Origin of the sequence: Micromonospora cremea, from assembly GCF_900143515.1 — a bacterium.
Classification (GTDB): Bacteria; Actinomycetota; Actinomycetes; order Mycobacteriales; family Micromonosporaceae; genus Micromonospora; species Micromonospora cremea.
Map to the genome: position 1 here is coordinate 4,715,295 of NZ_FSQT01000002.1, position 55,955 is coordinate 4,771,249.

54 protein-coding genes and 10 pseudogenes (2 of these 64 cut by a window edge) are annotated in these 55,955 nt (G+C 67.5%); 20 read left to right on the forward strand and 44 right to left on the reverse strand.

The window, feature by feature from the left end:
- On the forward strand, positions 1-563 hold the 3' portion of the coding sequence (locus tag BUS84_RS35575) for a hypothetical protein (protein WP_074318679.1). Its footprint begins 70 nt before the window's first position; the window shows 563 of its 633 coding nt (coding positions 71-633); its start codon lies beyond the left edge, outside the window; the stop codon is at positions 561-563.
- Positions 564-1,027: 464 nt separating this feature from the next.
- Here the strand turns inward: BUS84_RS35575 and BUS84_RS35580 are convergent, their stop codons facing one another.
- Together BUS84_RS35580 and BUS84_RS35585 are read right to left on the reverse strand one after the other, a co-directional pair.
- Complete coding sequence (locus tag BUS84_RS35580) at positions 1,028-1,909, reverse strand: IS5 family transposase (RefSeq protein WP_084757739.1); 882 nt, start codon at positions 1,907-1,909, stop codon at positions 1,028-1,030.
- Positions 1,910-1,982: 73 nt separating this feature from the next.
- Positions 1,983-2,282: pseudogene (locus BUS84_RS35585) on the reverse strand (transposase family protein); the annotation flags it as partial.
- Positions 2,283-2,768: 486 nt separating this feature from the next.
- On the opposite strand from BUS84_RS35585, the gene BUS84_RS35590 reads away from it, so the two are divergent.
- Complete coding sequence (locus BUS84_RS35590) at positions 2,769-3,254, forward strand: DUF2231 domain-containing protein (RefSeq protein ID WP_074318681.1); 486 nt, start codon at positions 2,769-2,771, stop codon at positions 3,252-3,254.
- A gap of 49 nt (positions 3,255-3,303) precedes the next feature.
- Here the strand turns inward: BUS84_RS35590 and BUS84_RS35595 are convergent, their stop codons facing one another.
- Positions 3,304-3,765, reverse strand: coding sequence for a Rieske (2Fe-2S) protein (locus BUS84_RS35595; protein WP_074318682.1), 462 nt, complete (start codon positions 3,763-3,765; stop codon positions 3,304-3,306).
- Between the two features lie 271 nt (positions 3,766-4,036).
- Between BUS84_RS35595 and BUS84_RS35600 the strand changes: the two genes are divergently transcribed.
- A complete protein-coding gene (locus BUS84_RS35600) occupies positions 4,037-4,291 on the forward strand; it encodes a hypothetical protein (protein ID WP_074318683.1) in 255 nt (84 codons plus the stop codon).
- A 204-nt stretch (positions 4,292-4,495) separates the two neighbouring features.
- Here the strand turns inward: BUS84_RS35600 and BUS84_RS35605 are convergent.
- The 4 genes and pseudogenes from BUS84_RS35605 to BUS84_RS38485 all read right to left on the reverse strand — a co-directional run.
- Positions 4,496-5,011, reverse strand: a pseudogene (locus BUS84_RS35605) (transposase family protein); the annotation flags it as partial.
- Positions 5,004-5,180: a hypothetical protein gene (locus BUS84_RS38480; RefSeq protein WP_159451106.1), complete on the reverse strand. Its 177-nt coding sequence runs from the start codon at positions 5,178-5,180 to the stop codon at positions 5,004-5,006. The gene BUS84_RS38480 and the pseudogene BUS84_RS35605, both read right to left, overlap by 8 nt.
- On the reverse strand, positions 5,177-6,124 hold the full coding sequence (locus tag BUS84_RS35610; protein ID WP_074318685.1) for a lipase family protein: 948 nt from the start codon (positions 6,122-6,124) through the stop codon (positions 5,177-5,179). Before BUS84_RS35610 ends, BUS84_RS38480 begins: the two co-directional genes overlap by 4 nt.
- A gap of 78 nt (positions 6,125-6,202) precedes the next feature.
- Positions 6,203-6,373, reverse strand: a complete 171-nt coding sequence (locus BUS84_RS38485; RefSeq protein WP_159451107.1) for a hypothetical protein — start codon at positions 6,371-6,373, stop codon at positions 6,203-6,205.
- Positions 6,374-6,546: 173 nt separating this feature from the next.
- On the opposite strand from BUS84_RS38485, the gene BUS84_RS40395 reads away from it, so the two are divergent.
- Positions 6,547-6,822 carry a VOC family protein gene (locus BUS84_RS40395; RefSeq protein ID WP_244298835.1) on the forward strand — a complete coding sequence of 92 codons (276 nt, stop codon included), beginning with the start codon at positions 6,547-6,549 and terminating at the stop codon, positions 6,820-6,822.
- Between the two features lie 19 nt (positions 6,823-6,841).
- On the opposite strand, the gene BUS84_RS35620 is transcribed toward BUS84_RS40395, so the two are convergent.
- From BUS84_RS35620 to BUS84_RS38490, 8 genes are all read right to left on the reverse strand, one after another.
- Entirely contained in the window at positions 6,842-7,372 is a 531-nt protein-coding gene (locus tag BUS84_RS35620; RefSeq protein WP_074318686.1) for an SUKH-4 family immunity protein, read from the reverse strand.
- Positions 7,369-7,902, reverse strand: a complete 534-nt coding sequence (locus BUS84_RS35625) for a hypothetical protein (protein WP_074318687.1) — start codon at positions 7,900-7,902, stop codon at positions 7,369-7,371. The genes BUS84_RS35620 and BUS84_RS35625 overlap by 4 nt, the downstream gene beginning before the upstream one ends.
- A complete protein-coding gene (locus BUS84_RS35630) occupies positions 7,899-8,459 on the reverse strand; it encodes a hypothetical protein (protein WP_074318688.1) in 561 nt (186 codons plus the stop codon). The genes BUS84_RS35625 and BUS84_RS35630 overlap by 4 nt, the downstream gene beginning before the upstream one ends.
- Complete coding sequence (locus BUS84_RS35635) at positions 8,452-8,946, reverse strand: WXG100-like domain-containing protein (RefSeq protein WP_074318689.1); 495 nt, start codon at positions 8,944-8,946, stop codon at positions 8,452-8,454. The genes BUS84_RS35630 and BUS84_RS35635 overlap by 8 nt, the downstream gene beginning before the upstream one ends.
- A gap of 3 nt (positions 8,947-8,949) precedes the next feature.
- Positions 8,950-9,273, reverse strand: coding sequence for a WXG100 family type VII secretion target (locus tag BUS84_RS35640; RefSeq protein WP_074318690.1), 324 nt, complete (start codon positions 9,271-9,273; stop codon positions 8,950-8,952).
- Entirely contained in the window at positions 9,270-9,656 is a 387-nt protein-coding gene (locus BUS84_RS35645) for a YbaB/EbfC family nucleoid-associated protein (RefSeq protein WP_244298836.1), read from the reverse strand. Before BUS84_RS35645 ends, BUS84_RS35640 begins: the two co-directional genes overlap by 4 nt.
- Positions 9,657-9,804: 148 nt before the next feature.
- Positions 9,805-10,149: a hypothetical protein gene (locus tag BUS84_RS37940; protein ID WP_143728616.1), complete on the reverse strand. Its 345-nt coding sequence runs from the start codon at positions 10,147-10,149 to the stop codon at positions 9,805-9,807.
- A 76-nt stretch (positions 10,150-10,225) separates the two neighbouring features.
- Entirely contained in the window at positions 10,226-10,384 is a 159-nt protein-coding gene (locus BUS84_RS38490) for a hypothetical protein (protein WP_159451108.1), read from the reverse strand.
- 1,406 nt (positions 10,385-11,790) lie between these two features.
- Here BUS84_RS38490 and BUS84_RS35660 point away from each other — a divergent pair.
- Positions 11,791-12,276: a hypothetical protein gene (locus BUS84_RS35660; protein WP_143728618.1), complete on the forward strand. Its 486-nt coding sequence runs from the start codon at positions 11,791-11,793 to the stop codon at positions 12,274-12,276.
- A 3-nt stretch (positions 12,277-12,279) separates the two neighbouring features.
- Entirely contained in the window at positions 12,280-16,635 is a 4,356-nt protein-coding gene (eccCb, locus tag BUS84_RS35665; protein ID WP_074318695.1) for a type VII secretion protein EccCb, read from the forward strand.
- Here eccCb and BUS84_RS35670 read toward each other — a convergent pair.
- From BUS84_RS35670 to BUS84_RS35690, 6 genes are all read right to left on the reverse strand, one after another.
- Complete coding sequence (locus BUS84_RS35670) at positions 16,596-17,180, reverse strand: hypothetical protein (protein WP_074318696.1); 585 nt, start codon at positions 17,178-17,180, stop codon at positions 16,596-16,598. The genes eccCb and BUS84_RS35670 overlap by 40 nt on opposite strands.
- Positions 17,177-17,461 (reverse strand): hypothetical protein, encoded by a 285-nt coding sequence (locus tag BUS84_RS35675; RefSeq protein ID WP_074318697.1) that lies wholly within the window; start codon positions 17,459-17,461, stop codon positions 17,177-17,179. The genes BUS84_RS35670 and BUS84_RS35675 overlap by 4 nt, the downstream gene beginning before the upstream one ends.
- A gap of 211 nt (positions 17,462-17,672) precedes the next feature.
- On the reverse strand, positions 17,673-18,572 hold the full coding sequence (locus BUS84_RS35680; protein WP_244298837.1) for an integrase core domain-containing protein: 900 nt from the start codon (positions 18,570-18,572) through the stop codon (positions 17,673-17,675).
- 253 nt (positions 18,573-18,825) lie between these two features.
- Positions 18,826-18,966 (reverse strand): hypothetical protein, encoded by a 141-nt coding sequence (locus BUS84_RS37950; protein ID WP_244298838.1) that lies wholly within the window; start codon positions 18,964-18,966, stop codon positions 18,826-18,828.
- Between the two features lie 75 nt (positions 18,967-19,041).
- Complete coding sequence (locus BUS84_RS35685) at positions 19,042-21,558, reverse strand: S8 family serine peptidase (protein ID WP_084757741.1); 2,517 nt, start codon at positions 21,556-21,558, stop codon at positions 19,042-19,044.
- Between the two features lie 562 nt (positions 21,559-22,120).
- Positions 22,121-22,306, reverse strand: a complete 186-nt coding sequence (locus tag BUS84_RS35690) for a hypothetical protein (RefSeq protein WP_143728619.1) — start codon at positions 22,304-22,306, stop codon at positions 22,121-22,123.
- Between the two features lie 221 nt (positions 22,307-22,527).
- On the opposite strand from BUS84_RS35690, the gene BUS84_RS35695 reads away from it, so the two are divergent.
- Positions 22,528-22,911, forward strand: a complete 384-nt coding sequence (locus BUS84_RS35695) for a hypothetical protein (protein WP_244298839.1) — start codon at positions 22,528-22,530, stop codon at positions 22,909-22,911.
- Positions 22,912-23,141: 230 nt separating this feature from the next.
- On the opposite strand, the pseudogene BUS84_RS40400 reads toward BUS84_RS35695, so the two are convergent.
- Positions 23,142-24,325, reverse strand: a pseudogene (locus tag BUS84_RS40400) (tyrosine-type recombinase/integrase).
- Complete coding sequence (locus BUS84_RS40405) at positions 24,273-24,599, reverse strand: dihydrodipicolinate synthase family protein (RefSeq protein ID WP_425293480.1); 327 nt, start codon at positions 24,597-24,599, stop codon at positions 24,273-24,275. The pseudogene BUS84_RS40400 and the gene BUS84_RS40405 overlap by 53 nt, the downstream one beginning before the upstream one ends.
- Between BUS84_RS40405 and BUS84_RS40410 the strand changes: the two genes are divergently transcribed.
- Complete coding sequence (locus BUS84_RS40410) at positions 24,561-24,941, forward strand: aldo/keto reductase (RefSeq protein WP_159451109.1); 381 nt, start codon at positions 24,561-24,563, stop codon at positions 24,939-24,941. The two genes, BUS84_RS40405 and BUS84_RS40410, sit on opposite strands and share 39 nt — an antisense overlap.
- A 158-nt stretch (positions 24,942-25,099) precedes the next feature.
- Here the strand turns inward: BUS84_RS40410 and BUS84_RS35720 are convergent, their stop codons facing one another.
- The 7 genes from BUS84_RS35720 to BUS84_RS35750 all read right to left on the reverse strand — a co-directional run bounded on the left by BUS84_RS35720 (position 25,100) and on the right by BUS84_RS35750 (position 32,323).
- The gene (locus BUS84_RS35720) at positions 25,100-26,071 is read right to left on the reverse strand and encodes a glycine betaine ABC transporter substrate-binding protein (RefSeq protein WP_074318700.1); all 972 of its coding nucleotides are present in this window, start codon (positions 26,069-26,071) and stop codon (positions 25,100-25,102) included.
- A 44-nt stretch (positions 26,072-26,115) separates the two neighbouring features.
- Positions 26,116-26,805: an ABC transporter permease gene (locus BUS84_RS35725; protein WP_159451110.1), complete on the reverse strand. Its 690-nt coding sequence runs from the start codon at positions 26,803-26,805 to the stop codon at positions 26,116-26,118.
- 112 nt (positions 26,806-26,917) lie between these two features.
- Positions 26,918-28,114 carry a betaine/proline/choline family ABC transporter ATP-binding protein gene (locus tag BUS84_RS35730; RefSeq protein WP_074318701.1) on the reverse strand — a complete coding sequence of 399 codons (1,197 nt, stop codon included), beginning with the start codon at positions 28,112-28,114 and terminating at the stop codon, positions 26,918-26,920.
- Complete coding sequence (locus BUS84_RS35735) at positions 28,114-28,776, reverse strand: ABC transporter permease (protein WP_074318702.1); 663 nt, start codon at positions 28,774-28,776, stop codon at positions 28,114-28,116. Before BUS84_RS35735 ends, BUS84_RS35730 begins: the two co-directional genes overlap by 1 nt.
- A 313-nt stretch (positions 28,777-29,089) precedes the next feature.
- Positions 29,090-29,938, reverse strand: coding sequence for a transposase family protein (locus tag BUS84_RS35740; protein ID WP_167627089.1), 849 nt, complete (start codon positions 29,936-29,938; stop codon positions 29,090-29,092).
- Between the two features lie 631 nt (positions 29,939-30,569).
- On the reverse strand, positions 30,570-31,382 hold the full coding sequence (locus BUS84_RS35745; RefSeq protein ID WP_074318704.1) for an alpha/beta fold hydrolase: 813 nt from the start codon (positions 31,380-31,382) through the stop codon (positions 30,570-30,572).
- Between the two features lie 314 nt (positions 31,383-31,696).
- Entirely contained in the window at positions 31,697-32,323 is a 627-nt protein-coding gene (locus BUS84_RS35750) for a TetR/AcrR family transcriptional regulator (protein WP_074318705.1), read from the reverse strand.
- Between the two features lie 105 nt (positions 32,324-32,428).
- Here BUS84_RS35750 and BUS84_RS40415 point away from each other — a divergent pair, with 105 nt between their 5' ends.
- From BUS84_RS40415 to BUS84_RS41390, 3 genes and pseudogenes are all read left to right on the forward strand, one after another.
- Positions 32,429-32,890, forward strand: coding sequence for an alcohol dehydrogenase catalytic domain-containing protein (locus BUS84_RS40415; protein ID WP_244298840.1), 462 nt, complete (start codon positions 32,429-32,431; stop codon positions 32,888-32,890).
- Positions 32,884-33,432 (forward strand): zinc-binding dehydrogenase, encoded by a 549-nt coding sequence (locus BUS84_RS40420; protein ID WP_244298841.1) that lies wholly within the window; start codon positions 32,884-32,886, stop codon positions 33,430-33,432. The genes BUS84_RS40415 and BUS84_RS40420 overlap by 7 nt, the downstream gene beginning before the upstream one ends.
- A gap of 136 nt (positions 33,433-33,568) precedes the next feature.
- A pseudogene (locus BUS84_RS41390) lies at positions 33,569-33,862 on the forward strand (SDR family NAD(P)-dependent oxidoreductase); the annotation flags it as partial.
- Between the two features lie 10 nt (positions 33,863-33,872).
- Here the strand turns inward: BUS84_RS41390 and BUS84_RS40425 are convergent.
- The 3 genes from BUS84_RS40425 to BUS84_RS35780 all read right to left on the reverse strand — a co-directional run bounded on the left by BUS84_RS40425 (position 33,873) and on the right by BUS84_RS35780 (position 36,353).
- Positions 33,873-34,079: a hypothetical protein gene (locus BUS84_RS40425; protein WP_244298842.1), complete on the reverse strand. Its 207-nt coding sequence runs from the start codon at positions 34,077-34,079 to the stop codon at positions 33,873-33,875.
- Positions 34,080-34,681: 602 nt separating this feature from the next.
- Positions 34,682-35,128, reverse strand: coding sequence for a hypothetical protein (locus tag BUS84_RS35770; RefSeq protein ID WP_074318708.1), 447 nt, complete (start codon positions 35,126-35,128; stop codon positions 34,682-34,684).
- 397 nt (positions 35,129-35,525) lie between these two features.
- On the reverse strand, positions 35,526-36,353 hold the full coding sequence (locus BUS84_RS35780; protein WP_074318709.1) for a DUF1963 domain-containing protein: 828 nt from the start codon (positions 36,351-36,353) through the stop codon (positions 35,526-35,528).
- Positions 36,354-36,571: 218 nt separating this feature from the next.
- On the opposite strand from BUS84_RS35780, the pseudogene BUS84_RS40430 reads away from it, so the two are divergent.
- A pseudogene (locus BUS84_RS40430) lies at positions 36,572-37,029 on the forward strand (helix-turn-helix domain-containing protein); the annotation flags it as partial.
- Here BUS84_RS40430 and BUS84_RS35790 read toward each other — a convergent pair.
- From BUS84_RS35790 to BUS84_RS35805, 5 genes and pseudogenes are all read right to left on the reverse strand, one after another.
- Entirely contained in the window at positions 36,954-37,154 is a 201-nt protein-coding gene (locus BUS84_RS35790) for a hypothetical protein (RefSeq protein WP_143728621.1), read from the reverse strand. The pseudogene BUS84_RS40430 and the gene BUS84_RS35790 overlap by 76 nt on opposite strands.
- Positions 37,155-37,158: 4 nt before the next feature.
- Positions 37,159-37,407 carry an SHOCT domain-containing protein gene (locus BUS84_RS35795; RefSeq protein ID WP_074318711.1) on the reverse strand — a complete coding sequence of 83 codons (249 nt, stop codon included), beginning with the start codon at positions 37,405-37,407 and terminating at the stop codon, positions 37,159-37,161.
- Positions 37,408-37,861: 454 nt separating this feature from the next.
- Entirely contained in the window at positions 37,862-39,514 is a 1,653-nt protein-coding gene (locus tag BUS84_RS35800; protein ID WP_342199457.1) for an ISL3 family transposase, read from the reverse strand.
- 324 nt (positions 39,515-39,838) lie between these two features.
- Positions 39,839-40,234, reverse strand: a complete 396-nt coding sequence (locus BUS84_RS40435) for a hemerythrin domain-containing protein (protein ID WP_244298930.1) — start codon at positions 40,232-40,234, stop codon at positions 39,839-39,841.
- Between the two features lie 81 nt (positions 40,235-40,315).
- A pseudogene (locus BUS84_RS35805) lies at positions 40,316-42,176 on the reverse strand (heavy metal translocating P-type ATPase); the annotation flags it as partial.
- A 184-nt stretch (positions 42,177-42,360) separates the two neighbouring features.
- On the opposite strand from BUS84_RS35805, the gene BUS84_RS35810 reads away from it, so the two are divergent.
- Positions 42,361-43,371 carry an Acg family FMN-binding oxidoreductase gene (locus tag BUS84_RS35810; protein ID WP_074319373.1) on the forward strand — a complete coding sequence of 337 codons (1,011 nt, stop codon included), beginning with the start codon at positions 42,361-42,363 and terminating at the stop codon, positions 43,369-43,371.
- A 509-nt stretch (positions 43,372-43,880) separates the two neighbouring features.
- Positions 43,881-44,048 (forward strand): hypothetical protein, encoded by a 168-nt coding sequence (locus BUS84_RS35815; RefSeq protein ID WP_244298843.1) that lies wholly within the window; start codon positions 43,881-43,883, stop codon positions 44,046-44,048.
- A gap of 154 nt (positions 44,049-44,202) precedes the next feature.
- On the opposite strand, the gene BUS84_RS35820 is transcribed toward BUS84_RS35815, so the two are convergent.
- Positions 44,203-44,745 (reverse strand): hypothetical protein, encoded by a 543-nt coding sequence (locus BUS84_RS35820; RefSeq protein ID WP_244298844.1) that lies wholly within the window; start codon positions 44,743-44,745, stop codon positions 44,203-44,205.
- Positions 44,746-45,190: 445 nt separating this feature from the next.
- On the opposite strand from BUS84_RS35820, the gene BUS84_RS40440 reads away from it, so the two are divergent.
- The gene (locus tag BUS84_RS40440; RefSeq protein ID WP_244298845.1) at positions 45,191-45,466 is read left to right on the forward strand and encodes a hypothetical protein; all 276 of its coding nucleotides are present in this window, start codon (positions 45,191-45,193) and stop codon (positions 45,464-45,466) included.
- 106 nt (positions 45,467-45,572) lie between these two features.
- A pseudogene (locus BUS84_RS35830) lies at positions 45,573-45,947 on the forward strand (IS701 family transposase); the annotation flags it as partial.
- On the opposite strand, the pseudogene BUS84_RS41005 reads toward BUS84_RS35830, so the two are convergent.
- Positions 45,942-46,278: pseudogene (locus BUS84_RS41005) on the reverse strand (site-specific integrase); the annotation flags it as partial. The pseudogenes BUS84_RS35830 and BUS84_RS41005 sit on opposite strands and share 6 nt — an antisense overlap.
- 436 nt (positions 46,279-46,714) lie before the next feature.
- Between BUS84_RS41005 and BUS84_RS35845 the strand changes: the two are divergent.
- The 3 genes and pseudogenes from BUS84_RS35845 to BUS84_RS35855 form a co-directional block, all read left to right on the forward strand.
- Entirely contained in the window at positions 46,715-49,645 is a 2,931-nt protein-coding gene (locus tag BUS84_RS35845; protein WP_084757744.1) for a M20/M25/M40 family metallo-hydrolase, read from the forward strand.
- Positions 49,646-50,008: 363 nt separating this feature from the next.
- Entirely contained in the window at positions 50,009-50,452 is a 444-nt protein-coding gene (locus BUS84_RS40445) for a hypothetical protein (RefSeq protein ID WP_244298931.1), read from the forward strand.
- Positions 50,453-50,509: 57 nt separating this feature from the next.
- A pseudogene (locus BUS84_RS35855) lies at positions 50,510-51,040 on the forward strand (transposase); the annotation flags it as partial.
- Between the two features lie 313 nt (positions 51,041-51,353).
- Here BUS84_RS35855 and BUS84_RS35860 read toward each other — a convergent pair.
- The 3 genes from BUS84_RS35860 to BUS84_RS35870 all read right to left on the reverse strand — a co-directional run bounded on the left by BUS84_RS35860 (position 51,354) and on the right by BUS84_RS35870 (position 53,469).
- Positions 51,354-51,935 carry a dihydrofolate reductase family protein gene (locus BUS84_RS35860; RefSeq protein WP_074318714.1) on the reverse strand — a complete coding sequence of 194 codons (582 nt, stop codon included), beginning with the start codon at positions 51,933-51,935 and terminating at the stop codon, positions 51,354-51,356.
- Positions 51,936-51,999: 64 nt separating this feature from the next.
- Positions 52,000-52,908 carry a helix-turn-helix domain-containing protein gene (locus BUS84_RS35865; protein WP_084757931.1) on the reverse strand — a complete coding sequence of 303 codons (909 nt, stop codon included), beginning with the start codon at positions 52,906-52,908 and terminating at the stop codon, positions 52,000-52,002.
- Positions 52,909-53,058: 150 nt separating this feature from the next.
- Complete coding sequence (locus BUS84_RS35870) at positions 53,059-53,469, reverse strand: Tn3 family transposase (protein WP_074318715.1); 411 nt, start codon at positions 53,467-53,469, stop codon at positions 53,059-53,061.
- Between the two features lie 56 nt (positions 53,470-53,525).
- On the opposite strand from BUS84_RS35870, the pseudogene BUS84_RS36920 reads away from it, so the two are divergent.
- Positions 53,526-54,298: pseudogene (locus BUS84_RS36920) on the forward strand (transposase family protein).
- A 35-nt stretch (positions 54,299-54,333) separates the two neighbouring features.
- On the opposite strand, the gene BUS84_RS35880 reads toward BUS84_RS36920, so the two are convergent.
- Positions 54,334-55,955: the 3' portion of a HelD family protein gene (locus BUS84_RS35880; RefSeq protein ID WP_074318717.1), read on the reverse strand. 613 nt of this gene lie beyond the right edge of the window; only the last 1,622 of its 2,235 coding nucleotides appear in the window; the start codon falls outside the window, past its right edge; the stop codon is at positions 54,334-54,336.

The following is a 55,955-nucleotide window of genomic DNA, read 5'->3' on the forward strand; positions in this document are numbered from 1 at the left end:
TGATCCTGATAACGGTCGTTGCTGCGCGGTTCAACGCCGGACTCGCCGATTTTGTCAACACGGATCCACAGGGCGCCGGTCAGGTACGAGAGGTGGAGCGCTTCGCTACCGGCCTGGTCTACACGTCTGGTCAGTCTGTTGGTCAGGTGATCGCGATGGTGTTTGGTGCATTCGTGCCGGTTGGCTGGCATTTTCGAATGGCGTTGATGAAGCGAGAGGAACACTCGGGCAAGATCCGTGGCGCGCTGTGGGGCGGGGTGGGCCTTGCACTGGCCAATGTTGCGACAGTATTGCTCATTGGTGTACTTGCCGGCGAGTGGTTGGTTCGGTCAGCAGTCCACCATGACTACTTCGACCCGAAACTGCTGGGGGACGTGGGCGTCGTCATGATGGTTCTGCTTGGCTTCGTCGGGTTCTTGGTGTGGTCGTTGGTCGGTGCGGTTCTCAAGCCCATGGCCGGCGAGGGCCGCAGGGGTACAGCCATCCTGATTCTCTCGATGCTGGTGGCGCTGGCCCTCAACGGATTCGTGAACATTCAGCTGACGTTGATGATTCTGACTTAAACCAAGAGCATCAAGGCGGTCCGCAAGCGGGCCGCGCCGGCCCGGCTCCGGCCTGCTGGCGACCTCCGGCCGGCATCGACCGTGCCGGCCGGCCACGCTGACGGACGACCAGGACCACGAAGCGGCACGGCCTGGTCATCTACGATCCTCAGGGCGACGAGGTAACCGGCTTGCGGGGGGACTACGAAATCCCGGTGGGACCGGGTGACTAACTGAGTGACGACCGGTACCGACGTCGGTGGACAGCCGTGGACGTCGGAGGACCATTTCTCAGCTCACCTGTCGCGGCGGAGCAGGTCGGGCGGTTGTGTTGGTTGCCTGGGGGTCAAAGGGGTCTGGGGGTTAGAAGTGACCAGCGATTGCGGCTCGCCACGGGTGAGCTGAGCTGGTCAGTGCGAGGAGGCGGTCGAGCCGCTGCAGCCTGCCTCGGTCTAAGAGCGTGTTTGAGAGGGCGTTGATCAGGTCTAGGTGAAGGTGCGGCGGGCTTGACGGCGGGCGGGGTGACCGCGGGTGATACGGCGGGTCATGCCGGCGATGGCGGCCCAGCGGATGACGGCTTCGGAGACCTCGGGGTGGCGTTCGTAGTCGCGGGCCAGGCGGCGGCAGGCGGTGAGCCAGGCCAGAGTGCGTTCCACGACCCAGCGGCGGGAGATCACGCTGAACCCGCGCTGGTCGGCGGGCTTGCGGACGATCTCCAGCGTGGTGCGGAGAATATCGCGGGCCCAGTCGACGAGCCGTCCGGCGAAGCCCTGGTCGGCGAAGACGTGCCGGATCGGGGTGGCCATGTAGGCGCTGAGCAGGGCGGTCTTGGCGCCGTCGCGGTCCTGCCAACTCGCGGCCAACACTGTCACGGTGAGCAGCAGGCCGGCGGTGTCGGTGACGATGAACCGCTTGCGTCCGTTGATCTTCTTCCCGGCGTCGTAGCCGCGGCTGTCCCGGCCGACGGTGTCGGCGCCCTTCACGCTCTGGGAGTCGATGATCCCCGCCGACGGTTCGGGGTCACGGCCCTGCTGTACCCGGGCCTTGATCCGCAACGCGGCCAGGAGCTTCTCGGTCACTCCGGCGTCTTCCCACCGGTTGAAGTACCAGTACACCGTCTGCCACGGCGGCAGATCCGCAGGTAAATACCGCCATGGGCACCCCGACCGGACGACATACAAGATCGCGTTGACGATCTCCCGCCGAGGGTGCTTCTCCCTCCGGCCGTCCGTGTTCGGCTCCGGAAGCAGAGGCTCGATCAAAGCCCACTGGGCGTCGGTCAGGTCCGAGGGGTAACCACGACGAGCAGACACCGCGCCACCCTGCCCGACCCGAGCGTCGATGTCATGCCGCCACGCCGTCCACATCAGACCATCTCAAACACGCTCTAAGGGACGTCTCGTAACTGGGTGAAGGCGTTGCCCGGCACGGGCCCGGCGGTCAGCCAGCGAGGATGATGTTGTGGAGGTTGGCGATGCCGGAAGCGGCGTCGGTCAATGTGTGGGCGGCGCGGCGGTAGTCGCGCAGGATCTTGAAGCACTTCATCCTGGCCAGGGCATGTTCGACCCCTGCTCGAACGGTCCGGTGTTCGACGTTCAGGGCTTGCTTCCAGTCCGGCAGATCGCTGCCGTCGGCGGGCTTGCGGTACGGGATTATCACCTCAGGGTTGCCGCGGTAGCCGCCGTCGGCCATCACGGGCCGCCCGTCCAGCTTCTCTTCGATCCCTGAGCTGCGGTAGACAGGGGGCACTGCCCCCGCCGTGCCCCCAAAGAATTTCCGACCAGAGAAAATGATCTCCTCTTGTGCTGGTCGGGACGGCCGGATTCGAACCGACGACCCCTTGACCCCCAGACCTCGGCAAGGTGGTCGGGTGGGGTTCGCACCGCTGCACAACAGCCAAATCGGTGTCGTTGCGGCCTCATGTAGCTCCGTCGGTTGCTGTACATCGCTGCTGTACTGCCGGTCTCTCGTGATCCGGTGGGCCCTGTAGGCCGGTGCGGGGCTCAGTACGAGGAGTTCTTGGTGGCAAGTGGCCCCTCTGGGCCGAATTCTTCCAAGATCTCCGGGAGCTCGATGGCGACGGCGATGCCGTCTTCGAGTACGGCCAGCAGAACCTGCGCGCCACCGCCACTTTATGAGGGTGATTCACGAATGTGCCGGAATGGGTGCTGGATCGGCCCTACGCTCGGATTCGACAGCGATTGCCCGGCCACCGAGGAGGGGGCTGTGTTCGAGGAATTCCAAGGACTGCCGCTGCACCCGCTGTTCGTGCACGTGCCGATCGTCTTCGTCCCACTACTTGTGATCGGCGCGGCCATCTACGCGTTGGTACCCCGGCTGCGCCGCCCGATCGGCTGGGCGGTGTTGCTGCTCGCCATCTCCGCGCCGCTGTCGACTCTGCTGGCCGTCGAGTCCGGAGAGGCCTTGAAGGCGACGTTGGCCGCCAAGGGCTATCCGCCGGAAACCCTCGCGCAGGTGTCCGAGCACCAGCACAACGGCGAGATGACGCGCTCGTTCACCTTTGGGCTGGGCGTGTCGACCCTGCTGCTTCTCCTGCTGGTGACCAGCGGGCATCCGCGGGTGGTCCGGCTGCCCTCCTGGGTGCGTCTGCTCCTCAGCGCCGTGGTGCTTGTTTTCTGCGTGCTCACCGCGGTGTACGTGCTGCGGACCGGAGACTCCGGCAGCGAGGCGGTGTGGACCGGCGTGGTGTGATCGGGGAGTGGGGCCGGGCCCGGACCTCGTCCGGCCCAGAATGCCACCGTCAGGCGAGGACGATCTTGTCGCCCTCGACCTTGATCGCCTTGGGGGGCAGCGGCCGGGTGGCCGGCGGGTGCTTCACCGAACCGTCTTCGATCGAGAACCTGCTGCCGTGACAGTTGCAGTTGATCGTGCCGCCCTGGACGCTCGCGACCGGGCAGCCCTGGTGGGTGCAGATGTTGCTGAAGCCCTTGAACTCGCCGGCCTTCGGCTGGGTGACCACCACGCCCTGTTTGTCGAAGATCTTCCCTCCGCCCACCGGGATGTCGCTGGTACTGCTGAGGGCGCCAGCCGGACCCGGCGAGGCGCCGCCGGTCGGGGCGGTGCCGGTCGTCGCGCCGCTGGTCGAATCGTCGCTGCCGCAAGCAGCCAGGACAGCGGACGCGCCGATCGCACCCGCGCTGCGCAGCAGCGAGCGGCGGGTGGCGGCGCCGGGTCCGGTGCCGCCTTGGTGGTTGTCGTTCATCTCTCGTCCTCTCAGCTGCCGCCTCACCTGATGCCGTTTGCGACGGTAGTGGGTCGGAAAGTCGGATCGCCCGGGTTTGATGAGGTTTCCCGCTGACCGGTCGGCCTGTTCCCGCGCGGATCCGCCTCGCCAAAATCGGTCTCATACTCCGATTCGAGGGCATACGGTCATCGTGGCGGTCCTGCACCGCCCGGCCGCCGTTCGGTGGCCGCCGGGTGGTCGCGCTCCGCGTGGACGTCCGGGCCGACGATCAGAGCGAAAGGGACCCCACGTGGACCGTGTCGACGGGGTGCTCCTGCCGGAACTGGACGGGCCGGAGCCGAGCGCGGCACTGCCCCGGGCGCTGGGCTGGCTGAGTCTCGCGCTCGGCATATACGCGCTCGCCGAGCCCGGACCGCTGGCCCGGCTCACCGGGGTCGACGATGACCCGGCGTCGTGGGCGGTCATTCGGGCCGGCCGGTCGATGCGCGTGCGCGCCTCGGCCATCTGCTCCTCGTCGCTGGGCACCCACAGCAGCCAGCCGTAGTCCAGCTCGTACGCCGTGACGCCGTCGACGGCGCTCAGGCCCTCGCTGCCCAGGTCCTCGGGCAGGTGGTGCGTCGACACGTCCAGCACCCGCAGGATCGTCGGCTTTCCCATGTCTCCTCCTTGCTCGCCACCCTGGCGACCACCGCGGCGCGCCCGGCTGAACCGGGCGCCCACGGAAGCGGTCAGGTCAGTCGTCGTCCTCGTTGAGGTCTTCCTTCCAGGCCGGCAGCGGACTGCCGTCGTGTGGCTTGCGGTACGGCATGATCACCTCGCGGTTGCCCTGGTAGCCACCGTCGGCCATGACCGGACGGTCGGCTAGTTTCTGGTCGATGCCGGAGGTGCGGTAGACGATCGTGTCGTTGCGGTTGCCCGGCTGCGGGTCACCGAGGGCAATGACCAGGCGGGTGCTGGCGTCGATAGCGACCTGCAGGTTGGTTGAGTACCGGTAATTCTTGCTCGGCGCGGCCAGTCGATGGTCCCGGGTCGGGATCAGCGTGCCGTCGACGATCGCGATCTGGTCGGCCGGGCGCCGGCGCACTGGTGCCAGGGCCAACAGCGGGCCGAGGGTGTCGATGACCCGGTGCGCGGCGGAGTGCGACACCCCGAACAGCGGCCCGATCTGCCGCATGGTCAGGTTGGTGCGCCAGTACGCGGCCACCAGCAGCACCCGATCGGGCAGGTCAAGGGCCCACTGCCGGCCCGGCCGGCCGTCAGCGATGGCGTGCGAGCGCAGAGGCCGGCGCCGTCGTCACCGCCGTCAGGTCGGCCGCCAGCCGCCCTTCCGGCGTGCCCGGCGGATACCGCTCGCAGTGCGGGTAGTACCCGATCCCCACGACGAACGCGTGGATCCGCGGGCCGTCGCCGGCGTCCTCGGATACCGTCGTCACCGTTCGCCCCCGGCGAGCTTGCGGCCCAGCCGGGCGTAGAAGTTAGGCTGCCGGAAGTAGGCGCTGTGCGCCCACACCGCATGGGTCGGGTAACCGTAGTCCTCGACGCCATCGAAGACCTTCCCCGCCTGATAGCCGAGCAGATCGGACCGGTCGACGAGGTTGATCCACCGGCCGATGGCGGCGGGCCGCCGCACCCGGAACCCGTCGGCGCCGGAGATGCTCGGGTCGCTCTCCCCGAACAGCTTCAGCTCCTCGAACAACGCGACCTGGGAGCCGACCGTCACCAGAGTGTCCACCCGCAGGTCAGGCGCGAAGTGGGTGAGCAGGTCGTACATGATATTGCCGCCCATGCTGTGCGCGATCACCACCAGCGGCCGGCCCGGACCGGCCTCCGCCGCCGCCGCGCGCAGATCGTCCAGCACCGTACGCACGATCGGCCCGGGATCGGCCGGCGTGCCCCGCCGCGCCAGGTAGGTCAGGAGGTCGCCGACCAGGTGGGAGACCGGGCGCCCGCTGAGCACCCGGAGCGCGGAGATCGACGCCTCGCCCGGCGCGCCGACCACCCGCCGCAGCCGGTCCACGCCGCCGCGCATCAGCCGTCGCAGCCGCCCGTCGCGACGGAGCCGGCCACCCAGCGCCTCCCGCGGCTCGGCGTCCTCCGGCGGGGCGATCTCGGCGGTGAGCCGATCGACGAAATCGGCGTCGTCCTTGATCTCGGCCAGCCACGGGTATCGGACGCTCTCCGGCCCGGCCGGCGCCAGCCGCTCCCGCCGGTCGCAGTACGCCACCGCCAGCGCGGCCTCGGCGACTACCGCGTCGGCCTCGGCATCGTCCATACCGTCCAGATCGATGAGGACGAAGAGCAGGTCCACGGCGTCGCGCATGCTGCGGCGCGCCGTCTCGGTGACGAGCACCCCGGTGGAACCGCCGCCCGCGGCCACCTGGCGGCCGATCCCGACTTCGAAATCGTCGCCCCCGCCCAGCGCTTCCAGGCCGGCGTCGGGCAGCGACGCGTGCCGCTACCGCAGCCGGCCACCGTGCTTTCCCCAATAGGGCGAGCGGACCTCGCCGTGGCCCACCACGGACGGCGGAAGAAACTGCCGGAAGAACCGATCCCGTGTACGAGAGGCGACGTCGTAGCCGCCACGCTTCTCCCGATTGCCGATCCCGTGCACGTAGACCAGGGGCACGCAGTGTCCTTCCGTCCGCCGGCTCTTGTGGATCGATTGTGTCAATCGGGGCACTTCGGCAAGCTCCCCCGTTCAGGCGTAGCTGACCGGCCGATCGAACTGTACGGTGAGCCACCGCGCCGATCGTGAGTCAACGGTCAGATTGTGGCCGCAATGGCGGGGACGATTACCGCATGACATCGACATGGAAGATCGAGCTCATTCCCGTACCGGTGACCGACGTCGACCGGGCCAAAGCGTTCTACCAGCGGATCGGCTTCACCGCCGACCACGACCACCAGGTACACGATGGCCTGCGGTTCCTGCAGCTCACGCCGCCCGGGCCGGCAGACCTGCGTTTGACCGGAGGCCTGCCGGCCCGCTCGGCGCTACCCGTTCGGGATATTGGTGAGGTCGCCGTCCGGCACGTACTTCAGCGCAGCTCGTTCGTCGCTGAGCTCGTACGCTGACGGTCGCGCGTTCGGTGCGTCAGGCGGCGGTGGACTCGAGCTGGTCGAAGGCGATGCTCCACCACGATTCTGGATCGGTGAATGCGGACGGGTCGACCCGCGTCAGCTCGGCGCGGATGGCCGCGGCGAGCTCGGCGCGGGCCCTGCCGCCCGGGTCGGTGTCGATAAGCTGCCCGAGCTTATAGAGGAACTCGACGAACGCAGCAAACGAGGCGTTGACGTGCTCGAAGTTCGGCGTCGCGAGGTCCAGCAGGATGACCGAGCCGTTCCGCGAGTCAAGGATGTAGAGCATCTGGGCGTCATCGGGCGAGCTGCCGAGGATGACGTACATCCGCGGGCCCTCGTCGCCAATCTCGATCTTCAGCTTGCCGAACGGCGTCATGCCCGGGGCGGTGACGTCCGCGGTGAACAGGATCGGCACCTCGACCGGGAGAGCGGCACCGGCCGGCAGGACTCCCGGTGTGAGCACGTCGCCGAGCAGGTCGGCCGGGACCTCGATCACGCCGTCCGCGCCCCAGAGCGCGGTGAGTTCCGCCAGCGACACGCTCATTCGTCCTCCTGCTCGCCGGGGGCGGTCAGGTCCTGCTCCTCAAGGAACCGCCACCAGTCGTCATCGTCATAGCCGATTTCGGCGTAGCCCGCGCCGAACACGTAATAGGCGAGGAAAGAGTCCAGGTCCGGGGCGATCTCCTGGAAAGCCTCGCGCATGAACCACTCGTCGGTGCTGATCTGCGGGAAGTACCAGACCGCGCCGGAGTCGCGCCGTAGCAGCAGCGGCTCTTCCTTGAGGCGCCCGAGGTAGAACCACTCGTCGGGCTCGGCGGCGACGCCGGTGTATTCCGGCATGATCTTCAGACCGCTCTGCATACGGGCTGAGGAGGAGATGCCGGGCAGGTAGAACCCGCCGGCCGCGATGCTCTCGGCGACCTCCATCAGCTCGCGTACCGGCTGCGGTACCTCTGCCGGAATCTTGTCGGTCGGCACGCCCGCGCTGATCTCTCCCCAGCTGACGGTGTTGTCCTCGTCCGCCACCAGGTCGGCGCGCAGCTCCTCGATGAGTTCCCGCAGATCGGGGTTCAATCCACTACCTCTATTCGGATCGGCGTTCCGTCCGGCAGGTTCATGATCTCCACCCGGATCTGGGTGCCGATGTCCTGGTTGGTGTCGGCGTCCATCAGCTTCAGGTTACTGACCTCGTCAGGACCGCCAAGTTGCAGCTCCCAGACATGATCGGGGTTCTGGTCGCGCACCCGTTGCTTCATCCGCTCGGCCGCTTCACGGTCTTTGGCCTTCTGCGCGTCGCTGCCCTTGTTGTTCCTGACGTACTTGTTGTGGATCTTCCGGATGATCCGGTCTTTGAACCCGCCGGTAATGCTGGTGTCGCGCGCTACCGGGTTCGCCTGCTTGAACAGCTTTCCCTGATCGCTTAGCCGTTTCAAGGCGGCCATCTTGCGGTCGAAGTCGGTGCGGTGGTGCGTGCTTTTGCGCTGGACCCGGATGGTGACCTCGGGCAGATCATTGTTGCGCTTCACCGGGGGTGCGGAGGCCTTCTTCACCGCCGCGCCGACGAGGTTGCCCTCCTTCGGCTTGGCCGCGCCACCTCGCTTCCGGCCACCCTCCCTGCCCCGGCTAGCCACTTATCAGCTCCGTAATCACCTGGTCGATCAGCAGACCGACGATCTCCCGCGTGATCATTTGGAAAATCGGGATCTCAGCCAGCGACGCGCCGAAGGTGACGACCGCGGTTGCGATGGCCTGCGCCACCTGGAAGGCAAAGATGGCCAGCTGCACGATCATCTGAATCTTCAACGCGAGCACGATCCCGGCGCAGATGATCAGGCCGGTGCCGACCAGCATTGCCGCCTGCGCGTAGTCCGGCAGGGTGCCTGGCCCGCTCTCCGGTTTCGCCCACCACTGGGCGAACGCCTGCATCGCCTCGCCGCTCTGCTGCGACATCACCGCCGCAGCGGCCGCGCCAGCCTCCCCAGAGGCGTCGGCGACCGTCCCGGCGAAGTCGATCCAGGCCTGCCCCATCTCGAACAGCTTCTCCTCGTCACCCTCCGGCCAGGAAAAGCCGATCCAACCGAGGGCGGTGACCAGCTCACCCGGCAGCTGAAGTCCCATCCCTCACCCCAAAATTCCGAGGATGTCGCGCATCGCGTTCGCGGTTTCGTGCTCAACCGACTCGTAGTTGTCGGCCATCACGGTCAGATCGCTGCCCGCCGCGCCGATCTCCTCGGCAGCCACACCGATGCAGTCCAGCACCCAGGCCGAGACCCCGGTGTACACGACCCCGATCAGCGAGCCGATGTCGTCGCCGCCCCAGGGCTCGCCGTAGCCGGCCATCTGCGCCTCGAAACTCTCCAGCTGCCCGATGAACCGCTCGGCCGCGCCGACCACCTGATCACCGCCTGCCCGCAGGGCCGCGGGCTCCACCTCGAAGCCGCTCACCGGTTAGCACTCCCGCCGGACATCCGGGCCTGCGCCTCGGTCAATGTCTGCAGAAACGTGCTCAGCCGTGGCACCGCCGTATCCCGGACCTGTTGCAGCTGCTCGGTGAGCTGCGTAAGGTCGGCAGCGCCCGGCACGGAGGCGCCGCTACGCATGGAGTCGATCGCCGCATTGACCGCCTCGACGATCCGGTCACACAGCTCGGCGAGGCCCAGGCGCATTAAGCGCGGATCCACGGCAAGCGACGAAAGCCGACCGTCGGCACCGAACTCGGCACAGACCCGGCCATCCGCTGCCTCGCCGATCCGCCGCTGCCGGGCGGCTTCCTCGTCTTCCGGCGGTGGGCTCACCGCCCGAAGGGCACCGACAGTGGCATCGAGCATGCGGGCGAAGTCCCCACTCGCGGCCCGTGACATCGACATAGATCGTCCTCCCGATAGTGCTCGAAACATTCGCGAGCGTACGGACACGGGTCAAACGAGCCGCTGTTCTACCTCTGATGGGTACATGCGCACCAAACAGAATCTGGACTTAACCCTTGAACAAGCAGGTCAGGGAGTACACACCTCTACGGTGATCTCGGGGCTCCGACGCTGGCTGGCGTGGCTTGCCCGGCACGGCCACCAGCACCCGCACCGAGCCTTGGGCGTGCGGATGGCCGTGTTGTACGCGGTGATGGTGATGTCCGGCCGGCTGCTCGCCGTCCGGCAAGGTGCGGGGACGGCCGCCGAAACGCCAGGCGCCGGGAACGGGTACGACGTCCCCCAAATGATCGCGTGTAGCTCGTGACGGCTGCAGTAGCGGCTGGTGATCGACCTCGTCGGCGGTCCAGTCGACCGGTGCGTTGGCGGCGTTGAGAGCGTCTTCGCGGTTCATGCCCTGCCTCCTGACAGCATCTTCGCCACGGCGTCGCGCTCGTTCTTCTCGTCGGTGATGGCAGCGGGTGTCGGCGTCAAGGTGCCGTGTTGGTGCGGCGGCGTATCTCAGCATCCACGTCGAAGTCCATCGCGCGGAGCTTGCGGTACGCGCGGTCGCGTACGGCCTCGTCGAAGAATTCTTCATACCAGGGGAGCAAGACCCACATCTCGACGCTCATGTCGAGCTTGCCCATCTGCTTTGAGGCGCCACAGCCCGTCGGAAGCGTTGTCACTGAGGACCAGTTTGCGGGCTGTCTCCACGCCCTGGTACTCGCGCAGCATGAGCTGGAACCGCCTTGCCGGATAGCCCAGCGCTGCCAGGGTGTCGACGCCTTGGTGCAGCTCCGCAGTGAATCGTCGTGCCAGCTCTTCCCGGTCGGTGCTCACGTGGCGGTCCCTTCGCTCGGCGACTGGAGGGGTAGGCAGGGGTCGGCCTCAGTCTTCGCCCACCGGCCGAGCTTTCACTATGGACCGTCATCTGGTTGCCCTGTCACCTGCAGCCGCATGCACAGTGAGGACCGATCGCGTGGCGCTTGGCGGGGTTCTCGTGCGCTTCGATCTTGACTGCTTCCACCAGCCCTGGGAGGAGCCGTGGGACATGGACTGGTCGTGGCCGGTCGCCGTTGACGGGATTCAACGGTTGAAGGCAGCTCTTGTCCGGTGTCCGGAACCGCTGCAGCCGTCGTGCGAGTGCCCCGTGCACCGGTCGTTGCGGGACAGCATCGAGAGGCCACCGTCGCATGAGGCTTCGGTGACGGTCGAACTGACCGAGGATGGGCTGCCGCAGGTTCGGTCAGTACGCATGCTGTGAGGCGCGCAGGGCTCCGGCGGCAGAGGAAGCGGGTGCGGTCAGACCTGGCCGCGTTCTGGGTGGGTACCCCCCCGTTTACCCCCCGAAAACCCCTCGCTGAGGTTGACAACCAGTGACAAGAAGCGACCACTGTTTGATCGTGTGTGTGCAGCTCAGTGCCTATTTCTGACAGTCAATGACAAGGTCGAGATGGTTACGGATGGTAACAAGGGGTTTTGACAAGCAATGACAAGCCTTGAAGGAGGAAGGCTTGACATGAGGTTCTTGTGGGTTCAAGTCTCCTCGTTCCCCACGAGGGCTGCCTGGGTAAGTGCCGCGCCGTCACGGTAGTCGATATGGGCAGGAGGAGTGAAAGCAGGGAGCCTGGGATTTGGATACCTCGTCAGGCTTCCCGGCGTGGCCAAAAGCCTCCGAGCTGCCGGGGGAACCTCAAGGCGACGCCTGCCCGGCCGCAGTGGCATTGCCTGCTCGTAGCCGTGACGGGGCTGATCGAGATCGTGGTGGTGGTGCCCTTCGCGGGTGACCCGGCTGATCGTCGCCGACGAGATCACCCGCCGACCCAGGGAAGCGATCGTCCGCCGGCTGCCAAGGGCAGCCCGCTGGCGTACCGGCTGTACTGCCGCTGGTGCCTGTCTGTGTGCCGTACGGGCGTCCCGCCGTACCTGCCGTCGGTGTCTTGTCCCGTGGGTGTGCGCGCTAACAGGACTGCGCCGCCCAGGGTCGGCGGGCCGGAGGGATTCGGCTGTTCGAGAGGCGAGCCAGGTGCGCGGCTGGTGTTGAATGTGGAGGGTGAGCGAACAGGTGCCGGAAGGGGTGGCGACGGTGGAGCTGACGATGGTCGTACAACCGGAGCTTCCGATGACCGCCGAACGGCTCGACACCCTCACCCAGGGGTTCGCCGAGGACCTGCGGGCCCTCCCCAGGGTGCGTGTCGCCCCCGCCACGGGGCCCACTCCCGGCCGGGGAAAGTCACCCGAGGCGTGGGAGCTGGGAATGTTGGTGGTGGGCGGCCTCTTTTCGGCCACCACCATGCGCGCGATCGTCCAGATCGCGATCGCCTACACCGAGCGGACCAAGGCACGGTCGATCACGGTGCGCAGCGGCGAGACCGAGTTGGTGATCACGGGAAGCACCCGGATCGACGATCCCCTCCTCATCGCCGAGTTGGCGCGGGTGATCAAGGCACCGCACCGATCCGACGCGGCCCTCGCCTCGCCAAACCCTGACCAGGCCGCGATCGCGCCGGGTGAGCGCCCGGGCGATGTCCGAGCGTAAGCGGTGGGACAGCGCCTGGCTCTGCTCATCGCCAACGACCGTTACATCGACGACTCGTTGGCCGACCTCTACGCGCCCCGGGAAGAGGCTCGCGACCTGCAGAGTCTGCTGGCCGACGCCAACATCGGGGCCTTCGACCGCACCGTGCTGCTGGAGAACGAGTCGAAGAGCTCGGTGGAGCGCACGATGGAGACGATGCTGCGCAGCGCCGGGCCGGAAGACCTGATCCTGCTCTACTTCTCGGGGCACGGGATCCGCCGCGGCAAGCGGGGCCGGCTCTACCTGGCGGTCGCCAACACCGAGGTCGGCTGTCTGTCGTCGACGTCGATCTCCGCGTCCTTCGTCCATGAGTTGCTCGACGAGTCTGAGGCCGCCAGCTCGGTCATCCTGCTCGACTGCTGCTACAGCGGCGCCTTCGACCATGCCAAGTCACCCGCGGATCTCAACCTCGACGGGGAACTGAAGGCCGGCGACGGCCGCTACGTCATCACCGCGACCAACTCCGTCGAGCGCGCCGTCGACGGCCAGCCGGCAACCGCTGCCACGCCGCGCCTCCGCTCCGCCTTCACCGAGACGGTCATCGAGGGCCTGAGCACCGGTGCCGCCGACCTGACCGGCCGAGGTCGGATCACCCCCGAGGATCTGTGGCGGTACGTGCAGTTGGAGCTGCCGAAACGAACGACCGAACAGTCCCCGTGCCAGTTCGGTCGAGCGAGCAGCGAGGTGCACATCGCGTTGTCCCGGGACGGCCATCACCGCCAGCGGGATCCGCGGGATCCGCGCGATCCGCGTCTTGGCGATCTTCTGGGCCCGTTGCAGGCGCGGGAGGACGTGAAGCTGTGCGCGGTCGAGTGGCGTCAGCGCGGGCCGCTCAAGGTGCCGGTCGGTCTCAACCATCGCATCGACCAACCGGCCGGGGAACCTGTGTCGCTCGATCTCGCCTCGTCGGAGGGGCACCTGCTGATCGTGGGACGTCCCGGGATGGGGAAGACCACCCTGTTGCGCACGATCATCGGCGGGCTCGCGCTCACCCACTCGGCCGACGAGGTCGTTTTCCACTGCCTTGAGTCCGGTGGCAACTGGCTCGGGCCGATGCGGCGGCTACCCCACGTCGAGACGGTCCTGGGCGACGACGAGGTGGTCGAGCTGGGCACGTTGCTGAGCCAGCTCGAGGAGGACGTGCTGCGGCGCAAGCGCCTGTTCCGTGAGCACGAGCTGGAGTCGCCGGCCAGCCTCCGGGCGCGGCGCGGCAGCCTGAACGCCGGCCCGCAGCCGGACATCTTCCTCGTCGTGGACCGTTGGCAGGACTTCGTCGCGCTGCAACCCGACTTCACCGCGCGCGTCATTGAGCTGGCTAACAAGGGATTGGGGTACGGGTTCCACCTCGCTGTGGTCGAGCGTAGTTGGCGGTCCATTCCCCAAGAGCTGATCGAGTTACCGCAGCTACGGATCGAGACCCGTCTGTCGGAGCCGCGGGAGTCGATGGTCGACCCGGACCATGCCGCCCGCCTGCCGCTGTCGATGCCCGGCTGGGCCATCCAGGGGCGGCGCACCTTCCGCATTGCCCTTCCCGAGCTGACCGTGACCGAGGTCGACCCCGACCTCAGCTCGGAGTTCGGCGTCGCCGTCACCGACGGTGCGACATCGATGATCTCCATGATCGCCCAGGCGTGGGGCCTGCCGCCGGTGTCCCCGCCCGACGGTGCTCGTCGTGGCGCCTGGGAGTCCCGGGACGAGGCGCTGGAGATCCTCGGCCTCGCCGACTACCCGGCACTGGTGGCCTTCGACGGCCCCGCCGCGTCCGTGGGCCCGGAGCAGCACCTTCAGGTGCCCATCGGTTTCGAGTTGGACGGGAAACCGGTTCTGCTCGACCTGAAGGAGTCGGCCCAGGCGGGGATGGGCCCGCACGGCTTGGTCATCGGCGCGACCGGCTCCGGCAAGAGCGAACTGCTGCGGACGATCGTCGCCGCGCTGGCGGCGCGCCATTCGTCGGAGGAGCTGAACTTCGTCCTGGTGGACTTCAAGGGCGGCGCGGCGTTCGCCTCGCTGGACGCGCTGCCACACACCAGTGCGGTGATCACCAACCTGGCCGACGAGCTGCTGCTGGTCGACCGGATGCGCGACGCGCTCGCGGGCGAGATGGTGCGCCGGCAGGAGCTGCTGCGCGCGGCCGGCAACTACGTCTCCCGTTTCGAGTACGAGAAGGCCCGCGCGGCTGGCGAACCGCTGGCGCCGATGCCGAGTCTGCTGATCATCTGTGACGAGTTCAGCGAGTTGCTGGCCGCGAAGCCCGACTTCATCGACCTGTTCGTGATGATCGGTCGGCTGGGCCGGTCGCTCGGCGTGCACCTGTTGCTGGCCTCGCAGCGGCTGGAGGAGGGCAAGCTGCGCGGTCTGGACACCCACCTGTCGTACCGGATCGGTCTGCGGACCTTCTCGCCGGTGGAGAGCCGGATCGTGCTCGGCGTTCCGTACGCGTACGAGTTGCCGAACGCGCCGGGTCACGGCTACCTGAAGACCGGCAACTCCGCCATGGTGCGCTTCCGGGCGGCGTACGTGTCACGAACGCCCGGCCACGACGGAGCCGAGCCGGGCTCCGCCGTGGCGGAGGCCATCGCCGGCAGGACGGTGCTCGACCTGCTGGTGGAGCGGCTCAAGGGCCGTGGCTGCACGGCGCACCAGGTCTGGCTGCCGCCGTTGGCCGAACCGCCGAGCCTGGGTGAGCTGCTGCCACCCCTGCGCGTGCACCCGCGCTTCGGGCTGTGCACCGCGGACTGGGCCGGCCGGGGTCGGCTCACCGTCCCGGTGGGCGTGGTGGACCGCCCGTACGAGCAGCGCCGCGACCCGATGATGGTGGACCTCGGCGGGTCGGGCGGCAACGTGGTGATCGTGGGTGGCCTGCTCAGCGGCAAGAGCAGCCTGCTGCGGTCGATGATCGCCTCGCTGGCGCTCACCCACACCCCACGCGAGGTGCAGTTCTTCTGTCTGGACTTCGGCGGTGGCGCGCTGCGCAGCTTGGAGGAGCTGCCGCACGTGGCGGGGGTGGCCGTTCGTCGGGACACCGAGAGGGTCCGCCGGACGGTGGCCGAGGTGGTCGCCGCCATCGACGACCGGGAGACCCGGTTCGCCCGGCAGGGCGTCGACTCGATGGCCGACTACCGGCGTCGGCGGGCGACCGGCGAGTTTCCCGACGACCCGTTCGGCGACATCTTCCTGGTCGTCGACGGCTGGAACACCCTGCGCCAGGAGTACGAGGAGCTGGAACAGACCATCACTAATCTGGCCAATCGAGGGCTCGGTTTCGGCATCCACGTGGTCGTCACCGCCGTGCGCTGGGCGGAGATCCGGAACACCATGCGGGATCTCCTCGGCACCAAACTGGAGCTGCGGCTCGGCGACGCTTCCGAGTCGGAGTTCGACCGGCGCGCCGCGCAGAACGTCCCGGTCGGCTCGCCCGGTCGCGGTCTGACCCGTGACAAGCTGCACTTCCTCGCCGTGCTCTCACGCATCGACGGCCTACGCGACACCGAGGACCTCACCGAGGCGTCGGTGGCACTGGGCCGGCAGGTGGCGGCGAGCTGGCCGGGCCCTCCGGCCCCGAAGGTACGTCTGCTGCCGCAGAAGCTGACCGTGGCCGAGCTGGCCAAGGTCGTCGACCGAGCCACACCAGGACTGCCCATCGGGGTCAACGAGTCCGCGCTCGCGCCGGTCCATCTGGATTTTGCCGTCGAGCCGCACCTGACCGTCTTCGGGGACGCCGAGTGCGGCAAGAGCAACCTGTTGCGGCTGATCGCGCAGGGCATCGTCGAGCGGTACACGCCGGCCCAGGCCCGACTGGTGATCGCCGACTACCGGCGCAGCCTGTTGGGCGCGGTGGAGGGGGACCACCTGCTCGACTACGCCGGGTCGAACCAGGTGTTCAGTCAGAGCATGATGTCCATTCGCGGCGCTCTGCAGAATCGCCTGCCCGGGCCGGAGGCGACCACCACCCAGCTGCGCGACCGGAGTTGGTGGAAGGGTCCGGAACTCTACGTCCTGATCGACGACTACGACCTGGTCGCCTCGGTAGGCAGCAACCCGCTCGGCGCTCTGGTCGACCTGCTGCCCCAGGCCCGCGACATCGGCCTGCACCTGATCGTCACGCGCCGGGTCGGCGGCATCGCCCGCGCGCTCTACGAGCCGGTCCTGCAACGCCTGCGCGAACTCGACTCGCCGGGCCTGCTGATGTCCGGCAACCGGGAGGAGGGCGCCGTCCTGGGCAGCCTGCGGCCGAGCCCGCAGCCGGCGGGTCGCGGCACTCTCGTGCGCCGCCGCGACGGTCAGGAGCTCATCCAGACGGCGTGGGTCGAACCGGGCTGACCACCGGTCGGGATCCTGGCGGCGTCACCGGGGTGCGGCGGAGGTAGTCCGGCCAATTCCTCGGATGCGCGCTGCTCGGCGGCTGCCGCCTGCGCCTTCGCGTCGGCGATCCGGGCGGTCAGCCGGCCTGCGGTCGCGCGCACCGCCATCGGCGCAGTCCCCGAATCCGACGGCGGCACGACCTCCCCGTCCGGGGTGACCACGAGCCCCGCGAGGCGTGCCTCGGCGACCGCTCCCAGGGCGAGCTGACGCGCCTGTGTCAGGTCGTGCTTCCGGCCCGCGACCGCACCGGCGATCCGGGTGTAGGCGTCGTGCGCCTCGTCGAGCTGGCGGACCACCCGTCGGAGGATCTCGTCGGTCTCCTGCTGGCCGGAGCCGGCCCGCCAGTGGCCGGCGAGCAGGCGATGCAACCGGCGCAGTTCGTCGGCGGCTTCGCCGACCGCCCGCGCCGCCTGCGTCCACCGCTCGCCCCGGTCGGCGTCGCCGGCGGGCGGCTCGGCCACCAGCCGTGCGTACGGGAAGGCCACCCTGCCGTCAGTGGTCATCCGTCGCCAATGCGAGCGAGTCGGCTCGCCATCTCGTCGTCGGTGACCGAGACCGAACCCACGACCGTACGGATGACATCGGCGACCTGATGCAGTTCTTCGGTGATCCGCGGTAGCTCGTCGATCCATTCCACGACGGGGGCTGGCGGAATGACGGGGGCTGGCGGAATCTCGTCGGCGACCAGCGGCTCGACCGCACGGAGGTGGTGCGCGACGGTGTCGATGTCGAGTGCGACGTGAAGAAGGCCCTTGGGATCCATGTCGAGCGAGCCGCTGCTCATCGGTTGTTCACCTCCCGGCAGTGCCTACTCGATCCGGGCGCCCTCGGCACCGCCAGACGGGCAACCGCCACGAGGGAGTCTAGCCACTTCGGTCCGGGCGCAGGTCAGAGTGGCCAGTGCTGGGAGACGATGTCGATGGCGCGCCCCGTATCGCGTCGGCCAGCGTGCCTGTGCTGGTCCAAAACGTAGCCGCACGGTCTGATTAGGGCTTTTAGGCGGCTGGCTCGTATTCGTTGATCAGGCCTCCGAGGATCGTTCGGCGCCGGATGCGGTCGGTCGGAGCGGGGAAGGCGATGACGTTGTTGCCGTCGTCGGGAGCGCGGAGGCCGAGTCTGTCGCCTTGATGGCTGCGGCCTCGGTTGTAGTGCTGCACATACGTGTCGAGGACTATTCGAAGGTGTCGCTCGCCAGCGATGAGCATCCGGTCGGTGCATTCGACTCGGACGATTTTTTCCCAGCGTTCGGCGAAGGCGTTCATGCGGGGTGCTTGCGGCGCGGTCTTCATGATCTCGATGCCGATAGAGGTGCACACCGCGTCGAAGGCGTCGGTGAAGCGGCTGTCGCGGTCGCGGATCAGGTGGGTGAGCCGCCGACCGGAGTCTTCGAGGTCGGCGGTGAACTGGCGGGCGAGCTGGGTGGCCCATGCCGCGGTCGGGTGGGCGGTGATGCCGAGGAGGTGTACCCGGCGGTTTTTGGCCTCGAGCACGAAGGCGACGTAGAGGCGTTGGAGGGTGACCGCACAATCCACGTGGAAGAAGTCCGTGGCCAAGATGGTGCCGGCGTGGGCGCGAAGAAACGTGCGCCAGGCGTCGTCGTGCTGTCGTGGCGGCGGTCTGCGGTGGGAACGTAGGATCCGGAGGATCGTGGATGCGCCGACCCGGTGGCCCAGGCGGCGCAGTTCGCCCTGGACGCGGAGAACGCCCCACGTCCGGTTCTCTCTTGCCAGGCGGATGATGAGCGCGGCCAGCTCATCGCTGATCGGTGGGCGGCCCGGTGGTCTGGGCTGGCGCCATTTCGCGGTGAGCAGGCGACGGTGCCAGCGCAGGAGCGTCGCAGGCGCGACGATCCGGTGAGCTCGCAGTACCTTCGGCAGGATCCGCGCGAGCGGCAAGGACGGCACGGTCGGTCCAGTCGAGACGCGGTTTCTGGTTGCCGCGGCGAAGCATCGCGACCTCGTGACGCAGCACGAGTATCTCCGCGTCCTTTGACGCCGACGACTGCGCCAGCAAGGCCAGCCACGAGATGACTTGGATGAGGAGCTGGTAGATCAGTCCCACGGCCACGAACCCGATCATGAGGGCGAGGACTCCGAACGCCGGGCGACGTCAGCGCCGCGAGACACAGCCCGACTTCGAATCCGCAGCTCACGAGCCGCGACCGAGTATTGGAGTAGGACAGGCGTAGAGGTAGTCGTCGCCGTCGCGGGAGGACTCGAGGAACATCCGTGCCTGTTCGCTCGTCCACGAGCTGCCCTTGCGCTTGCGCAGTGGTGGCAGCTTCGTCAACGCGGCCACGTTGGGCGAAGGCCTGGCCAGCCAGGCTCAGGCGAACCTGAGCCTGGCTGGCCAGGCCACGTGTGGCTAGACGCCGCCGGACCCTGCCCCGGGCAGCGTCCGCACGACGGTCAGCGTCACATCGCCGTCGTGGTAGGACACCCTGAACATGTGGTGGCCCGCGTTCAGGATCCGCCGTTCCGGCAGGGAACGGAAGTTGCCCTTGATCGAGTCGCCGCTCATGATCGTCAGTACCGTGCCCGGAGTGAGGGGCGCCCGAATGTCCAGGGCGAGTTCGCCGTCCAGCACCAGGTCACCCGCGGCCCGCACGCTCGTGTAGTCGTGGTCGCCGGAGATGGTGATGGCGAGGCGACCCGCTCGGCTGACGGTCACCTCGCCGCCGACGTTCAGGACGTTGCCGGGCGCGACGTCGGTGAGGGTGATGGACGCCGCGGACGCCGCTTCCCCGGACGACAGACCGGGCTGCAGCACGCCGCTGTCGACGTCGATGCTGCCTGCCACGAAACCGCTGCCGCCGAGCGTGCCGCCCTTGACGTCGATCGAGCTTGCGTGCGAGCCGGTGATCGAAAGCGTACCGCCTTCAACCGTCGTGCCGCCCTCGTAGGTGTCGTCGCCCGTCATGATCAGCGTCCCGGGGCCTTGCTTGGTCAGAGAAGCCGTGTAGAGGTTGTTGTCGATGTTGTTCTGAATGTAGGCCGCGCGCTCGTCCATCCATTCCTTGCGCCACTTGACGGCGTCCCCATAGGTGATCTTGTCGTACAACTCGGGATGGCCGTTAGTGATAGCTTGGATGTAAGGATCAGCCAAAATGCCCTGAAGCATGAAGGCCTGTTCGTTAAGCGCGCCGTCCGGGTTCAGCACGTTGGGGCTGAATTCACCGGCGTAGGCAATGCCTTGCTCCTTGTAGCCCGCCAGCCACTCCAGATCTTCCCTTTCCCTTTCCTTGATCGCGATCTGGCTGATGTCGTTCGACCAGACGTCCAGGGGCGCTTTATCCATGTTGTAGGTCATGGGGCTCAGGATCTGGCCGGGGCCGTACATGCCCTTGGCCAGATCGGGAATCCCCCAGCCCCAGCGTTCGTCCGGAAGACCGTCGGGAGCGGTCCAGGCGATGGATGCCCCGGAGGGGGAGGTTTGCCCGGTGCCGAGGAATCTCACGCCGTCGGACATCTTGTTGTTCGCCGTGGTGAACATCAGCTCACGCACCTGCTTGGCGTCCATGTTCGGATAGCGGGAGAGCAGAACCCCCATCACCGCTGTCGCAACGGGCGTTGCCGGTGACGTGCCGCTTGAGTTTGAATAGTTAGTGTCACCACCGCTGTTCGTGGTCCGAACGCTGTTTGAAGGGGTAGACACGGTCCACCATTTGGCGAGCCCCGCCTCGTTATACCCGAACTGCTTTGTGTATTCGGGATTGGCCGCAGTGGGCGGTTGCACCCCGCTGACGGCTATCCACTGCTTTTCCGCCAAGGGATTGAAGAAGGGATACGCCGGGCGAAAATACGGGTTGCTCCAGTCGTTGTTGCCGGCCGACCTTACGTTGACGGTACCGCGGTCCTTGATGGCTTCCCAGATGGCGTCCATAAAGGAACGTCCGGGGTAGTTCGGATTGTATTGAATGCCGCCTTCCGAATAGCTCTTCTTGAAAAAGAAATACTGGTACTCCAGATCCTTCAGGTACTCGTTGGGGATAATAGTCGCCATTGCCGTGGCGCTGGCGCTGTCTTTGCCAGGCAGTTGGTAAGCGTTGGCGAGGTTGCCGTTGACTCCAAGGTCGTTTCCTAAGCCGTCAAAGCGGGTTCTGTCAATAGTCTGGACATAAGAGCCCCAACTGCTGTTGATGACCTGGGCGCCTGCGTCGACCAGGGCCTTATTGGCTGTATGCCAGTACACGTAATCGTGGAAGGGGCCGTGGGACTGGGTATCGGAACCGCCGGTCCTGGCAACATACATCTTCGATCCAAAGGCGATGCCGTGCTGGTCTTTACCATCGCGCATGCCGGAGGTAACCCCAAGCATACCGGTCCCGTGCGAGTAGTCACTTGTTCTCGCCTGATCACCGGCCACAGTGAACGGCTCGCCCGCAGTAAAAGGGTTCGACGGGGTCGCGCCACGATAGCCGTAGCCGGACGTGCCGTAGACACCCTCCGCTCTCACCGAAGCGATCAGCCCGGTCTGAAATGCTTCGTGTGTAGCCCTGTAGCCCGAATCCATCATTCCCAGCGTGACGCCCTGCCCGCAGTACCCTAGGGCGTAGGCGGTGGACGCGTTTACCGCGACGAGCTGCCATGGGGAATTGACCGCTGTGCCAGGAGTAGAAGGATTATGGCCGGTATAATAGCCATATTCCGGCGTTTCCCAACTGGCTTTAGCGGCATCTAGTTCCCCTGGACTTCTGGCGACAAAGCCGGGGTCTCCCGGGTACGCCGGCCCGCCGCCCGTATGGCCAGGGGTCGATGTCGGACCGGTCTTGGACGATGCCGAGGCGAACCCGGCCGGAAAAAACGCGATGCCTACTCCGGCAGCAAGGGTGCCTCCCAGCCGCCGCAGGAACTGCCGCCGACTCGCGGAACTCATGCTCATCTCCGACTCCTTCTCGATGGGTCGATATCTCTAAGGACCGGGGCGGCCTGTTGCGTCCCAGCCCCATGATCTACACGCGCTGGTCGAGACAAAATAAGGAAACCCTGCCACGTCAGAACGGCGAACTGGAACTTTCCCACGCGTGGCCTCCCTATGTTGATCACCAATTAGACTGCGACAGAAGTGCCTCGTCAAGAGGGCAACATCTATCCACCAGCGGTTTGAGCGACCGTCTAATCGGTGTACGTAACTGTCATGGACCGGGCCATGGGCTCCTCGCGGGGCCGGATGAGTGACGGTCCTGGTCGAAACTCGGTCGGTGTGAGCTGGGGTTTCATGTGGTGGCTTGGTGCTCGTTGGGGAGTCCTCCGAGGCGTCTGCGGCGATGTATGCGCTCGGTTGGGGTGGGGAGTGGGACGTTGCGGTCGTCGGTCGGAGCTCGCAGACCGATCCCATGGTCTTGGTGGCTTCGGCCGGTGTTGTAGTGCTCGATGGAGGTCTGCAGCACGTGGCCGCGAAGCAGCTTGGGTATGAGCCTGGTCAGGGCGGCGAGTACGGCCTATCAGTCCACTGCAGCCCAGCGTGCGCGAAGCGCGCGTGGTCTCGGGTTGCCTCGGCGCAGCACCGGCACCTCGTGACGCAGCAGGAGGATCGCCGCGTCCTTCGACCCGGAGGAGCGGGCGAACAGCGCCAGCCAGGAGAGCACCTGAACCGGAATCTGGTACAGCCCTCGGACGATCACGGACATCGATCGTCGAGGGCAGACGATCACGAGGTTAAGGGAGCTAGCCGAGTCCTCGACCAGGACAGCCGCCGTGCTGTCGGCGAAGTGGTGAGAACTTTCTGTGTGACGAAGAAGCCTGCTCAGCAGAGCGGCCACACTCGTCCACCTCGGGGATCAAGTCACCTTCCAAACTGACGGTGGGATAGAGGTCGACGGAGTCCCTTCTGGTCAGGGAGCATGTGGCGGTGGGTTTCGATCTTGTGGTCCTGGCGGTCGAGCCTTCCGCGACGGCAGATGTCGTGCGGCAGATGGCCGATCACTGCACCGGCATGGAACACCGGGACGGTGAACTTGACCAGCGGATCGTCTCCTTCTATGAGGAACTCCGTGCGCGCTTCCCGGATCATCCGCCGTATGACCCGGAGTCGCCCTGGATGTCAGCACCTCTCGCTGTCGGCATCGACCACGTGAGCATGAACATCAGCTACTCACCACGGGGCAACGCGGCGGTCGACGTCGTCCTGGATCTGGCGGAGCGGCACGGTCTGGTCATCTACGATCCTCAGTTCGACGAAGTCTTCGGCCTGCGCGAGGACTACGAGGTCCCGGTGGGACTGGGTGACTACTGAGTGACGACCGGGACCGACGTCGGCGGACAAACGTGGACGCCGGAGGACGCTTCTCGCGGCTCATCTGTCGTGGGGGAGCAGGTCCGGCGGTTGTGTTGGTTGCCTGGGGGTCAAGGGGTCGTCGGTTCGAATCCGGCCGTCCCGACAGACAAAAGCCCTGACCAGCGTTTCCGCTGGTCAGGGCTTTAAGTTTGTCTATGGGTTTTGAACCGCCCCCCGAGAACCCCCATTTACCGGGGTCGGCAACCAGGTTCATCATCCATGTGCATCATTGGGTTCCGCGGGCGCGGGACGCCCCCTCGGTCGGCACCGAGTCGCTCTAGGACGACGTCCGAGACGTCCGGGGCTTGAGCGGGCTTGGCGATGTAGTACATGTCGGTCACCTCCTCGCTGGAGTGCCCAAGCTGTGCGGCGGCGCTCTTCGTGTCGGTCTCTTCCTTGATGAGGGTGGCCACTGTCTTGCGGAAGGTGTGGGGGGTGACCCAGGTGAGGTCGGTGTCGGCGCGGGCCTCGCGCCACTGACGGCGCACGTTGTTGGGCGACAGCCAGGTAGCGCGTCAGGAGGCGAAGATCGCATCATGCGAGTTCTCGGCGGCGACGAGCTTGCGAGCCAGCAGCATGCCGACGGCGAACCGGGGCAGGACGACCATCCGCCAGCCGGCGTCGCTCTTGGTCCAGGGTTGGCGGAAGAAGCCCTGGCCTTGACGAAGACGAGCGTGCCGCAGATCGTCAGGGTCGGGCGTTCGGCGGCGAGGTCCAGGTCCTCCCATCGCAGGGCAAGGATCTCACCGATGCGGGCCCCGGTGGCGAGCATGAGGTCGACTATGTCCGCCAGATCGCCGCTGTGCCGTGGTCCAGGCTTGCCGGGGACGGGTCTCTGCCAGTCGCGGATCGCCGTCCGGACGGCTTGGAGATTCTCGTCGGTGAGGGCGACGACCGTGCGGCGAGGTTTGCGTAGCCGGCCGGTGTCGCGTACGGGGTTGGTGGGGATCGCGCTGTGGCGTACGGCCAGAGCGAACATCTGACTCAGGACGACTTTCGCGCCTTTGGCTGCCGAGGGAGTGTCTTTGGCGATGTCGCGCAGGAACCGATCCAGGCGGCCGACGCTGGCTTCCCGGATCCGGAGGTTGCCCAGGGCAGGCAGGATCGCGTTGCGCACGCTGGTCTCGTATCGCTGGATGGTCTGTGGTGCGATCCGTTCCTCGGTGGTGATCTCTTCGATCCACAGGTCGGCGAGCTTACTGACGCGGGTCTCCGGGGTGATCTCGTCGTCGTTGGGTGTGGTGCGATCACGTAGCTTGACCTTCAGCGCCCGTTCGGCAGCTGGGCCGGTGGTGTCAGTGGCCTCAATGTCGCGGGTCTTACCGTCGTAGTCGCGGAACCGCGCTCGGGCGCGGAACCGATTGGGCCTCAGCTTCTGGGAGCGTGGCGTACTCGGCGGGGGCGACGTGCGCGGCGGCGAGGATGCCGCCGTGTGCGCCGAGGGCGAGCAGCGGTGAGATGTACGCATCCTCGCCGCCGAGCACTACGAAGTCGGGTGGCAGGTCGGCGAGGAAGGCGATGGTGTCCGCGTCGATGCCGCCGACGGCGTGCTTGATCCCCACCATTCCGGGCAGCGCGGCGAGGCGGCGCAGCGCCTCGGCGGAGAGTTGCGCGTCGCCCCGGTCGTCAACCAGATCGAGCTTCACCCCTACTTCCCGCAGCAGGAGGCCATCGACTACCACCGCGCGCACGGGATCCTCGTGCAGGCGTGGAGTCCGCTCTGTCGGGGCAACGACCTGCGGGAGAACCCGACGATCGTGGAGATCAGGGCCGCCCACGGCATCACCCCGGCGCAGGCCCTCCTCGCCTGGCACGTGGCCCGTCAGGTGGTTCCGCTGCCCAAGGAAGCCTCACCCCAGCGGCAGCAGGAGAACCTCGACATCTTCGGCATCAAGCTCACCGACGCCGAGGTCGAGGCCATCACCGCGCTGGGCCGCCCCGATGGTCGTCTCAAGGATCAGGACCCGGCAGTGTACGAGGAGTTCTGACGGGCAGGGGCGTCGCGCGGGCAGCAAGCGGCAGAAGCGACCAAGGCCGTGACCCGCGGTTGCCCGGGTCACGGCCTTGATTGTCTGTGCGCCCGAAGGGAATCGAACCCCTACGCGGTGACACAGTGGCCCGACGTTGGTGCCGTGGGGCAGGGTCGTCAGCCGATGTAGCCGTTCTCCGTCAACCAGGTCTTGGCGACATCCGCCGGTTCCTCACCGTCCACGTCGACCTTCGCGTTGAGCCCGACCATCGTGGCGTCGTCGAGGGCCGCCGCGATCGGAGCGAAGATGTCCTTGATCTCGGGGTGCTCGTCGAGCATCTCACTCCGGACGTTCACGGAACCGTTGAAGGGCGGGAAGAACTGCTTGTCGTCGGTCAAAACGGTGAGACCGAGACTACCCACCCGGCCGTCGGTGGAGGTGATCGAGCCGAAGGCACACTCGCCCTTGTCGACCTGGTTGTACACGAGGGCGTCCTGCACGTTGGAGACGTTGTCCGGTGCGACCTTGAAGCCGTACGCCTTCTCCAGGCCGGGCAGGCCGTCGGGCCGGGTGGAGAACTCGCCGCCGACGCAGAAGGTCGCGTCCGCGGGGTTGCTTGCGACCAGTGCGGCGATGTCGGAGATCGAGGCGACGCCGAGCCGCTCGGCGGTCTCGCTGCTCGCTGCGATCGCGTAGGTGTCGTTGAACGGGGCCGGGTCGAGCCAGGTGACACCGTTGGCGGCGTCGGCGTCGCGGACCGCTTCGAACTGCGCCTGGGCTCCGGGGATGCCCTTCTCGTTCTTCAGGTAGGTGACCCAGCCGGTACCGAGATACTCCCAGTACAGGTCGATCTCGCCGGAGGTCAGCGCGGCGCGGACGGTCGTACTGCCCTGCAATCCGATCTGGTCCTCCACCTTGGCGCCCGCGGCAGTGAGTGCGAGCTTGGTCAGGTTTCCGAGGATGAGTTGCTCGGTGAACTCCTTGGAGCCGACGGTGACCGTGGTGCCGCCGAGGTCGAACTTCTCCCCGATGCTTCCGCTGCCCGCGACATCGTCGTTGCCGTCGCTGCCGCACGCGGCGACGAGCATCACCAGCGCCAGTGCGCCGGTGAGCAGCGGCCAACGGCCTCGCTTGTTCGTGTACCTCATGTTCCTCCTCTGATAGTCAGCGACTCAGGACGAAGCCGCGGAGGTCATAGCCCCTTCGGGCGCAGAGCGTCCTCGACAATTCCGGCCACCCAGTCAAGGAGCAGCGCCAGAACTGCGGTGAGGACACTTCCGGTGATGAGAACGGGCATCCGATCGAAGCGGATCCCCTGGTCGATAAGGAAGCCGAGGCCGCCGGCACCGACGAAGGTCGCCAGGGTGGCGGTGCCGACGTTGATGATGAGTGCCGTACGGATGCCGGCGAGCAGGACCGGCACGCTCAGCGGTAGCTCGATGCGGCGAAGCACCTGCCAGCCGCTCAGGCCCATTCCCCGGCCCGCCTCGACGAGCATGCGATCGACCTGGTTCAGGCCGACGATGGTGTTACGGAGGACCGGCAGCGCGGCGTAGATGACCAGCGCATAGACAGCCTGGCCGAAGCCGATGCCGACGGTGATCGCCATCAACACCAGAACCCCGATCGACGGTATTGCCTGACCGATGTTGGCGACGGCGAGCACTACCGGGGAGAACCTGCGGACCGCTGACCGGGTCAGGAGCACCCCCAACGGCACCGCCAGGAGGACGACGATCAGGGTCGAGACGAAGGTGAGCTCCACATGCTCGATCAGCTTCTCGCGAATCGTGTCGGCGTTGAGGCTCGCCTGGGAGATTCTGTCGAGCTCCTGGTTCCGTACGTAGAGGTACAGGGCTACGCAGACGGCGGCGAGGAGCACCGGAGTGCCCAACCGCCGCCAGAACCGGGACGGTCCGCCGAGCTCGCTGAGTAGGTCGTCGGCGTCGGGCGCGACCTCGCGGGTCCTGGCCCCGAATGCTGGGATGGCCACCTTAACCGGCCTCCGCGGGCTGGCCTGCCGTGTCCCGGTCCCGGGCCTGGGAACTCTCCCGCATCTCGTCGATGGCGCGCATCACTGTGCGCATGTCGACGATGCCCTGGTACCGCCGCTGGTCGTCGACGACGATCGCGCACCCGACCCGCGAGGTGACCATCTCGTTGAGCGCGTCGTGCAGCGTGGCGTGCGGCTCCACGGTGGCCGCCGCGGGAAGCCCCACCCGATCGAGGGATTCGCCCGACCGTGTCAGGTCATGGCCGGTGACCCAGCGAACCGGCCGCTGGTTCTCGTCGAGCAACAGCAGCGACCCGTGATCGCTGTCGGTGAGCGCCTGGCGCAGGTGTGCCCGATCGTCGTCGAGCCGGCCGACTGCCCACTGGTTGAGCTCCACGTCTCGGACGCGGCTGAGGCTCAGGCGCTTGAGCGATGCCCCCGAGCCGATGAAGTCCGCGACGAAGTCGTCGGCCGGAGCCGTCAGGATCGCTTCGGGAGTGTCGTACTGGGCGATCTTCGACCCCTTCCTGAGGATCGCGATCCGGTCGCCGAGCTTGATCGCCTCGTCGATGTCGTGGGTGACGAAGACGATGGTCTTCCGAATGTTGCTCTGCAGGCGGAGGAACTCGTTCTGGAGACGCTCGCGGGTGATCGGGTCGATGGCGCCAAACGGCTCGTCCATCAGCAGCACCGGAGGGTCGGCGCTCATCGCTCGGGCGACCCCGACCCGTTGGCTCTGGCCGCCTGAGAGTTCCTTCGGGTACCGCGCACGGTAGGCCGACGGTTCCATGCCCACCAGATCCAGCAGTTCGTCGACACGCTCGGAGATCCGGGCCCGGCTCCACCCGAGCAGCCCGGGCACCATGCCGATGTTCTCGGCGATCGTCATGTGCGGGAACAGGCCGATCTGTTGGATGACGTAGCCGATCCGGCGGCGTAGTTGATCAGCGTTGACGTGGGTCACGTCCTCGCCGTTGATGAAGATGCGTCCGGAGGTCGGCTCGATGATCCGGTTGATCATCTTCAGGCTGGTGGTCTTGCCGCAACCAGAGGGTCCGACCAGAACCACGATCTCGCCTGCCGGTATGTCCATGGTGATGTTGTCCACGGCCGGCTCGGCCTGACCCGGATAGCGCTTGGTCAACGACTCGAGGCGGATGGACGCCGCCGTAACGGTCCCTTGTTCATGCTCAGGCATCACAGCCCCTTCGATGTCGTCAACTTGGAGATCATTCCGAGGACGCCGTCCAGCAGCAGCGCCAGCATCGCCACGAAGAGGGTTCCGCTGAAGGCAAGGTTGAAGCCGCGCTGGGTGCCGATCGCCGAGAGCCCCTGGAAAATCGGACCACCGAGGCCGGGCCCGTTGACGATGGCCGCGATGGCGGCGATCCCAACGATCATCAGGGTCGACACGCGTACGCCGGTCATGATGACCGGCCAGGCGAGCGGTAGCTCGATGCGGAGCAGCCGTTGGCGGCGGGAGAGCCCCATGCCCTGCGCCGATTCGACAATTGCTGGATCGACCGAACGCAGCCCAGTGATCGTGTTGCGCGCGATGGGAAGCAGTGAGTACAGCACCAATGCGACGACCGTGGGCACGGCCCCGAGACCGAAAATCGGTATGAACAGTCCGAACAGGGCGAACGACGGGACGGTCAGGAACGTGCCGGTCACCGTGAGTACGGCTCTGGCTCCGCTCCGATTGCGATAAGTTGCCAGGCCCAACCCGAGCGCGATTACAGTCGCCAACACGATTGTGACGAGCACCACAAGCAAATGCTCGAAGGTCAGCTCGAGTAGGTCAGACCACTCTCGTTCCAGATATGCGGGCACGCCGGAGATGTAGTCGAGGAAGGTCATTGACGAGCAAGCTTAACCGATGGATTTTCATGTTTGACGAGGCCCCCTGACCGGTGGCCGGGTTGCCGGTCCCGTGACCGGTGACAGCTGCCCGGGTCGCCGCACGGCAGCGGACGCTCGTGAAGCGGCCACACCAATTGCCGTCTGGGGTTTTTCGGTGTGGCGAGGAGTTCATGCTCGACGGGTGACGTTCGCCGTTGGACCTCCTGTGATACGTCGCCGGTAGGCCAATCCACGCATTCGAGTGGGGCGAGATCGAGTTGGTCGAACACTCCGAGCCAACGAGAAAATCGGACATCCAAATGAAGTAATCTCAGCGACTTTGCGGTAGGTATTTGTATTCGAAATGGGTCAGGTGCAGCGCGGCGGCGACGATGTCGCCGATCCGGCGTGGGCTGGCGGTGGTGTGGCGCAGAGTGCGCCAGCGGCCGGTGAGGATGGCGAAGCCGCGCTCTCCGAGGCATCGCATTGATCGGAGGACGACGTTGTAGGTGCGGTTGTCGACCGCGAGACGCCGGCCGTCGGCGGGCTGCTTGTACGGGGTGTGGATGCCCTGGCCAGCGCCTTCGTAGCCGGAGTCGGAGCCGGCGAGGGTCGGCAGGTGCAGGTGGGATGCCGCCCAGTACAGGGCGCCGGTGACGTCCAGCTGCTGGGCGCAGGTCAGGTCGTGCAGGTGCCCAGGCATCGCATCCGAGGTCCAGACAGGTAACCCGTCCGGACGCATCACCGCTTGAATGTTCGCGCCGAAGTCGCAGTGTTTTCCGGAGTACCAGGCGTCGATGGTCTCGCCTTTGACGCTGGTGGTGGTCTCAACAAGCCGGTCGGTGTCGAACAGCTTCCCGTCCAGGATCACATGCGACCAGCCGTCGGCGGCGACCCGCCGCAGCGCCTGGTGCAGGGTGGGGGTTTGCGCTGCCAGGACTCGCACCGCCTCGGCCACATACCGGTCCGCCGTCGCCCTCGACTCCCCGAACCCGGCCCCCACGACGGTCTTGTCCTCACCCTTGCGGAACCACACCAGCGCCAGTAGCGCCTGGTAGAAGCACGTCAGCGCCCGTGTTCCCGATCGGGTGCCCACCGCCCGGCGTTCGGCGCGTAACAGCCGTGCCACGTGCTGCACGAGTTCCCTGGGCACGTCGACCATGGCAGGATAGGCAATCACGTGGAGCCCTCTCGGAGACTGGATCTTGTAGCAAAGACCTGTCTACCGATGGCTCCACGCCTGCATCCAGCACCATCCGGTATGGACGTTACGCCCGTGTCATCCCCAGCCGGCGACCGAGCCTTGCTGAGATCACCTCAGTGGTGGACCTCATCGATTGGCGACGGTTGCCGGACGGCACCGTCGAGAGCGCATGCGGGCGCGTGCCGGTCTGGGAGAGGTGGACGCCGGCGAAGCAGACGTCGTTGAAGCGGTCGCGATTTCGGCATCGTCTGCCGGTCGCAAGCGATCGCCTCTACACCTCGACTGGCACATGAACCTGCCGTACGGGCTTGACGTGTGGGGACCACTCGGGGACCACACGCCATCAGCGCGGGCGCACTGACTGCGAGCCCTTGAACGATTCAAGACAAGCGAAATGGACGTGACGTGCAGTAGTGCTTGACGCCACGTCCTGGGGGTCAAGGAGTCGTCCGTTCGAATCCGGCCGTCCGGACGCAGGTCAGAGGTCATTCGGAATCTTCCAGATGGCCATTTCTGATCTTGTACAGCAGCGAAGTACAGCAACGGCTCATTGATCGAGGCTTTCGCCGAGCTTCCGCAGGGCTTCCCGGGTCGTCTTGGACGAGACCTAGCCACCCTTGACCCACGTCAGCATTCCCCGCCAGTGGGCAGGAGACGGTGTGTGAGCGGCGTTCTCGCTGATGCGGACCTCGGCGTCGGGCATCTGTGTGGCGATCAGTGGCGCGTCGGCAACAGCTCTGCCGGGGTCGTGTCGACCAGCCCAGATGAGGACGCGGCAGGGCACGTCTCGAAGGTGGAATCCCCACGGACGAATGTCTGTGGCCAGCCAGTCGCTGACCAGGCCGGCGGCGCCTTGGCGGGCGCCTTCGAGGTTGGACTCCTCACTTGGCTGCATCCAGGTGTCCTGGCCACTCGCAAGCAGTTCTCGGTGCTGTTTGAGGGGGTCTTCCGCGTACCAGGCGGCAGCGCGAGTCACGTAGGGGCGGCCGAGTCCCGGGATGTTGCAAACCGTCCACGCTTGAAGCCGCTGCCAGCCGCGTACCGTCCGCAGCTCCCGGTACGGGCCGGTGAAACCGGCGGCGACGACGCCGGTAAGGCGTTGCGGGAACCGGGCACCACAGGCCACAGCGTACGGTGCGCCACCGGAGAACCCGACCACTCCGAAACGCTCGATTCCCAGAGATGCCATCAGCGCACCGACCGCATCGGCGACGCCGAGCAGCGTTGGCCGCCGGACAGGTGTCGACCGACCGTATCCAGGCCGGTCCACGGTCATCAGGCGAACGCCCACCAACGCCGCGTCGTCCGGGCGGCTGAGCCGAGAACCTGGCGTGCCATGCAGGTACACCACGGGCACCCCGGCCGGATCGCCGTACTCCGCCCAACCCAGAACCCGATTGTCCGGTAGTGCGAAATCCATGTCGCTTCTCCGCTTTCAGCAGGAAACCGTGGTCGCCTCCACCCGCACTCGGCGGAGTGTCACGCATCGCTGCGGCTGTGGTTGGAACACCGGGATGTGGGTTCCGGGGTCGCCCATGCCAACCCCGAACGTCAGGACGAACACGCCTTTCTGCCAGAAGAACCGCTGATGGCTGTGGCTGTGTAGGTCTCGATTGACACCGGCTGGAAGTCGACGCCAGCACCACCGCACATTGGCGCCCCCGCGATGTTGGTGAGTGCCGACACCACGCGAGGTTGGCACCCATCTGGGTGGCTCTGCCAGCGACCAGTGGCTCAGCTGTCGATGTTTGATTGCGCGGAGGTGAGGGGATCCCACCCGGCCATCGCACAGGTGATGACCGCTTCCAGCTCGGTGCGGGTCGCGCCGTCGCGGGCTTGTACGGAGAGGCCTTGCACCACCGTGGCGTAGTAGCGAGCGATGGCGTCGACGTCGGCGTCCGACGCCGTGAGGTCCCCGTCGGCGAGGCCGCGGACGAGTCGTTCTTTGATGGCGGTGAACTGCGAGCGCCGAATTTCGGCCAGAAACTCTCGGACCGCGTGGTTCTCGACCGCGCCGGTGGGCGCGGCGAGGATCAGCATGCAGTAGTGCGGTGCGTCGGAGCGGCTGATCTGATCCGCGGTGGCGCGCAGCATCGCGTGGATCGCGGCTCGGGCGGTCGGGTGCTCGTTCAGGGCGCGCCTGGGTGGCGCGCCAGCGGTCGCGCCGTAGAGCTCCATAACCTGGCGGAACAGGTCCGCCTTGCTGCCGAAGCAGGCGTAGATGCTGGCTGAGGCGATCCCCATCGCCTGGGCCAGGTCGCTGAGTGAGGTGGCCTCGTAGCCCCGTTCCCAGAACAGGTCGAGTGCTTGCCGCAGGGCGGTGTCGGGGTCGAACGTGCGCGGCCGGCCGCGAGTAGCCATCGGGGTGCGTCTCCGTAGTTGTTTGTCGTTCGATCAAGCTTACGTTGACTCGGCGGGGGTGGGCGTGCCGAGGTTTGTTTGTCGTTCGATAAACAAACTCGAAGGATGGTCATGAGCATTCCCGCAACGATGCGCGCCCTGCAGCAGGCGTCCCTGGACGGCCCTCAGGATCTCCGCCTTGTCGCCGACGCACCGGTGCCGAGCCCCCGTCCGGGCGAGGTTCTGATCCGGGTCGCCGCCGCCGGCGTGAACTTCGTCGACATCTCCCAGTCCCGCGGCACGTTCGCAGGTGGCCCACAGCCGCCGTACCTGGCGGGCATCGAGGGCGCCGGCGAGGTCGTCGCCTTAGGGCAGGGGGTTTCCGGGGTGGAGCTCGGCGCTCACGTCATCGGCGTCGGCATTCGGGGAGGCGCCTTCGCTGAGTACATGGTGCTGCCCGCGGCGGGTGCGGTCCCGGTGCCAGCGGGTTGGGCCGATGAGCAGGCGTTGGCATGGTCGTGTCCTGGCCGACCGCGTTGGCGGCCCTCAAACCACTCGGCCGGATTTGCCCCGGACAGACCGTGCTGATCCATGCGGCGGCCGGTGGGACGGGCCAGGCCGCGGTGAAAGTGGCCAAGCACTACGGCGCGACGGTGATCGCCACAGCCTCGCCGGATAAGCACGAGGTGGTCCGGGCGCTGGGGGCCGACCACGTGATCGATTCCTGCGGCGTCGACATCGCAGCCGAGGTGCTGCGACTGACGGACGGCGCAGGTGTCGACCTGGTTCTGGAGTCGGTGGGCGGCGCCACTCTTGAGGCCAGCCTGGCCGCGGCCAAGCGAGTCACCGGCCGGGTCGCCGTCTATGGCCTGGCCGGCGGCGAAGCCGCCGTCACGAACTGGGACCTCGTCTACAAGCACCAGGTCCATCTCATCGGCCTGAACATCGGCATCCTCATCCAGTCCGCACCGCAGATCTTCCGCCAGGTCATGACCGAGATGTTCAAGCTCCTCGCGGCCGGAGTGCTCGGCCCCGGCCAACCCGCCATCTATGAGCTGGCCGAGGGGCCGAAGGCGCTCGCGGAGCTCGAGGCGCGCGCCACCGTCGGCAAACTCGCGCTCGTGCCCTGAGCAGACCCCAACTTCGCCCAGGACCGGAGCTGCAACATGACCATCGAAGACAAGACCGTGTTGGTGACCGGGGCGAACCGCGGCATCGGCAAGGCGCTGGCCGACGAAACACTCGCTCGGGGCGCGAAGCAGGTTCATGCGGGCACCCGACAGCCTCTGCCACACCCCGACGCGCGTGACACCCCTGACACTGGACGTCACCAACCCCGCACAGGTCCAGGTGGCCGCCAGCGAGGTCGAGTCGCTGGACATTCTGATCAACAACGCCGGCATCATGCTGCCCGATGAGCCGTTCGACCCTGCCGTGCTTGAGCGTCACCTGGCGGTGAACCTCAACGGCTCCCACGCTATGACCCAGGCATTCCTTCCCGCGCTGATCAGCTCGCGTGGGGCTGTCATCAACCTCCTGTCCTGCGTCGCGCTCGCCCCGTTGCCGATGTTCACGTCTGCGATGCCGGTGCCAGGCCGGGCATGGTGGCCGGGTCGAGGTCGAGGTCGTCGTGGGGGCCGATGCGAGCGAGGATCGGGTATGCGGCGTCGTCGGTGGGTAGCAGCCGATCGAAGTCACCGGCTGCGTCGAAGGTGCCCCCGGCCGGGTCTGCGATCCGGTCGATGTGGGTGGCTCCTTGGTATAGGAAGACCTGCACGCCCATTACTCGATCATTCCTGAGAGTCGGAGACGTGGTGGGACCGGTCAGGACGGTGCGAGGCCTCGGCTGATCTTGCGTGGTCGGTGGGCCTTGATGCTGCGGACCGGTTGGTCGTTGGTCCGTCGGAATGTGCGGGGGCCGTCTTCGCACTCAACGGTGAGGGTGGTGTCGGTGACGTCGATGGTGACGGACGGACATGGTGCAAGACGGTCAGAGCCAGAACACGGAGACGTACGCCCGATCGAAGCGTCGTGCCGCCACGTCCTGCCGGCTGATCGACCAGCGAAAGAATGCGTCTTCCCACCCGCCGATGTCAGGGCGCCATTCGGCGAGAAGCACCCAGTCCTCTGGGCGTGTCGGTTCCGTAAACCTCGGTAGATGGCCCCTCTCTGCCCAATACTCTGCCTGCTTCGCAGATGACGTGACGGGGTCCATGCCGGTGTAGTCATCAGAGGCGTACCCGCCGATGTGCAGCCTATGGCTGCTGCCTTCCACGCATTCGTCTGGCGCCTCTACCCACACCTCGCGTAGCTGGGCGGCATAGGGGTGCTCAGCCGTGTCGATGATGTCGTCATGGTTGGGGAGCGAGATGTCGTACCTCAGTCGCAGCTCTCCCTGAAGCTCAGATACCTCTTGGTAGCTGGCGAAGTCCTCGTTGTCGCTGAAGCCAACCAGCGTTCCTCGACCGCCGTTCCGGCAGCGATGTACACCGCAGAACCGAGGGGTGCCGCGCTGCTCCAGGCCGAGGCTTCGGGGCAGCCGAACAACAGAAGCTGGCCGTCGGGCGGCAGCGGGAGTTCTGTCGCGTCCTGCGGCAGCGCCGCGAGGTCAAGGGACGCGACGAGGGGATACTCAGGATCGGGGACGTCGGGCGGAAGCATCAGTGGACCGCCGAGGCGGCCCACGACCGGCCCATTTACCTGCGGCTCCAGCGTGGCGCGCCGGTGTAAGGTGCCCAACCACCGCTCCACGTCCGCGGTGGGGATATCGCGTGCGAGCGCCTCTTCACGGAACCGGTCCAGCTTCTCCATTGTCTCGGGGGTCATGCGATGAACCGTAGTTGCACGATCTGACACGCTCCGGTCAAGGGCGAAGCCGCTGGGCGACCGTTCCGGGTCAGAGGTGTGGCCGGGCCGTCCACGGGCCATGAGTTGGTGTCACGGGGGCCATCCAGGCCACGTGAGAGCGCGCCGAACAGGCGTGGGGGCATTCCCAGGCCATCGCCCCCGAGCCGCGCCTGGATCGGGAAGCAGCGGCGCGATCACCGCCCAGACCTCATCGGTCAACTCACCACGACGCACCACCAGCACATCGTCAACGATCAACCACTACAAGATCGACAGGCCACGCCCTAGGCGAACTGACTCGTCGGCACGCGGTTCGGGATGTCGCGGCAGGCCGGTGGTCTCGGAAGTCGGCCCGCCACGGCTGCGGGTCGGCGGCTCAGGCGTTCCAGGTGGTGGTGACGCGGGTCCTGTCGAGGTGCCCGGCCGCCAGGTCGTCGTGGTCGATCGTCCAATAGACGTGGCGGTCGTGGAAGTTCGGCTCCCCGGTGGTGTTCCACTGGGCGAGGAGGACGCGGTTGTCGGGGTCGGTCGGCTGTGGCGCGGTGTGGGCCGCGTCCCGGACCGGTTCCACGTTCTGGTGCCCCCAGCCGTACCCGCCGAGTTGCAGGTGCGCCCCCCGGGGGTGGGTGTTGATGAGCTCGCGCCACGGCTCCGGGACGTCGTTGGCGTATCTAGCGGGCGCGTCGGCGGTGTGGATTCGGGGTGAGACGTGGTACGCCGTCGGCAGGGACACGCCCTGCCACAGGTGCAGGTCACCTATTTTGACGATGCTGTCGGCGATCTCGCCGGGCCAGTCGTTCAGCCGCCGGAGCCGACGGCGCTCGACCGGGGTCCCTGCCGCGACGTGCACGGCGCATCCGATCGGGTCGGTGTAACCCTCGTCATGGCCCCCGTAGGCGATCGCCTCCAGGCTGGCGAACAGCAGCAGGGTCCCGTCCGAAGGCAGGGGCAGGTCGGTCACGCCCGCGGGCAGCGCAGCGAGGTCGATCGTGGCGACCAGGTCGCCGGCCGGGTCCGGGAGCCCCGGTGGCAGCATCACCGTGCTGCCGCCGATGCGGCCGACCACCGGCTCGTCCGCATCGGGGTCCAGGAACGCACTGGGGCGGGCCTGTCCCAGCCACCACTCGGCGTCGTCCGCAGGAATGGTGAGCTCGTCCGCGCGCTCGCGGAGGCCGTCCAGGGCGCTCTGCACCTGCGGTGTCATGGCATGCCTCTCGCGTCGGGGTCGCGGTACCGGTCGAGAGCGTACAGGTGTTCGACAGCGCCGCGCGACGACGACGGGACGGATAACTGGCTAGGTGTGCTGTCCAGGGACGTTGGTCGAAGTTGTGTGACGACACGACGTAGATAGACGTGACGACGAAGGCCTCCGGTTGTGGAGTGGAGCTGTCTAGGAACCGCTCCGGCAACCAGGAGGCCTTCGTGTTCCACGCTAACGCTGCTCTGACTCCTCGTGCACGTCTTCGCCTCGCGGGTCTGATCGTGGATCAGGGGTGGCCGGTCGCCCGGGCAGCGGAACGGTATGACGTGTCCCGGCCAACGGCGAAGCGGTGGGCCGTGCGGTATGCCGAGCACGGCCCGGCGGGATGACGGACCGGTCCTCGCGCCCGCACCACAGCCCGTCAAGGACTCCTCAGTCGACCGTGCGCAAGATTGTGCATCTGCGGTGGAAGCAGCGCCTCGGGCCGGTGCAGATCGCCGGCCGACTGGCGATGCCGACCTCGACCGTGCACGCCGTGCTGACCCGCTGCCGAATCAACCGCCTGACACACGTCGACCGCGCCACCGGCGAGCCGACCCGCCGCTACGAGCACGACCGGCCCGGCGCGATGCTGTACGTCGACGTCAAGAAGTACAGCACCATCGCCGACGGCGGCGGCTGGCCGTCCTGGCCGCCAGCCACCCCCGGGGCGCTGCTGGCGGTCCAGGCAAGAGTGACAACCAGGACGGTGGTCGCGGCGACGAGCACCGTGAGGGGTATCCACCTGCCGCGCAGCCAGATCATGACGCTACCGGTCCCGCCCGGCAAGGTGGGCTCGTGCCTGTCGGTACTCGTCCGCGTCGATCTCACCCCGGGCGAACCGGCGGTCGAGGATCGCCTGCGGCGACTCCCGGCCCTGCGGAGCGGGTACACCATGCTGCGAGGAAGGACGCTGGATGAGCCTGACAACTGCCCAGATGACCACGGCGATGAGCGCGATCCACAGCAGTGGCATCAGCACCATCCACGCCCAGCCCGGCCCGTATCCGTTCATCATGGTGTCACCTCCGAAGCGGTGGGCCCTACCGGTCCATCGTCACTCGCGGCACGGCTTCCTGCCAGGGACATAGGTCCCCTCCCGCCGAGGTCCTCAACACCTGACCGGGCTCGGAGTCGGCAGGAACTGCTGGGCATCCGCCTCCCTGGGTACCGCCACACCCGCCGAAGTCGAGCCGACGGCCGCCTTACCTCTTCGGTGGATGCGAAAAGGTCTGTCGGCGGGCGCTGGGGGATCTGTTGTGCTGTTGACGCTGCCCGACTCAGGAAGGCGCCCGGGCCCTGCCATCGTCTTCCCCGGCTGGGCGCAGCTGTTATGTGCCGTCGGTTGGCGCGGTCAGTGATCCCTCGATCAATGCCTTACGCGCCTGCTGCTTCTCGGCGATAATGCTGTCGGCTCCGCCTGAAAACTGGATCTGGATCTGGCCCACTTTCCGTGATCGGATTTGACCCGGTCAGCTCAGCAGGACTCGCTTGCGGAGCAGGTCGAGGTTCGCGCGGCCATACATCTGTCGTTTGATCATCTTGATCCGGTTGACGTGTCCTTCGACGACGCCGGAGCTGTAGGGAAGGGTCAGGCCGTTGAGGACAGCGTCGTGGTCACGGCGCAGACCAGCGATGAACGAGTGCAGGTCGGGCTGGTCGTCGGCGGTCACTGCGGTGATCCAGGCATTAAGGCGGTGCCCGTGGCGGCCGGTGAGGATCTCCGCGAACGCGTTGACGTGGCCCGCAATAGCGTTCAGGTGCGGGCAGGCAGCGCGGATCGTGGCGAGGCCGGCCTGGTCGTCGGGGTGCAGCGCGTCGGGGTGGCGCAGCAGCCAGGCGGTGATCCGGCGGACTTTCGGCGGCCGGGGCCGCGCTGGTGGTGGCGTCGCGGCGGCTCGTAGGGGTTGCAGGTAGCTGCGCAGGGTGGTGGCACTGCCGCGGTAGCCACGGACGCGGATCTCGGCGAACAGTTCACTCGCGTTGGTGATGCCCTCGTTGAGGCGTTGATGCAGGTAGTCGAGGTGGTCGTCGAGGATGCTGGGCCGGCCGGCGCGAGGTTTGGCCAGGAGTTCGTCGACGCTGTCGGCGCGGGCGAAGCGGCGCACGGTGCCGCGGGCGAGGTCGAGTCGTCGGGTGATCTCCCGGATGCTGTGGCCCTCAGCCCATAGCGCCTGAACCTGTTCGTAACGGCGCTGGGTTCGGGGCACCAACAGTCCCTGCTCTGCCCGTTGGGCAGTGGCATCGACGGCAACCTGGGTCAGGTCCGCCGTGGCCGTCGATGCGGGCTGCGGCGGCGCGACGGTGAGGCAGCGGTGATGACGGGCGACGGTCTTCTCGACGTGTTCGGCGAGGTTGTGCCACAGATGCCACCGGTCGGCCACCTGGATAGCCTGGGGCGCACCGGTGCGGGCGCCCTCGGCGTAGGCGTTGGCGCGATCTCGGCAGATGACCTGCACGCTCGGATGCTGCCCCAGCCAGCTGGCGAGGGTGGCCGCTTCCCGATCGCGTAGCAGGTCGACCGGCCGGCGAGTGTCGACGTCGACCAGCACCGTCGCATAGCGGTGGCCCCGGCGCAGGGCGAAGTCATCCACGCCCACCGCGGTGAGCGTCCCGACCGGCGGGTCGGGCAGAGCGCGGACCAGCCGCAGGACGCTGCTGCGGCTGGTGACCAGGCCGAGGCGGTCGGCCAGCCGGGCACCCGCGCGACCGGCAAGAGCCAGCCCGATCTTCTCCAGCGTCTGGCGAAGCAGCGGACTACGCCGTCCATATCTGCAGGTCAACCCGGTGACCTGCTCGGCGAACGTACGGACCGGGCAGCGCACCGTGTCACAGAAGAACCGGCGGACCCGTAACCGGATCTCCACCGGCTGGCCAGCCACCGCGGCGTCGCTAAGTCGACGTTCGTAGCGGCTGTGAACCCGCCGGGCCCGTCGCCCACAACCGGTACACGCCACACGACGGGCTCGCGCTCGCGCCCATATCCGCAGGCCAGCCGACTGCCGGTCCACTCGCTCAACCACGACAGGTGCCAGATGAGGCAGGACCGCAACAAGATCAGCCGATCGCACGACGAACCCTACACAGTGGACTTGGCGCCCCCGATCCGGGTCAGTCTCGATCACGGAAAGTGGGCCAGATCCAAAGTTCAGCCGGCGTTGACAAATGCGCGGTTATAGAGCCCGTCTGATGCCTGGCCTGATCTACGCCCACCACTGGCCCCAATGTGCGTCGCGTTGGTCGAGCCCCGGGGCGTGCGGAACGCCCGTCAGGTAGAGAGCTACCTGTACGCCTGAATTGTCTTCACCAGGGGCTGCCTTCGGTGGGGGCGTCGACCGTACGGCGGGCGCGATTGGCTGCCCCGCTGTGGCTGCAAAGCCGGGCACACAACGATGTGGGGATATGCGGAGCGGCCGGCCAGGGCCGCGAGGCGGCCGGCCAGGGGCACGTCAGCGGGGCGGGGTGTCGGCGGGGCTGAGCGAGAAGTATTCCTCCTCTTCCTTGGTCAGGTACAGCCGGAGCACGGCGTCCAGCCCGTACAGGGCGCCCAGCAGGTCGGGCACCTCGTCGGGGCGCAGCCGGCCGTCTGGGTGCCGGGCCAGGTGGCCGCCGATGCGGTCCACCAGCCGGCTGATTTCCACGCGCTCCCGACTCATGGTGGAGGTCGCCTCGTCGCTGCCGAGCGGGCCGGCCAGCGCCGGGTAGAGCTGCTGCTCCTCGGCCGCCTCGTGTGGCAGCGCCTCGTCGACCAGCCGGCGGTGCACCTCACGTAGCGCCGGTACGCATTCCGGAGCGTCGGGGCGGGTCGCTACCAGGTCGGCGGCGTCCCGCAGCCGGGCCAGCACGTCCCGTACCCCGCCGTGCTGGCCGGCGTACCGGTCGAGCAGTTTCCGGGTCTCCGGCGGGACCTCGCGGCGGCGCAGGCCGCCGCCGAGGGCTCGCAGCGCGTTGACGATGACCAGCACGTCGATGCCCTCATGAAGGAATGCGGCGGCGACCGGGGGCAGCCCGCCGGCGGCGGCGACCACCATCGCGACCACCGCGAGACCCATGCCGACGGTGGCGCTCTGTACCGCGATTCGGCGTGGGTACCGGGCGATCTCGACGGCGTCGGCGAGCCGGTCCAGCCGGTCGACGGTGAGCACCGCGTCGGCCACGTCGGCGGAGGCGGTGGCCCCGGTGGCGCCCATCGCCACGCCGACGTGCGCCTCTGCCAGTGCCGGGGCGTCGTTGACGCCGTCGCCGACCATCAGGGTTATCGCCCGAGCGGACTCCTCCTTGACCCGGTGGATCTTCTCCTGCGGCGAGCATTGGGCGATCACGTCGTCCATGCCGACGGTCTGCGCCACTTGCCGGGCGGTACGCGACCGGTCGCCGGTGACCATGATCAGCCGGCTGATGCCGGCCTCCCGAAGCCGCCGCACGGTGCGCCGAGCGTCAGGGCGTACCGGGTCCTTGAGAAGAATCGCGCCGAGCGGGCCGCGGTCGTCGCTGACCCAGACGGTGGAGTGGCCGGCCAGCTCGGCGCGCTCGCGTACCCGCTGCGCCCATTCGGGCGGCTCACCGGCGAGCTGGCCCACCCGCACCAGGCGCCCGTCCACCCGTCCGGTCACCCCGCGCCCCGGCTCCTGGGTGACATCCGTCGGCTCGGCCAGCCGCAGCCCCCGCTCGTGGGCCTGGCGGACGAGGGCGGCGGCCAGCACGTGCGGGGAGAGCTGCTCGACGGAGGCGGCCAGCCGCAGCACGTCGTCCCGGTCGCCGCCCGGTGCGACCACCGTCTCGGTCGCGCGGGGGCGGCCTGCGGTGAGTGTGCCCGTCTTGTCCATCAGCAGGGTGCGGGCCCGGCCCAGCAGCTCCAGCGACCCGCCGTCGCGGACCAGCACCCCGCGCCGGGCCACCCGGGACAGTCCGGAGACGATCGCGATCGGGGTGGCCAGCAGCAGCGGGCAGGGGGTGGCCACCACCAGCACCGCCACGCCCGCAGGAACTCGCCGGTGAGCAGCCAGGCGGTTCCGGCCAGCAGCAGGGTGAACGGCACGAACGCGGCAGCGTACCGGTCAGCGAGCCGGACCATCGGCGCCTTGTGCGCGGTGGCCTCTTCGGCCAGCCCGACGATCCCGGCGTAGGTGCTCTCCGCCGCGTTCATCGTCGCCCGCAGCTCAAACCCGGCGCCGGCGTTGACCACGCCGCTGGCGACCTGCTCGCCCGTGTCGCGGGTGACCAGCTGCGACTCGCCGGTGACAACCGACTCGTCCAGCGTCGCAGCCTCCTCGACCGTCCCGTCCACCGGCACCACGTCGCCGGGACCCGCCACCAGCCGGTCCCCCGCCGCCACCTGGTCCAGCGGCACCAGCTCGATCGCGCCGTCGGGAGTACACCGCCGGGCCCGCCGGGGGCCCGTTCCAACAGCGCGCGCAGGTCACGGCTGGCCCGGCGCTGTGCGTAGCCTTCCAGCGCCTGCCCGGTGCCGACCATCACGGCGATCACCGCGCCGGCCAGGTACTCGCGGACCAGCAGCGTGCCGACCAGCGTCAGCACCGCGATGACCTCCACCCCGAAGTGCCGGCGCCACAGCTGCCGTACCGTCGCCCACGTGGCCGGCACCAACGCCGCCAGGGTCACCGCCGTCCAGACCAACTGGGCCGCCGTCCGCAACCCTGCCAGCCACAGCCCGCCGCCCAGCAGCGCGGCCAGGGTGAGCAGGGTCAGTGGCGCCCACTCCCGCCAGTCCACCCGGCGCCGCCGCACCGGCCGTTCCGGCACACACTCGTCCGGTTCCGCTCCCACCTGCGGATCGTCTCAGCGGCACCGGTCCCCGCAAGCGGGAACCGGCGTGATCCGTTGCGGGCCGGACGACCCCGAGGCGGGGAAGTCGTGTGCCGGCTGACCGGCGTGCCGGAGGATGGGGCGGCAACACCGCCCGTGACAGGTCCGGAGTGGGGCACGATGTGGGAAACGAAAGGTCGTGACGATGAGCCACGAGACGCCGGCCAGGGACCGCCCGCTGACCACCGCGCTCACGCAGGCCGCCGCGACGGCCGGTCTCGCCCCGTCGGTGCACAACAGCCAGCCGTGGCGCTGGACAGTCCTCCCCGACGCGCTGGAGCTGCGGATGGTGCACGAGCCGCAACTCGCCGCCACCGATCCGGAGAATCGGCTGGTGACGTTGAGCTGCGGCTTGGCGCTGCACCACGCGCGGCTGGCGCTGGCTGCCGAGGGTTGGGCCGCCCAGGTGGAGCGGCTACCCGACCCGGGCCAGCTTGAGCTGCTCGCCCGGCTCGGCCGGTTCCAGCAGACCGCGGCGGACGCGGACGCGACCCGCCTCGTGCAGTGCATGCGGGTCCGGCAGACGGACCGCCGGCCGGTCAGCGACGAGCCGGTGCCCGACGCCACGCTCGACGAAATCGTCAAGGCGGCCGGCGCGCAGGGCACCCGACTCCAGTTGCTCGGCTCCGACCAGGTGGTGGAGTTGGCGGCCGCGGCGGCCCAGGCCGCAGTGGTCGCGGCGGAGGAGCCGGAGCTGCGGGAGGAGTTGGCGTACTGGACCAGCCGGACCGGCACCGGCGTCGGGCTGCCGCCCGAGGTGCTGCCCGAGCGGCCCCCGCAGACCACCGTGCCCGGCCGGGACTTCGGCAATCCCGGCACCCTGCCGATCGGCCCCGGGCACGACCGCGCGGCCGTCTACGGAATCCTCTGGAACACCGACGACGAGCCGGACAGCTGGCTGCGCGCCGGTGAGGGGCTATCCGCCGCCTGGCTGACCGCCACCCGGCTCGGCGTCTCGATGGTGCCGCTCAGCGGCGTGGTCGAGACCGACGGCACCCGGCAGACTCTGCGCCAGATGCTGGCGGGGCTCGGCTTCCCGTATCTGGCGATGCGCCTGGGGATCGCCGACCGGGCGCACGCCGCGCCACCGCACACTCCGCGCCTGCCCACCGAGCAGGTCGTCGACACCTCCGCGGCGGACGCCGGCACCAGGTAGCGGGCCCGTCCCGGACGCTCACCCGGCGGGTGGCCAAGCCAAGGAGACGAGCGTCTTGCGCTTGCCTTTGCGGCAGTCTTGAAGCATGGCGCGGAAGTCAGCCCGGGCGGTCAGGGCCGGAAGTCACCACCGCCCAGGCCCGCTGGCCCGCCAGCGTGGATGCTGGAGCCTCGGATCGTCCGCAGACAGGGCCGTGGTTCACCTGGTGGTGACCAGCCGGTGAGCGCGAAGGAGCCGTGCCCACCACGGCCCCGGCGAGCCAGAGCGCAGCTTCGGCTTAGCCGGTCTCCTGACGCTCACCCATCCGCCGGGTCCCATCGTGACAGCTCCGATCGCCGGCCGGCGCCGGAGCGCTGCGGCCACGGCGACGGCGCCGACGCCGACGGCGGCCGTGCTGGCCAGGACCGCGCCGGTCAACCGTGACGTCAACGACCGGGCGATAGGTGACTGTTTCGGGTCCCACGATCCAGGCGCCGACCGGACGCAATCTCACGATCACCACGGGTCTGGTGGACACGTACTCCACGCCGCAGCTGCTCGACATGCTCGTCGCCGGCCAGCTCGACCTCAGCCACCTGGTCACCCACCGGTTCGGGCTGGACGATTTCGCCGAGGCGTACGACGTCTTCGCCGACCCGGCACGCACCGGCGCGCTCAAGGTGGTGCTGTCGCGATGAGGATCCGCTGCCCGTCGGCGCCGGACCGGCACGCGCCGCGCTCACCCGTCATCGCCTTCTCGCTCGTTGAGGCCGTCGCTTGGACGTCGACCAGGACAACGCCCCGGTCTCCGTAGGGAAGACCGGGGCGGTCGGGGTGAGGGGGCGACAGCGGTCAGGCGACGGTGTCGGCCGGCTGCGGCGCGGGAGCGGCGAACGCCTCGCTGGGCGGGGTTCGGATGGCGTGAACCAGGCCCGCGAGAGAGAGCAACAGGAGCAGCGCGGCACCGAGGTACATGGCCGTTGCGGCCTGTCCGGCCTTGACTCCCATCTCGCTGAAGCCGTACGACGTGAGCAGCAAACCACGCAGCGTCTCGCCCTTGAATACGGTGTCCCGCTGGGCGTTGACCTCGGCGAGCTGCTTCTGCAGGTCGGCCAACGCCGGGTCGTTGGTCTGCTGCACCTTGGCGACCTGTTCGCGCAGCTGACTCTGCGGCTCACCCAGGTCGGCGTAGGTCTTCCCACCGGCCATGTTCTTCAGGTGCAACCCGATGTACTCGTTGGCGTAGCACTCGGCCTGCTTGCCGGTAGTGATCTTCTTTCCCGCGTTTTCGACCAGGCACTCGGCCTTCTTCTCCTCGTCGTCGAGCCGGTCGGCCGGGGTGAGAGGGTCACAGCCGAATATTGATTCACATCGTAAGATCGCCGCCAGGCGCACGGCAGTGCCGAATGCCCGTACCGGAAGGACTTTGGCCCCGTACGCCCACGTGTTCTGGCGCGGCAGGTGCCGGTGCGGGCCGGCGCCCCGGGAAGCGGTGGCAAACGCGGACGCGTCTGCGTGCCGACGGGACCTTGGACTCTGTATCTTGCGATCGATGCCGCGAACCATGAGGCCGGGGAACGCCGATCCGTGTCGATCGATGGCACGGCGATTGGAGGACGCGATGGGTAGCTGGCCCTTATCGGACAACGGCCTTCGCAGGATGTACGCGGGAGGGCGCGCCAACGCCACCGCTCGCCGCCTCGCTCGGGTATGGGTGGCCGTGCTCGGTGCCGGCCTTTCCTCCCGGCGTTGGGTGACGCTCGAGGTTGTCGGACGCCACACTGGACGACGCACTCGGTTCCCGCTGGGAATGGCCGACTGGCAGGGCGAGTGATACCTGGTGTCCATGCTGGGCGAACACTGTAACTGGGTCCGCAACGTACGGGCGGCAGGCGGCCGGGCCACCATTCGGCACGGACGGGCTCGGGCCTGCCGCCTTGTCGAGGTACCCGTCGGCGAGCGCGCGCCGATCCTCAAGCGGTATCTACAGAAAGTGCCCGGCGCGCGGCCGCATTTTCCCGTCGATCGGCACGCACCCCTGGCCGAGTTCGAGGCGATCGCCGTGCAGTATCCCGCCTTCCGCGTCGAGCACGCCAAGGCTGGCGGTTACCTGTGACCCTGCTCGCCGCCGAGATCGCGCCGCTGGGACGTTCGGTAGCGGCGAAAACCCGCCTGATACTGCAACGGCGACTGTGGATACCGCGTAGTACCTGGTCTCTGTCATCGCGGCGGCAGCCGCAGATGCGTCGGCGGCGGAGTTGGATCGGTTACATGCGTGGATCGCTGGGCGGTTCCGGCGGGTGAGCCGCGCCCTCGGGTTCGCCAGTACCTGTGTGGGCTGGCCGCTGGTCTGCAGCGCAAGAACGGCTGGACCCTCGCGGAGCGGGCGGTGAGGTGTCACCGGATGGCATGCAGCGGTTGCTGCGCTCTCCGATTGGGACATCGGGGCAGTCCGCGATGACGTGCGGGACTACCCGCTCGAACACCTCGGCGATCCGGCGGTTGTACCTGCCTGCGGCATGGACCGACGATCGTGAACGCTGCCGCGCTCTGGGCATCGGCAACGAGGTGGATTCGCAGCCAAGCCGCAGATCGCGGTACCGCACCGTTGGTAATCATTCGGATCGGAATGTGGCCGAGGGGCGGCGCCACCCGCTTACGCCAACCGGCAAGGTGCGGGTCTAACGTCTTCCGCTCCAGGCCGCGCAGCGCCAGCGTCATCAGGCTCTCGCCGTACTCGGCCAGTCGGTTTGTCGCGGCCACCGGGTCGACGCCTCCTTGCGCCGCGCTGACCATTGCGTCGATCCACGCTTGCGCCTCTTCCGGTGTCGCCACCGATGTTGACTTGGACGGGCGGCGCTTGGTTGTCGGGTCGACCCACCGAACTCGCGCCCGGTGGGGACGGTCCCGGCCGGCTCGCACCTCCATATCGGAGGCAATCGGTACGCCGATCGGTGGCTTGGTCGGCCGACGGTCGGCCCGCAGCGTTGACTACCGGGCCGCGCAATGGGGCGCGCCGTGGCTGTCTGCTCTGCGCAGCCGTCGAGCGGGCCGCCTCGATTCGTTGTGGGCCATCAAAAAAAAGGGCACCCTCTATTTTGAGGCCCATGGATGAATGAGGTGACCCCTGAAAACGTCGATGGGAGCCATGAAGGTGACCCCCTTGAAAAGTATCGATGTTCGTGCTCGCCGCGCTCGTCATCCTCCACTTCGAACACGATCGCACCGCACCACCTGGTCACGCAGCGCCACGAACCGTTGCTCGGAAAGGTTCATTGACAAGCTGGGAACCGCCTGAAAGGGTCTCGCGTACAACGAAATTCATCCGATGTTTTTGGTCTGACCATTCAGGGAGATCACGGTGATGCGGAAGAAACCTCTTGCACTGACACTTGGCATGTCATTGCTCCTGTCCATGGGTGTACCGGCTAACGCGTCCGCGACCAGCGTCGGCGAGGAGCGCTTCCAGCCGAGCGCCACCTACGATCTGTCGGTGACCGACGCCGAGCGCGACGCGATCCACGCGGAAGTCGAGGCGTTGGCTGGACGCGTCAACAGCGCGCGTGCGGGGGACGGCACCTACGACCCGCTCAGTCTGATCGGGGCGATGCTGGACGGGTCGAGCTACGACTCCATCTCCCGAGGCGGCACGGCCGCGACGGCGTACCCCTTCCCGGTCAGCAACACCGAAGCCAACCAGAACGAGTACGACCGCAAGGTCGCCAAGCTCGCCTGGGTGGTCAAGCTGGCCACCGACCTGGGTTTCCCGGTGGTCGTCCAACGCCAGCCCGACAAGTACGTCTACGCAGAGATCGGTGACCCGGACGCCCCGGAGATGGTCATGGCGTTGAGCCACCTCGATTCGCCGACGGCTTCCGTTTCGCCAGCCCAGCTGGCGCGCTGGCGGGACGCCGATGGCAACCTCGGCACTCCTGGTGCGTACCACTCGCCCTATGTCCAGGACGGCTGGGTCTACGGGGCGGGCCTGCAGGACGACAGCGGCCCGACGCTGGCGACGCTGCTCGCGGCCAAGGCGCTGCTCGAGGCGGGGTTGCCCCTCGACCGACGCATCCGCATCGTCATGGGAATCTACGAAGACGGCGGTCCCGGCACGCCCTCGACGACGAACACCGCCACCTTCCAGTCCATCCCGTACAACTCGAACCCGAGCTTCTACGACAACTGGGCCTACAAGAACCTCAACCGGGAGGAGACCCCGATCGCGGGCTACACCTCCGACTCGCGGTTCCCGGTCATCGTCGGCAACTCCGGATCGGTGACCCCGTCGGTGTCGATGAGCTTGTCCGCAGACAGCACCAAGGCCTTCCGGCTGACGGATGCCACAGCCGGCGTCACCCGGCGCGAAGGCGACCCGACGCTCAAGGACATCGCCTACGGCAGCACCACGCAGATCGCCTCGCGGGCCATTTTCACCCTCGACGTGGCGGGGGCCGGCTCCGCCGAGCGCGACCGATTCGTGTCGGCGATCACCGCTGCCGCGACCACGAAGGGTTGGCTCCCGGCTGCTCCCCGCACCACGCCCAAGGTGCAGACCACGATCACCGGCGACTCGCTCACGCTGGAGATCAACACCGATGTGGCGATGGAGATGCCGACCCCGCAGTACGGCAAGAATGCCATCGTGTGGGGAATGTTCCTCCTCTCCAAGGGACTCGGCGCATTGGGAACCACGGCCGCCGACATGCAATTGAAGAAAGCCGCCGACGGCATCGCCGACCTGTTCTTCCGCGACGGTGTCGAAGGCGAAGCCTATATCGGCAAGTACATGGGCATCCCGGCGAGCCTGTTGCGCAACCCAAGCAACGGCACACCGAACCTGACCTTTGCCCTCATGGGAGGCATCAACTCAGAGACCCCGACGAGCTTTTACACGGACGCCTCCGGCAGCCTCAGCATGCCGATGTATGTGCGCAGCATGCACGTCACCGCGGCTGACTCCGGCCAGGCAACGGCGGCGGTCACGGCCGCCTTCCAGGCGAAGGGGTTCACCATCGGCAACCTCGGCTCGCCCGTCGGCGCCGGGTTGTATGTCACTCACGACAACCCACTGACGGCCCTTCAGTTCGGGAGCTACCAAGCCTCGATCAACCGCAATCCGGAGGAGTTTGCGGATCCATATTCCCTCAGGGACGTGGTCTCTCCGCAGGGCACGACCGGTGGCACCCTGGCCAGCAGCTTCCGCAATAAGATGACCGCCTTCGGCGCCGTCATCCCGGGTAACGAGCGCTGGTGGCACACGGCCAACGAGCGGATGAAGGTCGACTCGGCAGTGCAGATGACCAAGATCATGGCCGATGGCATGCTGGAGATGGCCCGGTACTCCGGGCCCGCCGGTGCCAAGTTCATGTCGGCAAGCATCCCGGGGCTGAACGCCGACCGGGCGGACCTCGACCTGCTCGACGTCACGATCGGAACCTACAAGGACGCGTCGGCCGCTGTCGGCACGAGCCAGTTGGGCACCCAGGCCCTGCTCGGCGCTACCTCGTTCAACATCCCGATGTGGAACGGGCGCGGCAACTCGGCCCCGACGGCGTCGGCTTTCGCACTGGGGCACGCCCCGGGAGGGGTCTACCTGCCCCTGACCGACACGGAGTACCTGAACAACACGTACGTGGCGCCGATGCGTCTGGAGTTCAAGGTGGAGCGCCCCGACCACATGTCGGACGCGGCTTGGGCGAAGTTCGTCGCCGGCGGCTACGGCGACTTCCAGTTCAATATCCTCGTCGGCGACGCGGTTGTGCCGCTGGCCGTTCCTGCGGGGCAGAGTGCGGACAAGTTCTTTTCCTCGCGCATCTCGGCCAACAACCCCGACGCCATCTACCTGTCGGTCAACCTCGCGATCACCGATGCCCCGTACACCGGGGTGCAGGCCACCCTCGCGGATTCCAAGACGGACCTGTACACGGTCAATCCGACGTACTTGGCTTCAAACCCTGATCCGTTCCCCGGGCGCGGGGCCATCGAACAGCGGGGCTTCTTCGTGTTCGGTGATGGGCAGAAGAACGCGGAGTTCTCTTCACCCGACGCGGTCTACGTGACAGTCGCCAACGCGGTCATCGATGCGAAGCCGTCGGCGGTGGTGAAGAAGTTGAAGGGCAACAAGAACGAGTTGACCATCACGGTGAAGCAGACCCACATCGACGGCAGCGAGTCTCCTGTGACGGCCACGTTCACCATCGACAACAACGCTGCTGGCACTTACACCGTCGGCGATTACAAGGTGTACGTCGAAACCAAGGGCAACACCCAGGTGCGGTCCATCTCCATCGTGTGACAAGTGTGATCCGGAAGTTCAGCGCGCGCACGAGAGGGCATGCGCGGTGCAGGGCCCCGGCAAAGTTGTGAGGGTGCCCGGCTGATGTGGTTGGTGTAGTCGCTCCCGTGCTGGCGGTAGCAGAGCGGGCATGACCGGTTCAGATGATCATCGAGGTTCCTACGCCTTATTGATCGTCCGAAGTGAGTCATGCCCGCGCTGCCATCATCGCTGATCTCGTCCTTGTCCGACGCACCGGCTGTCACCGTGCCCGAGGCCGCTGCCGGGCTGCCCGCGGCGTTGGCGGGTCTGCCGGATCCCCCGCCCGCCGCGAGGTACGGCACCGGCTGACGGTCGTCGTCGCTGATTGCCGTGTGTGCCGTGGTGGCCGGCTACCGCTCGTACGCCGCGATCGCCGAGTGGATCGCTGACGTGCCGGCCGCGACCGCTCTCGCGTTGGACATCACCCCGGACCGGCGCCCCTCCGAGGCGATGATCCGCCGGTGGTTGCAGCCTCTGGACTTGGATCTGCTCACCGCCGCCATCAGCAGCTGGCTCTCCATCACGACCGTGGCGACAGCGGCCCAGCGGCGGGCGATCGCCGTGGACGGCAAGACGCTACGCAGCTCCCGTACCACCAAACTTTGCGGCCCGGCACGTCCTCGACCGCCTGCGACCAGGCCACCGGAGTGGTCCTGGCCAGCACCGACGTGCTCGATAGCCTGGGCTGCTATGAGGCGATTGCCAGACGTGGCATATTGCTGGCTCTTCACAGTTGAGGGTGTAGTCGCTGGTTGGATGGTGGCTGGCGCGTCGGTCCCGGTGTAGGTGTCGAGGTCTTCCGAGGATGGAGGTTCCTACGCCGCCCATCTGGAAGACCTCGACGTGCCTGACGCTACCTTCGGCTGCCCTGACCTGACCACGTTCTGCCGCCTGGATGAGCCCGGCCTGGTCGTGGTCGGCCAGCGTCTGGAGCCCGATCGCGCGGTCCTGGCGTGCCGGGTCCTGGAGGCCGATGACGGCACCGAGGGCTGGTGCCGACGCTGCGGGTGTGCATGAAGACCCCGGGACACCGTCACGCGGGAGCTGGCGCACGAGCCGCTGGGCTGGCGACCGACCACCCTGCTGGTGACGATCCGCCGGTACCGGTGCACCGGGTGTGGGCGTGTGTGGCGCCAGGACACCAGCCGCGCGGCCGAGCCAAGGGGCAGGCTGTCGCGTCGTGGACTGGCCTGGGCGCTGGAGGCAATCGTGTGTCAGCACTTGAGCATCGCTCGAGTCGCCCAAGGGCTTGGCGTCGCGTGGAACACCGCAAACGACGCGGTCCTGGCCGAGGGCCGACGGGTGCTGATCAACGATCCCGGCCGGTTGAACGGTGTGAAGGTCATCGGGGTCGATGAGCACGTGTGGCGCCACATGGAGCACCTGCGCGGCTCCGCCCTCGGCTTCCGCAACCTCACCAACTACATCACCCGATCCCTACTCGAGACAGGCGGATTCAGACCCCGACTACACCCTGCATTGGTGAAAGCCGCTCTTCCTTGGGGTCGGCCAAAGATACGACGGAAGCCGGCAACCAGTGATCTTGAGTTGAACTTGCCGCAGGTGAGGTGCTGGGGCGGATCGGCGTCGGCTGCCTGACCAGGGACAGCGATGCGCAAATGCAGCCGGAGGTCCGATCTTGTGTCACCGTTCGCAGTGGACTTCTTCGCGTACCCGCTCGGATCGGTCAACGGCGCACCCGATAGCGCAGGCGAAGCACCCGGTTGCCTTGAATCACCACGTCAGGATCCTCCAACAGGTGCTGCGCGTGGACCGACCCGAAGTAGCGCTTGCCGGACCCGAACACGACGGGTACGACGTCCATGCGCACCTCGTCGACCAGGCCCGCGGCAAGCACCTGGCCACCGACGTCGCCAGCGGCGACCTCGACGATGCGGTCACCCGCAAGCTCCTGCGCCTTGGCCACGGCTGCCTCGACGCCGTCGACGAAGTGAAACGGCGCCTCGGGGTCCCAGCCCTCGGGCTTCGGCCGGTGCGTCACGACGACCACGTGGTCGACCCCGCCCGGAGGCTTTCCGTCCCAGCCGTCCGTCATGTCGAAGACGTCGCGGCCGACGATTGTCGCCCCGATCTGGTCCCAGTACGGCCGGGTGTAGTCGTAGGACGTCTGCGACACCTTCAACTCGCCGCTCTCGTCCAACGGCACGTCACCGCTGAGCAACCAGTCGAACAGCGGTCCGGGCTGGTCGTTCTCGTCCGCGATGAAGCCGTCTACTGACACCGAGCTGTACATGACTACTTTGCCCATGGCGCTCCTCTGCTTGGGGATGCCCTCAGGTTAGAGTTTCGTGGGCTGTCGCTCTTGTAAGGAATCAATCGGTCGGCAGCGGCCAGCCGTCCATTACGTGGCCGGGATGTTCGCGCAGGAACCGCCGCCTGACTTCGACATATCGTGTCGGTGTGAGCCCGGTGAAGGCCCGGAACTCGTGGCCGAAGTGGGCCTGATCGAAGTAGCCTGCGCTACTGGCGAGGTCGGCCCAGTCGATCGGTTCGGCGGGGTTGATCGAGAACACGGTGGCGGCGAAGCGGTAGGTGCGGGCCAACCGCTTCGGCGTGACGCCGATGAGCTCCTTGAACCGCTGTGCCAGGTGAGTGCTGCTGACACCGGCTGAAACCCTCAGGTCGTCGATAGCCACCGCCCCGCTGGTCGCAGCGATGATGCGGCTCGTATGGCGGACCAGCCCCAGGCCGGCCGCGTCGCCTAGCCGTCGCTTTAGCTCCTCCTCGAGCAGCGTCAGCATCTCGTGAGGCCCCTCGGCCGTAGCCAGCCGGTCTCGCAGCTCAGCACTGGCGGGCCGGCCCCAAACCTGCTCCACCGTCACCGGTCGGTCACACAGCTCGGCCGCGGGCATCGGCAGGAACGGCGCCAGCCCCCACGGCTTGAAGTGCACGCCGACGGACCGGGTCCGGAGTGGGTAGCCGAACTCCAACGCGCGGGTGGGCGTGGTGACCACGCAGCCGTCGGCGTACTCGGCCGTCTCGACGTCGGTGCCGGCACGAATGAGGAACGGCGAACCGAGGTTGACGATGAGCAGCGCCGCCGGCATCGGTGGCAGCGTCAACCGGGCGTACGGCGGCACACCCTCCAAGTAGTAAAGGTCGTCGATCAGCCCGTCCAGCGGCGGTCGCGGCACTCTGGACACGTACTCCACGCCCACAGTATCGCCGACGCCCCGCCGGCATCGCGCGCCGAAATGGTCCAGCCGCGCTGCCGCCAGCATCGAGCCGGCGCCGATCCCGGACGAGCGCCCGGCCGCGGACATTTGCGTGGGATACGCGTGCTGCGTGAGCGATGGAGGATTCTCGCCCCTCCAGCGTCGCCCCGCATCGGGGAGGCGCTAAACCACCCTCTGCTGCGTTACCGTGCCCTGCTACGCGGCCGCGGGCTGTTCGCCGCCAAAGTCGACCTCGTCCAGCGCGGGGTCGAACAAGTCCGGCGGGATGTGGAGGTCGTCGGTTGCGTAGGCGCCGAACCGGAGGATGTGGGAGGTCAGGTAGGGCGAGAGCTGGGCCAGATCCTCAGCGGTCACCTGCCACCCCTCGGCAACCAGCTGCCGGATGACCTCCATCATGTCGATCGCGATGTGGAACACGATCAGGTTGCACAGCAGCGAGTTCCATTTGACCGACTTTCCTGCTCGGCCGGGTCGTTCTCGGCGATCACGCCCTGGTTGCCGAACCGGGGTCCAGGCGGAGAACCCGTTGTAGGCCTCGGCCTTGTTGGTAGCCGCGGTCACCCGTGCGCGCAGCCCCGAGTCGGCGAGGAACCGCAGCAGCGCCACGGACGTCTCGTAACCCCGGCGTCTGTCTGCTGAGGACGATCATCGAGGATGTCTGGGTGCAGGTGATCACCGCGAGGCACCCGGAGTGGATCTTCCCGTTCACTGGACTGCAGCCCGCCCAGTTCCGCCGGCTGGTCCGCCTGGTCGCCGAGCGTGGCGGTGACGCGATCGCTGACGGCCGGCCGGCAGTGGGCTCTCGACCTCTCTGATCGGGTGCTGCTGGTCGCCGCGTACTGGCGCACGAACCTGACGATGCGGCAGATCGGCCCGTTGTTCGGGGTGTCGCACTCCGCCGGTCACCGGGTCATCGACACCCTCGGCCCGCTCCTCGCACTGGCCCCGGTTCGCCGGCGCCGGGTCGACCAGATCGCGATCGTCGACGGCACCCTCATCCCGACCCGGGACCACCGCCTGGCCGCCCCGAGCAAGAACTACCGCTACTCAACGAACCTGCAGGTCGCCATCGACGCCCACACCCGCCTCGTGGTGGCCCTCGGCGACCCACAACCCGGCAACCGCAACGACCATCGTCTACCGCACCAGCGGCATCGACCAGAAGCTGGCCGGACGGCCCGTCATGGCCGACGGCGCCTACCGCGGCAACCCAGAGGTGATCATCCCGTACCGCAAGCCAGCCGACGGCAGCGAGCTACCCGAGTGGAAGGCCGAACTGAACAGACAGCACCGCACCGTCCGAGCACAGGTGGAACACGCCCTGGCCAGGATGAAGTGCTTCAAGATCCTGCGCGACTACCGCCGCGCCGCCCACACATTGACCGACGCTGCTTCCGGCATCGCCCATCTCCACAACATCATCCTCGCCGGCTGAACCGCCAGCCCGGGCGGGGCAACACCTTCAGCGAGTTACGAGACGTCCTTTAGGACACGCCCAATATCCGGAGATGTTGTCCCAGGATGCGGCGCTTGCTGCGTGAGTATCAGCTGTCCGAGTTCCTGGGTGCATCGGGTGAGCGCGACGTAGAGGCCGTTCCAGCCGCGCGGCTCAGCGGCGATGCCTGGGGGGTCGATGAGTAGCGTTGCGTCCCATTCCAATCCCTTGGACTGGGTTGCGGTGAGCACTGGCACATCACTCAGCACGGCTAGGAGTTCGGCGATGCGGTCGGCGGGGGCGATGACGCCGACCGTGCCGCCATGCCACCGTTGCTGCAGCTGTCGCACAGCTTGGGCGGCGGCGTCGGCAAGTTCGGCGGGTGTGATCGTGAGCTCCCAGGGGGTGATGCCGGAGGAGCGTACCGCCCGTGGCGGCGTGTTGTGGCTTCCAGCTTTCTTCAAGACCGGTTCGGTGAGGTCCATAACCTCGCGCGGGGTCCGGTAGCAGATGGTGAGTTCCGCGGCGGTCCAGCGGTCTCCGAAAGCCGCCTGCACCGCTTGTGCCCAGCTGGTGTGTCGGTGCGCTGCCTCCGCCTGGTCGATGTCGCCGACGGCGGTGATGGAGCGACTGGGACAGCGCCGTAGGACCATGTGCCACTGCATCTCGGACAGCTCTTGCGCCTCGTCGATGACGACGTGGCCGTACACCCAGCCGCGCTGCCGGCGAGCGCGGTCGGCGACGAACTCGCCCTGTGGTTGCGGGGCGTCGACCTCGCCGAGTAGGTCGGCAAAGGCGTCGAGCAGGGGAATGTCGCTCGATGCCCATGGGGCGGGTTCGGCCGAGACAGCGGTGATCTCCTCCGGGGACAGCTGCGGGGCGAACCGGGCCAGCAGGGTGCGGTCGGTCAGGAGATCACCCAGCAGGGTTTCGGCGTCGAGGGTTGGCCACCATGCCTCGATGAACCGGGCGATGGTGGCGTTCTCGGCGATACGATTACGGAGGTGTTCTATCTCTTCTGCGGAGAGTAATCCGTCGATGTCACTGCCGGTGGACGTCCTGCGGGAGTGGTGGTCATGCCGCATGCCCCTGTCGACGCGGGCGAGGATGTCCTCGAAGCCCTCCTCCATCTCGTTCATCAGCGCCTCGCGCTGCTCGACGACGACTTCGGCAAGGAGGTGGTGCAACTGCTCGGCGAACGCCGCGCGGGCGCGGTGGTACGGGCGTCCCTGCACCGCCGAGGCGAGCGCGTGCGCCACCGTTGCGGCCGTGATGACGTAGAATTCGCCCTCCCAGCGCAGCTTCAGCTCGCGGGGCCGGGGGAGCAGCGACGTGACGTAGTTTTCGAGCGCGATCTGCCAGAGGGCGCGGCCCTTGATTTCGGCGAGAAGCCGGCTCTCGTCGCGGCCCGCGTGGATCTCGGTCAGCAGCGTGTCGCAGGTCGCCGAGACGACGCCGGTCTCACCGAGCGCGGGTAGCACCTGAGCGATGTACTGGAGGAACCGCGGCGAGGGGCCGAGGACCAGGACCGCTTGGTCGGCCATCTGTCGGTGGGCGAACAGCAGGTAGGCGACGCGGTGCAGAGCAACCACGGTCTTGCCGGTGCCGGGACCGCCCTGAACGATCAGCGGGCCGGTCGCCTCGGCCCGGATGATGT

Coding starts and splice junctions, on each gene's coding strand:
- BUS84_RS35580 (WP_084757739.1), bottom strand. CDS start 1,909: ATGTGGACGGCGTGGCGGCATGACATCGACGCTCGGGTCGGGCAGGGT.
- BUS84_RS35595 (WP_074318682.1), bottom strand. CDS start 3,765: ATGAACGACAACCACCAAGGCGGCACCGGACCCGGCGCCGCCACCCGC.
- BUS84_RS40395 (WP_244298835.1), top strand. CDS start 6,547: ATGACATCGACATGGAAGATCGAGCTCATTCCCGTACCGGTGACCGAC.
- BUS84_RS35620 (WP_074318686.1), bottom strand. CDS start 7,372: ATGAGCGTGTCGCTGGCGGAACTCACCGCGCTCTGGGGCGCGGACGGC.
- BUS84_RS35635 (WP_074318689.1), bottom strand. CDS start 8,946: ATGGGACTTCAGCTGCCGGGTGAGCTGGTCACCGCCCTCGGTTGGATC.
- BUS84_RS35645 (WP_244298836.1), bottom strand. CDS start 9,656: ATGCTCGATGCCACTGTCGGTGCCCTTCGGGCGGTGAGCCCACCGCCG.
- BUS84_RS37940 (WP_143728616.1), bottom strand. CDS start 10,149: ATGAACCGCGAAGACGCTCTCAACGCCGCCAACGCACCGGTCGACTGG.
- BUS84_RS38490 (WP_159451108.1), bottom strand. CDS start 10,384: ATGGGCAAGCTCGACATGAGCGTCGAGATGTGGGTCTTGCTCCCCTGG.
- BUS84_RS35670 (WP_074318696.1), bottom strand. CDS start 17,180: ATGACCACTGACGGCAGGGTGGCCTTCCCGTACGCACGGCTGGTGGCC.
- BUS84_RS35675 (WP_074318697.1), bottom strand. CDS start 17,461: ATGAGCAGCGGCTCGCTCGACATGGATCCCAAGGGCCTTCTTCACGTC.
- BUS84_RS35685 (WP_084757741.1), bottom strand. CDS start 21,558: ATGAGCATGAGTTCCGCGAGTCGGCGGCAGTTCCTGCGGCGGCTGGGA.
- BUS84_RS35690 (WP_143728619.1), bottom strand. CDS start 22,306: ATGTCCGTGATCGTCCGAGGGCTGTACCAGATTCCGGTTCAGGTGCTC.
- BUS84_RS35720 (WP_074318700.1), bottom strand. CDS start 26,071: ATGAGGTACACGAACAAGCGAGGCCGTTGGCCGCTGCTCACCGGCGCA.
- BUS84_RS35730 (WP_074318701.1), bottom strand. CDS start 28,114: ATGCCTGAGCATGAACAAGGGACCGTTACGGCGGCGTCCATCCGCCTC.
- BUS84_RS35735 (WP_074318702.1), bottom strand. CDS start 28,776: ATGACCTTCCTCGACTACATCTCCGGCGTGCCCGCATATCTGGAACGA.
- BUS84_RS35745 (WP_074318704.1), bottom strand. CDS start 31,382: ATGGATTTCGCACTACCGGACAATCGGGTTCTGGGTTGGGCGGAGTAC.
- BUS84_RS35750 (WP_074318705.1), bottom strand. CDS start 32,323: ATGGCTACTCGCGGCCGGCCGCGCACGTTCGACCCCGACACCGCCCTG.
- BUS84_RS40415 (WP_244298840.1), top strand. CDS start 32,429: ATGGTCATGAGCATTCCCGCAACGATGCGCGCCCTGCAGCAGGCGTCC.
- BUS84_RS35770 (WP_074318708.1), bottom strand. CDS start 35,128: ATGACCCCCGAGACAATGGAGAAGCTGGACCGGTTCCGTGAAGAGGCG.
- BUS84_RS35780 (WP_074318709.1), bottom strand. CDS start 36,353: ATGACACCGCAGGTGCAGAGCGCCCTGGACGGCCTCCGCGAGCGCGCG.
- BUS84_RS35790 (WP_143728621.1), bottom strand. CDS start 37,154: ATGATCTGGCTGCGCGGCAGGTGGATACCCCTCACGGTGCTCGTCGCC.
- BUS84_RS35795 (WP_074318711.1), bottom strand. CDS start 37,407: ATGATGAACGGATACGGGCCGGGCTGGGCGTGGATGGTGCTGATGCCA.
- BUS84_RS35810 (WP_074319373.1), top strand. CDS start 42,361: ATGAGCCACGAGACGCCGGCCAGGGACCGCCCGCTGACCACCGCGCTC.
- BUS84_RS35845 (WP_084757744.1), top strand. CDS start 46,715: ATGCGGAAGAAACCTCTTGCACTGACACTTGGCATGTCATTGCTCCTG.
- BUS84_RS35860 (WP_074318714.1), bottom strand. CDS start 51,935: ATGGGCAAAGTAGTCATGTACAGCTCGGTGTCAGTAGACGGCTTCATC.
- BUS84_RS35865 (WP_084757931.1), bottom strand. CDS start 52,908: ATGCTGGCGGCAGCGCGGCTGGACCATTTCGGCGCGCGATGCCGGCGG.